General features: G+C 65.9%; 45 protein-coding genes, 5 tRNA genes and 2 pseudogenes (1 of these 52 cut by a window edge). 20 read left to right on the forward strand and 32 right to left on the reverse strand.

What is annotated here, in order from left to right; all coding sequences use genetic code 11:
• Positions 1-2577 carry the 3' portion of a [protein-PII] uridylyltransferase gene (locus WJ542_RS13305; protein WP_411189733.1) on the forward strand. It extends 3 nt beyond the left edge of the window, so 2577 of the gene's 2580 nt are visible here — the last part of the coding sequence; the start codon falls outside the window, past its left edge; its stop codon occupies positions 2575-2577.
• Between the two features lie 7 nt (positions 2578-2584).
• Complete coding sequence (locus WJ542_RS13310; protein ID WP_411189734.1) at positions 2585-4534, forward strand: pseudouridine synthase; 1950 nt, start codon at positions 2585-2587, stop codon at positions 4532-4534.
• Positions 4535-4638: 104 nt separating this feature from the next.
• Here the strand turns inward: WJ542_RS13310 and def are convergent, their stop codons facing one another.
• From def to WJ542_RS13335, 5 genes and pseudogenes are all read right to left on the reverse strand, one after another.
• Positions 4639-5172, reverse strand: a complete 534-nt coding sequence (gene def / locus WJ542_RS13315; protein WP_411189735.1) for a peptide deformylase — start codon at positions 5170-5172, stop codon at positions 4639-4641.
• On the reverse strand, positions 5169-7220 hold the full coding sequence (ligA, locus tag WJ542_RS13320) for an NAD-dependent DNA ligase LigA (protein ID WP_411189736.1): 2052 nt from the start codon (positions 7218-7220) through the stop codon (positions 5169-5171). The genes def and ligA overlap by 4 nt, the downstream gene beginning before the upstream one ends.
• Before the next feature lie 306 nt (positions 7221-7526).
• Positions 7527-8795, reverse strand: a complete 1269-nt coding sequence (locus WJ542_RS13325; RefSeq protein ID WP_411189737.1) for a cell division protein ZipA C-terminal FtsZ-binding domain-containing protein — start codon at positions 8793-8795, stop codon at positions 7527-7529.
• A gap of 129 nt (positions 8796-8924) precedes the next feature.
• Complete coding sequence (gene smc / locus WJ542_RS13330; protein WP_411189738.1) at positions 8925-12443, reverse strand: chromosome segregation protein SMC; 3519 nt, start codon at positions 12441-12443, stop codon at positions 8925-8927.
• 167 nt (positions 12444-12610) lie between these two features.
• Positions 12611-13555, reverse strand: a pseudogene (locus WJ542_RS13335) (DMT family transporter).
• 278 nt (positions 13556-13833) lie between these two features.
• Here WJ542_RS13335 and dapC point away from each other — a divergent pair.
• The 6 genes from dapC to cls all read left to right on the forward strand — a co-directional run bounded on the left by dapC (position 13834) and on the right by cls (position 19986).
• On the forward strand, positions 13834-15057 hold the full coding sequence (gene dapC / locus WJ542_RS13340) for a succinyldiaminopimelate transaminase (RefSeq protein ID WP_411189739.1): 1224 nt from the start codon (positions 13834-13836) through the stop codon (positions 15055-15057).
• Positions 15058-15129: 72 nt separating this feature from the next.
• The gene (gene dapD / locus WJ542_RS13345) at positions 15130-15957 is read left to right on the forward strand and encodes a 2,3,4,5-tetrahydropyridine-2,6-dicarboxylate N-succinyltransferase (protein WP_411189740.1); all 828 of its coding nucleotides are present in this window, start codon (positions 15130-15132) and stop codon (positions 15955-15957) included.
• Entirely contained in the window at positions 15957-16322 is a 366-nt protein-coding gene (locus WJ542_RS13350; RefSeq protein ID WP_411189741.1) for an ArsC family reductase, read from the forward strand. Before dapD ends, WJ542_RS13350 begins: the two co-directional genes overlap by 1 nt.
• Positions 16323-16453: 131 nt before the next feature.
• Complete coding sequence (gene dapE, locus WJ542_RS13355) at positions 16454-17593, forward strand: succinyl-diaminopimelate desuccinylase (RefSeq protein WP_411189742.1); 1140 nt, start codon at positions 16454-16456, stop codon at positions 17591-17593.
• 36 nt (positions 17594-17629) lie between these two features.
• A complete protein-coding gene (prmB, locus tag WJ542_RS13360) occupies positions 17630-18514 on the forward strand; it encodes a 50S ribosomal protein L3 N(5)-glutamine methyltransferase (RefSeq protein WP_411190556.1) in 885 nt (294 codons plus the stop codon).
• A gap of 32 nt (positions 18515-18546) precedes the next feature.
• Positions 18547-19986 (forward strand): cardiolipin synthase, encoded by a 1440-nt coding sequence (gene cls / locus WJ542_RS13365; protein ID WP_411189743.1) that lies wholly within the window; start codon positions 18547-18549, stop codon positions 19984-19986.
• Positions 19987-20008: 22 nt separating this feature from the next.
• Here cls and WJ542_RS13370 read toward each other — a convergent pair whose 3' ends face one another.
• Complete coding sequence (locus WJ542_RS13370) at positions 20009-20491, reverse strand: glutathione peroxidase (protein ID WP_411189744.1); 483 nt, start codon at positions 20489-20491, stop codon at positions 20009-20011.
• 128 nt (positions 20492-20619) lie between these two features.
• Between WJ542_RS13370 and WJ542_RS13375 the strand changes: the two genes are divergently transcribed.
• Both WJ542_RS13375 and WJ542_RS13380 read left to right on the forward strand, forming a co-directional pair.
• On the forward strand, positions 20620-22548 hold the full coding sequence (locus tag WJ542_RS13375) for an ATP-binding cassette domain-containing protein (protein ID WP_411189745.1): 1929 nt from the start codon (positions 20620-20622) through the stop codon (positions 22546-22548).
• A gap of 54 nt (positions 22549-22602) precedes the next feature.
• Positions 22603-23775 carry a CaiB/BaiF CoA transferase family protein gene (locus tag WJ542_RS13380; protein ID WP_411190557.1) on the forward strand — a complete coding sequence of 391 codons (1173 nt, stop codon included), beginning with the start codon at positions 22603-22605 and terminating at the stop codon, positions 23773-23775.
• Positions 23776-23829: 54 nt separating this feature from the next.
• On the opposite strand, the gene WJ542_RS13385 is transcribed toward WJ542_RS13380, so the two are convergent.
• The 3 genes from WJ542_RS13385 to alr form a co-directional block, all read right to left on the reverse strand.
• The gene (locus WJ542_RS13385; protein ID WP_156954313.1) at positions 23830-24078 is read right to left on the reverse strand and encodes a DUF2866 domain-containing protein; all 249 of its coding nucleotides are present in this window, start codon (positions 24076-24078) and stop codon (positions 23830-23832) included.
• A 170-nt stretch (positions 24079-24248) separates the two neighbouring features.
• The gene (gene radA, locus WJ542_RS13390; RefSeq protein WP_411190558.1) at positions 24249-25625 is read right to left on the reverse strand and encodes a DNA repair protein RadA; all 1377 of its coding nucleotides are present in this window, start codon (positions 25623-25625) and stop codon (positions 24249-24251) included.
• A gap of 17 nt (positions 25626-25642) precedes the next feature.
• Positions 25643-26713: an alanine racemase gene (alr, locus tag WJ542_RS13395; RefSeq protein WP_411189746.1), complete on the reverse strand. Its 1071-nt coding sequence runs from the start codon at positions 26711-26713 to the stop codon at positions 25643-25645.
• Between the two features lie 219 nt (positions 26714-26932).
• Here alr and lplT point away from each other — a divergent pair, with 219 nt between their 5' ends.
• Together lplT and thiD are read left to right on the forward strand one after the other, a co-directional pair.
• The gene (lplT, locus tag WJ542_RS13400; RefSeq protein WP_411189747.1) at positions 26933-28243 is read left to right on the forward strand and encodes a lysophospholipid transporter LplT; all 1311 of its coding nucleotides are present in this window, start codon (positions 26933-26935) and stop codon (positions 28241-28243) included.
• Between the two features lie 67 nt (positions 28244-28310).
• Positions 28311-29117: a bifunctional hydroxymethylpyrimidine kinase/phosphomethylpyrimidine kinase gene (thiD, locus tag WJ542_RS13405; RefSeq protein WP_411189748.1), complete on the forward strand. Its 807-nt coding sequence runs from the start codon at positions 28311-28313 to the stop codon at positions 29115-29117.
• A gap of 32 nt (positions 29118-29149) precedes the next feature.
• On the opposite strand, the gene WJ542_RS13410 is transcribed toward thiD, so the two are convergent.
• Genes WJ542_RS13410 through tsaB form a run of 4 tightly spaced genes read right to left on the reverse strand, consistent with a single transcriptional unit; the run spans position 29150 to position 32442 of the window.
• Positions 29150-30205 (reverse strand): DUF1853 family protein, encoded by a 1056-nt coding sequence (locus WJ542_RS13410; protein WP_411189749.1) that lies wholly within the window; start codon positions 30203-30205, stop codon positions 29150-29152.
• Positions 30202-31194 carry a uracil-DNA glycosylase gene (locus tag WJ542_RS13415; RefSeq protein ID WP_411189750.1) on the reverse strand — a complete coding sequence of 331 codons (993 nt, stop codon included), beginning with the start codon at positions 31192-31194 and terminating at the stop codon, positions 30202-30204. The genes WJ542_RS13410 and WJ542_RS13415 overlap by 4 nt, the downstream gene beginning before the upstream one ends.
• Positions 31181-31675 carry a ribosomal protein S18-alanine N-acetyltransferase gene (gene rimI, locus WJ542_RS13420; protein ID WP_411189751.1) on the reverse strand — a complete coding sequence of 165 codons (495 nt, stop codon included), beginning with the start codon at positions 31673-31675 and terminating at the stop codon, positions 31181-31183. The genes WJ542_RS13415 and rimI overlap by 14 nt, the downstream gene beginning before the upstream one ends.
• Complete coding sequence (tsaB, locus tag WJ542_RS13425; RefSeq protein ID WP_411189752.1) at positions 31672-32442, reverse strand: tRNA (adenosine(37)-N6)-threonylcarbamoyltransferase complex dimerization subunit type 1 TsaB; 771 nt, start codon at positions 32440-32442, stop codon at positions 31672-31674. The genes rimI and tsaB overlap by 4 nt, the downstream gene beginning before the upstream one ends.
• Positions 32443-32653: 211 nt before the next feature.
• Between tsaB and WJ542_RS13430 the strand changes: the two genes are divergently transcribed.
• The 3 genes from WJ542_RS13430 to aceA all read left to right on the forward strand — a co-directional run bounded on the left by WJ542_RS13430 (position 32654) and on the right by aceA (position 36727).
• On the forward strand, positions 32654-32923 hold the full coding sequence (locus WJ542_RS13430; protein WP_411190559.1) for an acyl-CoA-binding protein: 270 nt from the start codon (positions 32654-32656) through the stop codon (positions 32921-32923).
• Between the two features lie 418 nt (positions 32924-33341).
• Positions 33342-35021: a DEAD/DEAH box helicase gene (locus WJ542_RS13435; protein WP_411189753.1), complete on the forward strand. Its 1680-nt coding sequence runs from the start codon at positions 33342-33344 to the stop codon at positions 35019-35021.
• 398 nt (positions 35022-35419) lie between these two features.
• Entirely contained in the window at positions 35420-36727 is a 1308-nt protein-coding gene (gene aceA, locus WJ542_RS13440; protein ID WP_411189754.1) for an isocitrate lyase, read from the forward strand.
• 403 nt (positions 36728-37130) lie between these two features.
• Here the strand turns inward: aceA and WJ542_RS13445 are convergent, their stop codons facing one another.
• Complete coding sequence (locus WJ542_RS13445) at positions 37131-38042, reverse strand: LysR family transcriptional regulator (RefSeq protein WP_411190560.1); 912 nt, start codon at positions 38040-38042, stop codon at positions 37131-37133.
• A gap of 165 nt (positions 38043-38207) precedes the next feature.
• Here WJ542_RS13445 and WJ542_RS13450 point away from each other — a divergent pair, with 165 nt between their 5' ends.
• Positions 38208-39032, forward strand: a complete 825-nt coding sequence (locus WJ542_RS13450) for a haloacid dehalogenase type II (RefSeq protein ID WP_411189755.1) — start codon at positions 38208-38210, stop codon at positions 39030-39032.
• A gap of 60 nt (positions 39033-39092) precedes the next feature.
• A complete protein-coding gene (gene aceB / locus WJ542_RS13455; RefSeq protein ID WP_411189756.1) occupies positions 39093-40685 on the forward strand; it encodes a malate synthase A in 1593 nt (530 codons plus the stop codon).
• A gap of 95 nt (positions 40686-40780) precedes the next feature.
• Here the strand turns inward: aceB and rraA are convergent, their stop codons facing one another.
• On the reverse strand, positions 40781-41278 hold the full coding sequence (gene rraA / locus WJ542_RS13460) for a ribonuclease E activity regulator RraA (protein ID WP_411189757.1): 498 nt from the start codon (positions 41276-41278) through the stop codon (positions 40781-40783).
• A gap of 155 nt (positions 41279-41433) precedes the next feature.
• Between rraA and WJ542_RS13465 the strand changes: the two genes are divergently transcribed.
• Positions 41434-42315 carry an AraC family transcriptional regulator gene (locus WJ542_RS13465; RefSeq protein ID WP_411189758.1) on the forward strand — a complete coding sequence of 294 codons (882 nt, stop codon included), beginning with the start codon at positions 41434-41436 and terminating at the stop codon, positions 42313-42315.
• Positions 42316-42350: 35 nt separating this feature from the next.
• Here the strand turns inward: WJ542_RS13465 and WJ542_RS13470 are convergent, their stop codons facing one another.
• The 7 genes from WJ542_RS13470 to gltX form a co-directional block, all read right to left on the reverse strand.
• Positions 42351-42815 (reverse strand): GNAT family N-acetyltransferase, encoded by a 465-nt coding sequence (locus WJ542_RS13470; protein WP_411189759.1) that lies wholly within the window; start codon positions 42813-42815, stop codon positions 42351-42353.
• Between the two features lie 163 nt (positions 42816-42978).
• A tRNA-Asp gene (locus WJ542_RS13475) sits at positions 42979-43055 on the reverse strand.
• A 78-nt stretch (positions 43056-43133) separates the two neighbouring features.
• A tRNA-Glu gene (locus WJ542_RS13480) sits at positions 43134-43209 on the reverse strand.
• Positions 43210-43278: 69 nt separating this feature from the next.
• Positions 43279-43355, reverse strand: a tRNA-Asp gene (locus tag WJ542_RS13485).
• 75 nt (positions 43356-43430) lie between these two features.
• Positions 43431-43506 (reverse strand) — tRNA-Glu (locus tag WJ542_RS13490).
• A 196-nt stretch (positions 43507-43702) separates the two neighbouring features.
• Positions 43703-43778 (reverse strand) — tRNA-Ala (locus WJ542_RS13495).
• Between the two features lie 233 nt (positions 43779-44011).
• Positions 44012-45433: a glutamate--tRNA ligase gene (gene gltX, locus WJ542_RS13500; protein WP_411189760.1), complete on the reverse strand. Its 1422-nt coding sequence runs from the start codon at positions 45431-45433 to the stop codon at positions 44012-44014.
• A gap of 414 nt (positions 45434-45847) precedes the next feature.
• Between gltX and WJ542_RS13505 the strand changes: the two genes are divergently transcribed.
• Complete coding sequence (locus WJ542_RS13505; RefSeq protein ID WP_411189761.1) at positions 45848-46801, forward strand: patatin-like phospholipase family protein; 954 nt, start codon at positions 45848-45850, stop codon at positions 46799-46801.
• Positions 46802-46924: 123 nt separating this feature from the next.
• Here WJ542_RS13505 and WJ542_RS13510 read toward each other — a convergent pair whose 3' ends face one another.
• From WJ542_RS13510 to WJ542_RS13530, 5 genes are all read right to left on the reverse strand, one after another.
• On the reverse strand, positions 46925-47668 hold the full coding sequence (locus WJ542_RS13510) for a C40 family peptidase (RefSeq protein WP_411189762.1): 744 nt from the start codon (positions 47666-47668) through the stop codon (positions 46925-46927).
• Between the two features lie 137 nt (positions 47669-47805).
• Complete coding sequence (locus WJ542_RS13515; RefSeq protein WP_411189763.1) at positions 47806-49434, reverse strand: ABC transporter ATP-binding protein; 1629 nt, start codon at positions 49432-49434, stop codon at positions 47806-47808.
• Entirely contained in the window at positions 49431-50537 is a 1107-nt protein-coding gene (locus WJ542_RS13520; RefSeq protein WP_411189764.1) for an ABC transporter permease, read from the reverse strand. The genes WJ542_RS13515 and WJ542_RS13520 overlap by 4 nt, the downstream gene beginning before the upstream one ends.
• A 1-nt stretch (position 50538) precedes the next feature.
• A complete protein-coding gene (locus WJ542_RS13525; RefSeq protein ID WP_411189765.1) occupies positions 50539-51576 on the reverse strand; it encodes a microcin C ABC transporter permease YejB in 1038 nt (345 codons plus the stop codon).
• 52 nt (positions 51577-51628) lie between these two features.
• The gene (locus WJ542_RS13530; protein ID WP_411189766.1) at positions 51629-53554 is read right to left on the reverse strand and encodes an extracellular solute-binding protein; all 1926 of its coding nucleotides are present in this window, start codon (positions 53552-53554) and stop codon (positions 51629-51631) included.
• A gap of 108 nt (positions 53555-53662) precedes the next feature.
• Between WJ542_RS13530 and fabI the strand changes: the two genes are divergently transcribed.
• The gene (gene fabI, locus WJ542_RS13535) at positions 53663-54454 is read left to right on the forward strand and encodes an enoyl-ACP reductase FabI (protein ID WP_411189767.1); all 792 of its coding nucleotides are present in this window, start codon (positions 53663-53665) and stop codon (positions 54452-54454) included.
• Between the two features lie 104 nt (positions 54455-54558).
• On the opposite strand, the gene WJ542_RS13540 is transcribed toward fabI, so the two are convergent.
• The 5 genes and pseudogenes from WJ542_RS13540 to WJ542_RS13560 all read right to left on the reverse strand — a co-directional run bounded on the left by WJ542_RS13540 (position 54559) and on the right by WJ542_RS13560 (position 57650).
• Positions 54559-54882, reverse strand: coding sequence for a hypothetical protein (locus WJ542_RS13540; protein ID WP_411190561.1), 324 nt, complete (start codon positions 54880-54882; stop codon positions 54559-54561).
• A 601-nt stretch (positions 54883-55483) separates the two neighbouring features.
• The gene (locus WJ542_RS13545) at positions 55484-55903 is read right to left on the reverse strand and encodes a type II toxin-antitoxin system VapC family toxin (protein ID WP_411189768.1); all 420 of its coding nucleotides are present in this window, start codon (positions 55901-55903) and stop codon (positions 55484-55486) included.
• On the reverse strand, positions 55900-56151 hold the full coding sequence (locus WJ542_RS13550; RefSeq protein WP_411190562.1) for a FitA-like ribbon-helix-helix domain-containing protein: 252 nt from the start codon (positions 56149-56151) through the stop codon (positions 55900-55902). Before WJ542_RS13550 ends, WJ542_RS13545 begins: the two co-directional genes overlap by 4 nt.
• 387 nt (positions 56152-56538) lie before the next feature.
• A pseudogene (locus tag WJ542_RS13555) lies at positions 56539-57281 on the reverse strand (LysR substrate-binding domain-containing protein).
• A 96-nt stretch (positions 57282-57377) separates the two neighbouring features.
• Entirely contained in the window at positions 57378-57650 is a 273-nt protein-coding gene (locus WJ542_RS13560) for a proline dehydrogenase family protein (RefSeq protein WP_411189769.1), read from the reverse strand.
• Positions 57651-57671 lie beyond the last annotated feature (21 nt).

The raw sequence follows: 57671 nt of genomic DNA on the forward strand, positions 1-57671 counted from the left end.
AGCGTGACCGCCGTTGCCGTTCCCGATACGTCGTCGCTGAAGTCCGACTACAAGGCCGCCAAAGTCCAGCTGCTCGAGCGCTTTCGCAGCGCCGCCAACGTCGATACGCTGATGCGGGCGCTGGCCCGCATCACCGACGACACGCTGCGCCGCGCCTGGCACGCCTGCGAGCTGCCGGCCTCGCTCGCGCTCGTCGCCGTGGGCGGCTTCGGCCGCGGCGAGCTCGCACCATACTCCGACGTCGACATCCTCGTGCTGCTCCCCGACGACGAGCCGCTCGCGCCGCTCGAAGCGCGCATCGAGCGTTTCATCGGGCTTGCGTGGGACCTTGGGCTCGAGATCGGCAGCAGCGTGCGCAGCGTCTCGCAGTGCCTGGAGGAGTCGGCGAACGACGTCACCGTGTGCACGTCGCTGCTCGAAGCACGCCGCATCACGGGCAGCACGACGCTCTTCGGCGACTTCACGCAGCGCTATCGCGACGCCATGGATCCGCGCGCCTTCTTCCAGGCGAAGGTGCTGGAAATGCGCCAGCGCCACGCGAAGTTCCAGGACACGCCGTACTCGCTCGAACCGAACGTGAAGGAAAGCCCGGGCGGCCTGCGCGATCTGCAGTTGATCCTCTGGATTACCGAAGCCGCCGCATTCGGCAGCAGTTGGCGCGAGCTCGAGCAGCGCGGGCTGATCACGGGCCGCGAAGCGCGCGAGCTGCGCCGCAACGAAGCGTTCCTCAAGGCGCTGCGTGCCCGCCTGCACGTGATTGCGGGACGGCGCCAGGACATTCTCGTGTTCGATCTGCAAACGGCCGTAGCCGAGAGCTTCGGCTACGCGGCGAGCGCCGCGCGCCGGGCGAGCGAGCAGCTCATGCGCCGCTACTACTGGGCGGCGAAGGCGGTCACGCAGCTCGCGACGATCCTGATCCAGAACATCGAAGCCCAACTGTTCCCGAGTACAAGCGGTGTGACGCGCGTGCTCTCCGATCATTTCGTCGAGAAACAGGGCATGATCGAGATTGCGAGCGACGACGTGTTCGAGCGCGAACCGCACGCGATTCTGGAAGCCTTCCTGCTCTATGAGCAGGTCCAGGGCGTGAAAGGTCTCTCGGCACGCACGCTGCGCGCGCTCTACAACGTCCGCGAAAAAATGGATCTGCACTGGCGGCGCGATCCCGAGAACCGGCGTCTCTTCATGGAAATCCTGAAGCAGCCGGCCGGCATCACGCATGCGCTGCGTCTCATGAACCAGACCAGCGTGCTCGGGCGCTACCTGCTGAACTTCCGGCGCATCGTCGGGCAGATGCAGCACGACCTCTATCACGTCTACACGGTCGACCAGCACATCCTGATGGTGCTGCGCAACCTGCGCCGCTTCGCCGTCGCCGAGCACGCGCACGAGTACCCGTTCTGCAGCCAACTGATCGCCAACTTCGAGCGCCCGTGGGTGCTCTACGTCGCGGCGCTGTTCCACGACATCGCCAAGGGCCGCGGCGGCGATCACTCGGAACTCGGCATGGCCGACGCGCGGCGCTTTTGCCGCGAGCACGGCATTGAAGGCGACGATGCGGCGCTGGTCGTCTGGCTCGTGCAACACCATCTGACAATGAGTCAGGTCGCCCAGAAACAGGACACGAGCGACCCCGAAGTCATCAAGCGCTTTGCCGACCTGGTCGGCTCCGAGCGGCGCCTGACCGCGCTTTATCTGCTGACGGTCGCCGATATCCGCGGCACGAGCCCGAAGGTCTGGAACAACTGGAAGGGCAAGCTGCTGGAGGACCTCTATCGCTCGACGCTGGCCGTACTAGGCGGTGCGCGGCCCGACACGCATTCCGAACTGAAGACGCGCCAGGAAGAAGCGCTCGCGCTGCTGCGTCTCGAAACGGTGCCCGAGCACGTGCACGGCCCGCTCTGGGAGCAGCTCGACGTCGGCTATTTCCTGCGTCACGACGCCGCCGACATCGCCTGGCAGACACGCGTGCTCTACCGGCACGTGCAAACCCCGACACCCGTCGTGCGCGCACGCCCCTCGCCGATCGGCGAGGCGCTGCAGGTGCTCGTCTACGCGAAGGACCGCCCCGATCTTTTCGCGACGATGTGCGCCTACTTCGACCGCAGCGGCCTTTCGGTGCTCGACGCGCGCGTGAGCACGACGCGCCACGGCTACGCGCTCGACAACTTCATCGTCGCCCACACCGAGGGCGACGTGCATTACCGCGACATCGCGAACCTCGTCGAACAGGAGCTCGCGGCACGCCTCACCGCCACCGACAGCCCGTTGCCCGAACCGGCAAAGGGCCGTCTGTCGCGCCTTTCGCGCACCTTCCCCGTGACGCCGCGCGTCGACCTGCGGGCCGACGAGCGCGGGCAATACTACATCCTGTCCGTGTCGGCCAACGACCGGCCAGGCCTTCTTTATTCCATCGCGCGCGTGCTGGCCGAGCACCGGGTCGGCGTCCACGCGGCGCGGATCAATACGCTCGGCGAGCGCGTCGAGGACGTCTTCCTGCTCGACGGCACCGGTTTGTCCGATAACCGGCTGCAGATCCGCGTCGAGACCGAATTGCTGCGCGCAATAGCAGTGTGAAATAACCATGTCTACCCGAGCCAAACTCACAGCCAAGCATCCGCGAACGGCCACGCCCGAGCGCGCCCCGGTCCGACGCGGCAGCACGACCGCGCGCAAGCCCGCCAAGCCGGCCGCGCCCCCCGCTGCGGCGAAAACGGGCAAGCCCGCCGGCGCGCAGGGCGCAACGCGCCCGCCTCGCAGCACGGGCGCGAAGGCCGCGGCGCCTCGGGAACGCGGCGCGTCGGACCGCCCGCCGCGGGCCGCGCAAGGTGAGCGTCCGGCGCGATCCTCCGCGCCGGCCTACGGCGAGCGCCGTAGCAGCGTGTCGGGCAAGCCGGCAGGCGCCCGGGCGCCGCGCGCCGAGATGGACCGCCAGACGGGCGAGCGCCGCCGGCCCGCTCCGGCACGCGACGGCGACGCGCCGCGACAGACGCGTGCGTGGGCGCGCGATGACGACCGGCCTGCCCGCGCGCGTCGCGAAGGTTACGACGCGGAGCGCCGCCCGGCTCGTGCTCGCAGCGCGGGCGCTGAAGACGAGCGACGCCCGGTGCGCTCGCGCGGCGCAAGCGGCGGCCGTACGGAAGACCGTCCGGCCCGCGCGCGCAGCGAAGGCTACGGGGATGAGCGCCGCCCGCCGCGCGAGCGCTCCGCAAGCCCCGACGGCGAACGCCGCCCGGCACGGACTCGTGCGGAAGGTTATGGCGATGAACGCCGACCCGCCCGAGCCCGCGCAGAGGGTTACAGCGATGAACGCCGACCCGCACGGGCCCGCGCAGAGGGTTACAGCGATGAACGCCGACCCGCACGGGCCCGCGCAGAGGGTTATGGCGAAGAACGCCGCCCGGCGCGCCCGCGTAGTGAAGGCGCAGACGACCGCAAGCGCCCGTTCGCCGACCGCAAGCCAGCCGGTGCGGCCCCGCGCCGCGAATTCGGCAATGCCGAGGGCCGCCGCCCGCGCGACGACCGTGGCGCGCCGCAAGGCCCACGTCGAGCGCCAGAAGAGCGCGGCTACGCTCGGCCGGCGAAAGCATCCCACGGCGAGCGCGACGCCGCTGCCCCCCAGCGCCGGACCCCGGGCGATCGCACGGGTGAGACGCCGCGACCGCGCCGCAGCGGCGAAGACGCACCGGTGCGCAAGATCGCGACGCGCGTGAAGCAGAACACTGCCCACGCGGAACCGGCGCCGCGCCGCGCCGCGCACGAGGGCGAAGACGCCGCCGGCTCGCTGCGCCTCTCGAAACGCATGTCGGAGCTGGGCCTGTGCTCGCGCCGCGAGGCCGACGAGTGGATCGAGAAGGGCTGGGTGTTCGTCGATGGCGAGCGCATCGATACGCTCGGCTCGAAGGTCACACCCGACCAGCACATCGAGATCGACCCGGCCGCGCGCGCCGCGCAGGCCCGCCAGGTGACGATCCTCCTGCACAAGCCCGTGGGCTACGTATCGGGCCAGGCCGAGGACGGCTATGCGCCGGCGGCCACGCTGGTCACGGCGGAGAATCACTGGGAAGGCGACCGCTCGGGCGTCCGCTTCTCGCCGCTGCACCTGCGCACGCTCGCGCCGGCGGGCCGCCTCGACATCGACTCGACTGGCCTCCTCGTGCTGACCCAGGACGGCCGCGTGGCGAAGCAGTTGATCGGCGAGCAATCGGACGTCGACAAGGAATACCTCGTGCGCGTGACGTACGGCGACCACGAAGCCGAGATCGATCAGCACTTCCCCGCCGAGCTCCTCGCGAAGCTGCGCCATGGCTTGTCGCTCGACGACGTACCGCTCAAGCCCGCGATGGTGAGCTGGCAGAACGGCGAGCAGTTGCGCTTCGTGCTGCGTGAAGGCAAGAAGCGGCAGATCCGCCGCATGTGCGAACTGGTCGGCCTGAAGGTGGTGGGCCTGAAGCGCGTACGCATGGGCCACGTGCTGCTGGGGGCACTCCCGCAGGGCCAATGGCGCTATCTGACGCCCGACGAATCGTTCTGATCGCGGTTCTCGTCACGCACGGCGGTGCGCTTGCGCCGCCGCATCGCGTCAAGGAAAAACGGGAGCCGCTGGCTCCCGTTTTTCGCTTCTGGTTTCGTCCCGTCTCACTCGTCGCTGCCTGGATCGAGCTCCGGGAACAGGACTTCGGTAAAGCCGAATTTCGAGAAATCGGTAATCCGCATCGGATAGAGCTTGCCGATCAGGTGATCGCATTCGTGCTGGACCACGCGCGCATGGAAGCCCTCGGCAACACGCTCGACGGGCGTGCCGTACTGGTCGAAGCCGTTATAGCGGATCATCGAATAGCGGCTGACGGCGCCGCGCATGCCCGGCACCGAAAGACAGCCCTCCCAGCCCTCTTCCATATCGTGCGAGAGCGGATGGATGACCGGATTGATAAGCACCGTCTGCGGCACCTCGGGCGCTTCGGGATAACGCGCGTTGTGCTCGAAGCCGAAAATGACGACCTGCAGATCCACACCGATCTGCGGCGCGGCAAGGCCGGCGCCGTTCGCCGCATGCATCGTGTCGAACATGTCGGCGATCAGTTCGTGCAATTCGGGCGTATCGAAGTGATCGACCGGCCTGGCGATGCCAAGCAGCCGGGGATCGCCCATCCTGAGAATTTCGCGAATCATGTCGTGTGGCCCTCCAGGAGCTTGAGCATTCCATCTTCGTCGAGTACCGGCACGCCGAGTTCCTCGGCTTTCGCGAGTTTGCTGCCCGCTTCGGCACCCGCCACCACGTAATCGGTCTTCTTCGACACCGAACCGGCAACCTTCGCGCCGGCCGCCTCGAGCCGCTCCTTCGCCTCGTCGCGCGTGAGCGTGGGCAGCGTGCCGGTAAGCACTACCGTCTTGCCGGCCAGCACGCCCTGCGGCGCCTTCGGCGCGGGAGGCCCCTCGGGCCATCTGACCTTGCCCGCGGCGCGCAGTTGCTCGATCACGGTACGGTTATGTTCTTCAGCAAAGAACTGATGAATGGATTCGGCCACGATCGGGCCGACGTCGTTCACATCGAGCAGTTCCTCCTGTGACGCGCCCAGCAGCGCGTCGAGCGAACCGAAGTGCTTCGCGAGATCCTTCGCGGTGGATTCGCCGACATGGCGGATACCCAGCGCATAGATGAAGCGCGCGAACGTGGTCGATTTGGCCTTTTCGAGCGAATCGAGCAGGTTCTGCGCCGACTTGTCGGCCATGCGGTCCAGCGCGGCCAGCGTGCCGAAGCCAAGATTGAAGAGGTCTGCGGGCGTGCGCACAAGGTTCTGGTCGACGAGCTGGTCGATGATCTTTTCGCCGAGACCGTCGATATCGAGCGCGCGGCGCTGAGCGAAGTGCCAGAGCGCCTGCTTGCGCTGCGCGGGGCAGAATAGCCCCCCGGTACAGCGCGCAATGGCTTCGTCGGGCAGGCGCTCGATGCGCGAGCCGCAAACCGGACATTGTGTCGGCATCACGAATTCGCGCGCGTCCGCGGGGCGGCGCTCGAGCAGCGCGCCCACTACTTCCGGGATCACGTCGCCCGCGCGACGCACGATCACGGTGTCGCCGATACGGATGTCCTTGCGCCGGACCTCGTCCTCATTGTGCAGCGTGGCGTTCGTCACGGTAGCCCCGCCGACGAACACGGGTTCGAGACGCGCGACCGGCGTGATGGCCCCGGTGCGCCCAACCTGAACCTCGATCGCGAGCAGCTTCGTGAGCGCCTCCTGAGCCGGAAACTTGTGGGCGAGCGCAAATCGCGGTGCGCGCGAGACGAAGCCCAGCACGTCCTGCTCGTCGCGCCGATTGACCTTGTAGACCACACCGTCGATGTCGTACGGGAGGTTGTCACGCTTCTCGCCCACGGCGCGGAAAAACGCGAGCAGACCTTGCGCCCCGGTCACGACAGCACGCTCGTTGTTCACGGGCAGCCCGAGTTCGGCATACCAGTCGAGCAGCTCGCCATGCGTGGCCGGCATCGGCTCGCCTTCCAGCACGCCGATGCCGTAAGCGAAGAACGAGAGCGGCCGCTGGGCGGTGATTCTGGAATCGAGTTGACGCAGGCTGCCGGCCGCGGCGTTGCGCGGGTTGGCGAACTCCTTCTGCCCCGCTTCGCGCTGGCGCTCGTTCATACGTTCGAAGTCGCGGCGAAACATCAGCACCTCGCCGCGCACGTCCAGCACCTTCGGCACGCGCGGGCCCTTCAGACGCATCGGCAGCGAGCGGATCGTGCGGACGTTTTCCGTGACGTTCTCGCCGGTCGTGCCGTCGCCGCGCGTGGAAGCCTGGACGAACGCGCCGTCGACGTAGCGCAGCGAAATGGCGAGCCCGTCGAACTTGAGTTCGCACGCGTATTCGACGTCCGTCTTGCCGAGCGCTTCGGACACACGCTTGTCGAACGCGACGATGTCTTCCTCCTCGAAGCCGTTGTTCAGCGAAAGCATCGGCACGTCGTGCACGACTGGCTCGAACCCGGTCGCGACCTCGCCGCCTACGCGCTGCGTGGGCGAGTCGGAGATGACGAGTTCCGGATGATCGGCTTCGAGCTGCTGCAGCTCCTTGAACAACCGGTCGTACTCCGCGTCGGGCAGCTCCGGCTGGTCGAGCACGTAGTAGGCGTGATTCGCGCGTTCGAGTTCGGCGCGCAACCACGCCGCGCGTTGCGACGCTGGCGATTCATCGGAATGTCGGGCGGGCGTTCGGGCCATGCTGGGGTGGATCCGGGAATATTCGGAGTCAGATTATCGCAGGAAGCACAGCGCGTGACATCGGCCGAACGGCCAGCTTCGTACGCCGCCGCACGGCCTGCCGGGAGATCCTGGCTGAACGGCCAACGTTGGCCCCGCGGCGTTGACGGTACGCCGGCGGGCATGCGACCGTGAACGCGTCCCAATTGCGCACGAAGCATTCCCACCATGCATTTTCCAGTCCGAACTGAAACCGGCCGAAGCGCCGGTTCCACCGCCGTATCTTGCGCGCAACGCCCTTGCGGCGCAGCGCGGCACGCTCGCGCGTTACTGGCTGAAGAGCCGGCGCGTGGCCGGGGAGCCCGCCGGAATGCCGGCCTCTTCGAGTTTCGCGTAAAGCGTCATGAGCTGCTTGTCGATGGACTGCAGCACCGCTTCCGGCAGCGGCCGGCGCTGATCGTCCACCACGCGCCCGCCAATGCGCTCGGCCAGCGATTTCGCGTAGTCGCACATGAGCCGGAACGGCAGGATGTCCTCGTCGGCCACCGGCACGTCGAGAACGAGCGTGATCATCTGACCGCCCTTGTACGTGAGGTCGTCGCGCAGGAAGTTGGTGTCGCCGAACTGCAGCATGAACACCGGGCTCTGCTTCGCGTCGAGCTTCACGAAGCGCGTGCCGTCGCGCGAAAGCAGCAGGCCGTCCTGCGCCGCCACGGCCTGTACGTAGTTCGCCGACCACGGCGCACCGTCCGACATCACGTTGATCGAGAGTTGCGCGTCGCATTGCGCGGCGAAGCCGTCGAGTTCGCGCGCCATTGCGACGGTCTCCATCATGTCCGGGAACTCGGGCGCGGCGTCGATCGCGTCGGCGAACTGTTGCACGCCCGTCACGAACTCCGAGAACTCCAGTTCGTTAAGCGGGCCGTTGCGATTCGCGAGTTGCGCCGCTGCGCGCAGTTCTTCGTAGCGCACGCCGTTTTGCAGCAGTTCCCAGCCGTCGCCGTTTTCGGGCTTGCCTTCGATATGCACAGGCTTGCTGCCCGCACGGCGCAGGCGCTGCGCGTGGGGTATAACGCGCTCGCCGGCCAGCGGCGCGCCAAGCCGGATGGGCACGATGCAGTCGATACGGCGATCGACCACGGCGGGCGGCGCCGCGGAGATCGTCGTTGCGGCGGGCAGCACGGGCTCGACGCGTTCGGCCTCGTCGGTCCGACCGGCCGCCGCGGTCTCGGCAGCAGGCTCCGGGGACTCAGCCCCGGATTGCGGCTGATCTTCAGGAAAACCGTTCGGCGTCGTGGTTTCGGCCTGGATGTCGGCCGGGGTATCGAGCGGTGCGGCCGTGCCGAAACCCGGTTCGACGCGCTCCTCCGCCACCCCGCCCGCGAGCGAGGGTTCGCGCCGCGACGGTGCGCGGGCCGGTTCGATGAACGGGCTCGGCTCTTCGAGGTCGTCGCGCGGCGACAGATCGGCCGTTTCCTCGGGCATCGGGCGCGGCATGCGCCGGCGCACCCTCGCACCCTGCCACGCGTTGTAGACCACCACGCCCCCGACCACCACGGCGCCCGCGCCGATCAACCCGAGAGTCAACTCGTCCATGCATGCTCCATCAGCAATTCTTGTTCAGCGGCGCGCGAGACAAACGTGCGCCGCATGCGTTGCATTCGCCACACGCGCCGCGGCTGCCCTGTTTTCCGGCGCCCCCGGCCGCGCGTCGCGCGCCCTCGTTCAAGCCGTATTCTGTGCGAATCCCGCGGCCGTTTCCATGTCGACTGCGACGATACGCGAGACGCCCTGCTCCTGCATCGTCACGCCGATCAGTTGCTGGGCCATTTCCATCGCAATCTTGTTGTGCGAAATGAACAGGAACTGCGTCTTGTCCGACATCGCGCGCACGAGGTTCGCGAAGCGTTCCGTATTCGCGTCGTCGAGCGGCGCATCCACCTCGTCGAGCAGACAGAACGGCGCAGGATTCAGTTGGAACATCGCAAACACCAGCGCGGTCGCCGTAAGCGCTTTCTCGCCGCCCGAGAGCAGGTGAATCGTCGAGTTCTTCTTGCCGGGAGGCTGCGCCATGACCTGCACGCCGGCGTCGAGAATCTCGTCGCCGGTCATGATGAGCTTCGCCTGGCCGCCGCCGAACAGACGCGGGAAAAGCTCGCCGAAGTGGCGGTTCACCTCGTCGAACGTGCCCTGGAGCAGCGTGCGCGTTTCCTGATCGATCTTGCGGATCGCGTCTTCGAGCGTCTCGATGGCGCTCGTGAGGTCGGCGGACTGCGCATCGAGGAAGGTCTTGCGCTCCTTCGCCGCGGCCAGCTCGTCGAGCGCAGCCATGTTCACCGGGCCGAGCGCCGCGATCGCGTTGTTGATGCGCGTAACTTCCCCCTGCAGATAAGCCGGCTTCATGTCCGCCGTGAGCCTGGCCTGCAGTTCCGCTTCGTCGACGCCCGCCGCCTGCAGTTGTTCGACGAACTGCTCGCCGTTGATGCGCGCGGCCTGCTCCTTCAACTGCAGTTCCGTAATACGGTCGCGCAGCGGCTGCAGCGCGCGCTCGGCGGTAAGGCGCATTTCGTCCGCCTGGCGCAGCTTCGCGCTCAGGTCGTCCAGTTCGGCGCGCGCCGCGCGCAGCAGCGCTTCCTTCTCCGCACGCACTTCCAGCGCATCCTGCAGCCCCGTGTGGGCCGTCTGCTCGTTGATGGTTTCGAGTTCCGCGCGCGCGTCTTCGAGCGATGCCGCCACGCGCTCGCTTTGATCGTGCGCCACCTGGATATTGCGGCGCAGCTCTTCGATCCGGTTCGCCATGTTGCGCGCGGCAAAGCGCGCGTCGCCCGCGGCACGCTCGAGGTCGCGCGCTTCATTGCGCGCCGCAGCCAGCGCCTCGTCGAGCGATTCGAACGCCAACTGGTTGTCCTCGAAGCACGCCTGCAGTTCGGCCAGCTCGACGTCTTGGCGCTCGAAGTTCGCTTCGGAATCCGCACGCAGCGCACGCTGCTCGTCGATCTGTGCGGCGATCTCTTCGAGTTCCTCGCGAATCTGCGTGTTGCGCGCCGTGTAGCGCTCGTGCGCCTGCGTGAGCTTCAGCACCTCCATCTGCAACGCGTGCACGCGTTGCGTGGCGCGCTCGGCCTGTTGACGCACTTCCGTGAGCGCCTGCGCCGCCTGCGTATGCGCTGCTTCCGCGCGAATCGCGGCGGTGCGCGCTTCGTCGGCGAGCAGCGCCTGCGCACGCACCTGGCGCGCGAGGTTCTCGATCTCCTGCTGACGCGCCAGCATGCCGGCCTGTTCGGAATCGGCGGCATAGAGCTGAACGCCTACGCGCGTCACCATATGGCCGGATTTGACGACGAAGACGCCGCCCGACGGCAATTGCGCGCGCTGCGCCAGTGCCTCGGCCAGATCCGTTGCGATGAAGGTCGAACCGAGCCACTCGGTCAGCACGGCGCGCAGACCGGCGTCGTCGATGCGCACGAGCGACAGCAGCGACGTAAAGCCCGCCGGTACCGGCGCCGTCTGGCCTACGGCCGGCGGCGCGTAGAACGCCAGCTTGGCCGGGGGTGCGTCGCTCGCGAATGCCTTCACCCAGTCGAGGTTCGACACTTCGAGCGCGGCGAGACGCTCGCGCAGCAGGGCTTCGAGCGCCGTTTCCCAGCCGGCCTCGACATGCAGCTTCTTCCACAGACGCGGCAGTGCGCCGAGTTCGTGCTTGTCGAGCCATGGCTGGATCTTGCCTTCGGTCTGAACGTTCTCCTGCAGTTGCTTGAGCGCCGCGAGACGCGCCTCGAACTGGTGAATCTGCGCGCTCTCGGCCTGCACGCGCTCCTGCGCGGCGCGGCGTTCGCCATCGAGACGAGGCAGCGCCTCCTGGGCCTCGGCGAGACGATCCTGCGCGTCGCGCAGGACTTCCTCCTGTTCCGCGAGCTGCATGCGCTGCTCTTCGAGCTGCGCTTCGTCCGGGGCGTCGAGTCCGCCCTTTTCGGCTTTCAGGCGCTCCTCACGCTGCTGGAGCTGCTGGAGCATCTGATCGGCGTTGCGCTGATGCGCGGCCTCGAGCTTCAACGCCTGCTCGGTGCGGGCAATGCCCGCGCGTTCTTCGTTGAGCTGACCTTGCGCGTCGCGCCAGCGCGTCTCCAGTGCCGGCAGCGCTTCCTGCTTCGCCGCCGCCTCTTCCTCGGCCACGGCCGCCTTTTCCTCGGCGATGGCCAGTTGCTCTTCGGCTTCTTCGAGGTCGCCCTGGGCCTTCTGCGCCTGCGACTGCCACTGCTCGCGCTGCGCGGTGAGCGCGGCGATCTGCGCCTGCACCCGGTTGCGCGACTCGACGATGAACTTGATCTCGGCTTCGAGACGGCTCACTTCGGCATTCGCTTCGTAGAGTGCGCCCTGCGCACCCTGCATCGCGTCGCTTGCCGAATAGTGCGCGACGCGCAGTGTTTCGAGCTGCGCCTCCACTTCGCGCAGTTGCGCGGTGTGGCGTTCGAGATCGATCTGGGCCTGCTCGATGGCGCGCTGCTGGCGCTCCTGTTCGCTCCTCGCCTCGTTCTTGCGCAACAGCCACAAAAGGCGCTGCTTCTCTTCGCCTTCGCTTTGCAGCTCGCGGAACTTCGTTGCGACGATGGCCTGGCCTTCGAGCTTCTCGAGGTTCGTCGAGAGCTCGCGCACGATGTCCTCCACGCGCGTGAGATTCTCACGCGTGTCGTGCAGGCGGTTCTCGGTCTCGCGGCGGCGCTCCTTGTACTTCGAAACACCAGCCGCCTCTTCGAGGAACACGCGCAGCTCTTCGGGCTTCGCTTCGATGATGCGCGCGATCATGCCCTGGCCGATGATCGCGTAGGCGCGCGGCCCAAGGCCCGTGCCGAGGAAGATGTCCTGGATGTCGCGGCGGCGCGCCGGCAGGTTGTTGATGTAGTAGCTCGACGTGCCGTCGCGCGTCAGCACGCGCTTGACAGCGATCTCGGCATACTGGCCCCACTGCCCGGCCGCCCGGCCGTCCGCATTGTCGAACACCAGCTCGACGCTCGCGCGGCTGCCCGGCTTGCGCGCAGTCGAGCCGTTGAAGATGACGTCCTGCATCGACTCGCCGCGCAGCTCGGAGGCACGGGACTCGCCGAGCACCCAGCGCACTGCATCGATGATGTTGGATTTGCCACAGCCATTCGGCCCGACCACCCCAACCAGCTGGCCCGGAACCTGGAAATGCGTGGGATCGACGAAGGATTTGAAGCCAGCGAGTTTAATCGAGGTCAGACGCACGGCGATATCGCTGTTGGAATAGGGAGAGTGAACGGGACCGCCCGTGGCGCATGCCGCGCACCGGCTTCATCGCACGGTGCGGCACGGCAGCGGGGCACACGAGGCAGCCGCCACGGCTCGCCACACGACACTCTCCGTGTGCGCCGTGGGGCGAGAATCAGCGGCAATCATACCATCGCGCGGGCGGCATTCCGCCGGGCGGCATCCTGCTTGCCGCGCGAGCGGTGCATCCAGCTCGACAGGAGCGAAGCCAGCACGATGCAGCCGCCGCCGGCCCATTCGCGGGGCCCCGGCGTCTCGCCCGCGAGCGCCCAGGAACTCAGGGCGGTCACGACGATCTCGAACAACATGACGATCGATGCCCGGTTGGCCGGCACGCGGGCAAGGCCGTACTGCACGAGCATGTTGTTCGATGCGAGCACGAGACCCAGCACCAGGGCAAGCAGCACCGCACGAACCAGCAGGCCGCCCGCGGGCACGGCCGTCATCGGCTCGAAAAACGTCGCCGCCGCGCCGAACAAGGCTGCGCCGCCGAAGATCACGGCCGTGCGCATTTCAGGCTTCATGTCGGGCAGCACACGGCTCGTCTTGAGCACGAGCACGTTGCTCATCGCGAACCCCATTCCCCCCGCAAGTCCAGCCCATTCGGCCGCATTGCCCGGCAGCGGCACGCCGAGCGCGGGCGACCACAGCATCAGCATCGCGCCCACCAGTGAAAGCGCGGCAAGCGCCGCGCCCGGCCAGGTCAGCCGCTCGCCCAGAATGAAGTGGGCGAAGAGCGCGGTCCACGCCGGGGTCAGATAGAAGAGCAACAGCACCCGCATCACTTCGCCGTGGATCGAGCCCCAGACGAAGCCCAGGTTCGTTACGCCGGCTGCGAGACCGAGCATCGGCAGCACTCAGTGCCAGCGCACCGTCGCAATGGAGCGCCAGCGCAGGAGCAGGACGAAGGCGCAACCGGCGGCGCTCGTCGCCGCGCTCGCGGCCGTCCCCGTCACGCCTAGCGCTGCGAGCATGCGCAGCGGATACCAGACGAAGCCCCAGACCGACGCGCCAATCATGATCGCGAGCGTCGGACCGCCCTTTTGCAGACTCTCCAGACTCCGGATCATGTGCCGGACCTCCGGCATGCCGGCTGCCTGGCCCGGCATCTCGCCGGACACGTCGAATTCGTCATCTCTCAATCTCGCTATTTTTTAAGCCCGGCGGCCTCGCAATGTCCGCCGCGCCCCTCGGCACCGCGCGGACATCGCCACGTTATAATCAAACGCTTGCAGCAGGCCCGCCGTGGGCGCCGCGGTACTCATGCCGGGCGGATCGCCTCCGGCGCGAACCCTACGTCGCCCGCGCGCTGCCCGCCCGTCCTTCGTCCACGCCCGTCCGACGCCAAGTGAATCCGTTACTCGATACCCTCCAGCCCTACCCCTTCGAAAAGCTCCGCGCCCTGTTCAAGGACGTCAAGCCGAAAGCCGGCCTGCGCCCCATCAGCTTCGGGATAGGCGAGCCGAAACACCCGACGCCCGCGCTGATCCGCGACGCGATCGTGGCTTCGCTCGACGGGCTCTCGGTCTATCCCGCGACGGCCGGCAACCCGGCGCTGCGCGAATCGATCGCGAACTGGGTGAAGGCGCGTTACGGCCTGCCCGCCGTCGACGCGAACACCGAGGTGCTGCCGGTCTGCGGCTCGCGCGAGGCGCTCTTCGCGCTCGCGCAGGCGGTGCTCGACCCGGCCGCCGGCGTGAAAGACCCGGCCAGACGGGCGATCGTACTCTGCCCGAACCCGTTCTACCAGATCTACGAAGGGGCCGCGCTGCTCGCGGGCGCCGAGCCCTACTTCGTGAACAGCGATCCGGCACGCAACTACGCGTGCGATTACTCGCAAGTGCCCGAGGACGTCTGGGCGCGCACGCAGTTGCTCTACGTGTGCTCGCCCGGCAATCCGACGGGTGCCGTGCTCACGCTCGAAGACTGGCGCGAACTCTTCGCGCTCTCCGACCGCTACGGCTTCGTGATTGCGTCCGACGAGTGCTACTCCGAAATCTATTTCGACGAAGCGAAGCCACCGCTCGGCGGCCTTGAAGCGGCGCACCAGCTCGGCCGCGACTTTACGCGCCTTGTCATGCTCTCGAGCCTCTCGAAGCGCTCGAACGCACCGGGCATGCGCTCGGGCTTCGTCGCGGGCGACGCCGCGATCCTCAAGCAATTCCTGCTCTACCGAACCTACCACGGCTCGGCGCTGTCACCGGTCTGGCAGGCCGCGAGCATCGCCGCATGGAACGACGAGATCCACGTGCGCGAGAACCGCGCAAAGTACGTGCAGAAGTTTGCAACAGTCACGCCCATGCTCACCGAAGTGCTCGACGTGCGCCTGCCCGACGCCGCGTTCTACCTCTGGGCCAACGTCGCGCGCACCGGCCTCACGGATACCGCGTTCGCCCAGCGCCTCCACGCCGACTATAATGTGACGGTTCTGCCGGGTTCGTATCTGGCCCGCACCGCGCACGGCGCGAATCCGGGCAAGGATTTCATCCGCATGGCGCTCGTCGCCGACGTCGAGGAGTGCATCGAGGGCGCACAACGCATCGTCGATTTCTGCCACTCGCTCAAGCAGTAAGCCAGACCATCGCAGCATGCGCATCGCGCGTGCTGCCGCTACCCTCTACCGAACTCACACGAAACCCTCACCATGTCACAGCAACTTCAGCAGATCATCGACACCGCCTGGGAAAACCGGGCCGACTTTTCGCCGAAGTCCGCCCCGAACGACGTGCGCGAAGCCGTCGCCCACGTGATCGCGGAACTGGACCGTGGCGCCCTGCGCTGCGCCGAGAAGAAGGACGGCGACTGGGTCGTCAACCAGTGGGTCAAGAAGGCCGTGCTGCTGTCGTTCCGCCTCGAAGACAACGTGCCGATGGCGGCCGGCGGCTATAGCCAGTTCTACGACAAGGTGCCCTCGAAGTTCGCCGGCTACACGGCCGAAGACTTCGCCGCGGGCGGCTTCCGCGTGGTGCCGCCGGCCATCGCGCGCCGCGGCTCGTTCATCGCGAAAAACGTCGTGCTGATGCCGTCGTACACCAACATCGGCGCCTACGTCGACGAAGGCACGATGGTCGACACGTGGGCGACCGTCGGCTCGTGCGCGCAGATCGGCAAGAACGTGCACCTCTCGGGCGGCGTGGGCATCGGCGGCGTGCTGGAGCCGCTGCAGGCCAACCCCGTCATCATCGAAGACAACTGCTTCATCGGCGCGCGCTCGGAAGTCGTGGAAGGCGTGATCGTCGAAGAGAACTCGGTCATCTCGATGGGCGTGTATCTCGGCCAGAGCACCAAGATTTACGACCGCGAAACCGGCGAAGTCTCGTACGGCCGCATTCCGGCAGGCTCGGTCGTAGTCGCCGGCAATCTGCCCTCGAAGGACGGCTCGCACAGCCTCTACTGCGCCGTGATCGTCAAGAAGGTCGATGCGAAGACGCGCGCGAAGGTCGGCCTGAACGAGCTGCTGCGAGGCGACTGATGGCGAGGGCCGCGAAGACCGTCGTTTACGGCATTCCGAACTGCGACACCGTGAAAAAGGCCCGCGTGTGGCTCGAAGAGCATGGCGTCGAGTTCGAGTTCCACGACTTCAAGAAGGCAGGCGTGTCGAATGCGCTGGTCCAGGACTGGCTGAAGGACGTGCCGCTCGACCAGCTCATCAACAAGCGCGGCACGACGTGGCGCGGCCTGTCCGACGTGCACAAGGCCGAAGCCGACACGACCGCCGGCGCGATCGCGCTGATGATCCACAAGCCGTCGATCATCAAGCGCCCCGTCGTCGTGGTGAATGGCCGTGTGAAGACGCTCGGCTTTTCCGCCGACCAGTACGAAATGCTGTTTGCCTGAGGCTATTTGCCTGAACGCCGCGCGCGCCCGAAAAACGCTTGCCGCGGATCGGGCGCAAACTGGCATCACAAGCTGTTGCCGGCCCCTGATTCGTCAGCGGCGCCGGCATTTTTATTGAAAGTGGCCCAACCATGTCCGGTACCCTCGCCCTTACCGAAGCCCTGATTGCCCGCGCGTCCGTAACGCCCGACGACCAGCACTGCCAGCGCATCATGACCGAGCGCCTCGCGCCGCTCGGCTTCACGTGCGAGACGATCGAATCGCACGGCGTCACGAACCTGTGGGCCGTCAAGCGCGGCGCCGCCGGCACCGACGGTCCGCTGCTCGCGTTCGCGGGCCACACCGACGTCGTGCCGACCGGCCCGCTCGAACAATGGCAGTCGCCGCCGTTCGAGCCGACCCATCGTGACGGCAAGCTCTACGGGCGCGGCGCCGCCGACATGAAGACGTCGCTCGCCGCGTTCGTCGTGGCCACGGAAGAGTTCGTCGCGGCCCACCCGCAGCATCGCGGCGCGATCGCGTTCCTGATCACGAGCGACGAGGAAGGCCCCGCCACCGACGGCACCGTGAAAGTCGTCGAGGCGCTGCAGCAACGCGGCGAGAAGCTCGACTACTGCATCGTCGGCGAACCGACCTCGACGCACGTGCTCGGCGACTGCGTGAAGAACGGCCGCCGCGGCTCGATGTCGGGCAAGCTGATCGTCAAAGGCGTGCAGGGGCACATCGCGTATCCGCATCTCGCGAAGAACCCGGTGCACCTGCTGGCGCCGGCGCTGGCCGAACTCGTCGCCGAAAAGTGGGACGACGGCAATGAATACTTCCCGCCCACCACGTGGCAGGTGTCGAACCTGCACAGCGGCACCGGCGCGAGCAACGTGATTCCGGGCCACGCCGACGTGCAGTTCAACTTCCGCTTCTCGACCGCGAGCACGGTGGAAGGCCTGCAGCAGCGCGTGCACGCGATCCTCGACAAGCACGGTCTCGACTACGACCTGCACTGGAGCGTGAGCGGCCTGCCGTTCCTCACCCCGCGCGGCGGCCTCTCGAACGCGCTCGAAAAGGCGATCCTCGACGAGACCGGCGTCACGACCGAGCTCTCGACCACGGGTGGCACCTCCGACGGCCGCTTCATCGCGCGCATCTGCCCGCAAGTCGTGGAATTCGGACCGCCCAACGGCACTATCCACAAGATCGATGAGCATATCGAAGTGAAGTTCGTCGAACCGCTCAAGAACGTGTACCGCCGCGTGCTCGAACAACTGATCGCCTGAAACCGCCCGCCGGAGTCTTCCACCATGCCCCATCCGCTGACGACCACCTTCTCGACCGTGCGCGACCTGCTGCGCTACGCCGTCACGCGTTTCACGAGCGCCCAGTTGGCCTTCGGCCACGGCTCGACCAACGCCTACGACGAAGCCGCCTACCTGATCCTGCACACGCTGCATCTGCCGCTCGACCTGCTGGACCCGTTCCTCGACGCCCGGCTCACGAGCGAAGAAGTCGATACGGTGCTCGCCGTGATCGAGCGCCGCGCCACCGAACGCGTGCCGGCCGCCTACCTCACGAAGGAAGCCTGGATGCACGGCCTGCGCTTCTACGTGGACGAGCGCGTGATCGTGCCGCGTTCGTTCATCGGCGAACTGCTCGAAGACGGCCTGCAGCCCTATGTCGAAGATCCCGAACAGGTGGGCGCGGTGCTCGAACTGTGCACGGGGTCGGCCAGCCTCGCGATCCTCGCCGCGCATGCGTTCCCGAACGCCGACATCGACGCCGTCGATCTCTCGGCGCCGGCGCTCGAAGTGGCGCGGCGCAACGTGCAGGAGCATGGCCTCGACGATCAGATCGCGCTCTTCGAAGGCGACCTCTTCGCGCCGCTGCCCGAGCGCCGTTACGACGTGATCATTACGAACCCGCCGTACGTGAACGCCGAATCGATGCAGGCGCTGCCGCCCGAATACCGCCACGAGCCGGAAATGGCGCTGGCCGGCGGTGCGGACGGCATGGACATCGTGCGTCGCATCATCGGACAGGCGCGCAACTGGCTGACCGACGAAGGCGTGCTCGTGGTCGAGATCGGCAACGAACGGGCGAACGTCGAGGCGGTGTTCGGCGGCCTCGACCTCGTCTGGCTCTCGACCAGCGCGGGCGACGATCAGGTATTCCTGATCCAGGCGGCCGATCTGCCGGTCTGACTGTCGCGGATTAACGGCACGCGCGCGTTCCTATGCGATTCGACTGGTCACAACTCGGCCCCCTGCTCGCGGTCATCCACCTGCTTGGACTCGCCGCGGCTTGCCACGCCATCATGAATACGCGCACCTCGCAGGGTGCGATCGCGTGGGCGGTCTCGCTCGCGACCATGCCGTATCTGACGCTGATCCCGTATCTGTTTCTCGGGCGCAGCAAGTTCGAGGGTTACGTCGACGCGCGGCGGCTGCGCAACGAGAACCTGCGCGAGCGCGCGCACGCCCCGGAGCGGGACAAGCCGCGCCATGACGGCGCCTCGCCCGATCACGAGCCCGGTGCGCGCATGATACGCACGATGGCGCACCTGGGCGGCCTGCCGCTCGCGCCCGGCAATTCGGTGCGCACGCTGGTCAACGGCGAGGCCACGTTCGGCGCGATCTTCGACGCCATCGAGCAGGCAAAGCACTACGTCATCGTACAGTTCTTCATCGTGCGCGACGACGCGCTCGGCAACATGCTGAAGGACACGCTCCTCCAGTGCACGGCGCGCGGCGTGCGCGCCTTCTTCCTCTACGACAGCATCGGCAGCTTCGATCTGCCCGCCAGCTACGTGCACGAGCTGCGCGCGGCCGGCGTGGTCGTGCACCCGTTCTCCACGAAGCGCCACTTCGTCAACCGTTTCCAGCTCAACTTCCGCAATCACCGCAAGATCGTCGTGGTGGACGGCGAACGCGCGTTCGTGGGCGGGCACAACGTGGGCGTCGAGTATCTGGGCGCAAAGCCGCCGCTCTCGCCGTGGCGCGACACGCACATCGAAGTGCGCGGTCCGGCCGTGGCCAACATCCAGTTCGTCTTCACCGAAGACTGGTACTGGGCCACCCAGGAGTTGCCGGGGTGCGAGCCGCCCGGCGTCGCGGCGCTGGACGACAACATGCCTTGCCTCGTCATGCCGACCGGCCCGGCCGACCGCCAGGAAACCTGCTCGCTCTTTTTCGTCGAGGCGATCAACGCCGCGCAACGGCGCCTCTGGATCACTACGCCCTACCTCGTGCCCGACGAAGCCGTGCTCTCCGCGCTGCGGCTCGCCGCGCTGCGTGGCGTGGACGTGCGCATCATGATCCCGAGCCGGCGCGATCACTATGTGGTGTTCGAGGCTTCGACGCTCTACGCCTTCGATGCGATCCGCGCGGGCATCCGCATCTTCCGCTACCAGCCGGGTTTCCTGCACCAGAAGGTCGTGCTGATCGACGACATGGCCGCGGCGATCGGCAGCGCGAATCTGGACAACCGATCGTTCCGCCTGAACTTCGAGATCATGGTGCTCACGGTCCACCGCGGGTTTGCCGCCGAGGTCGAAGCGATGCTCCTGCGCGACTTCGCGGAGACGGTCGAGATCGACCGCAGCGAGTACCGCAACGCGCCCTGGTGGCGCAAGATCGCGATGCATCTCGCGCGCCTGTTCGCGCCGATTCTCTAGCCGCGGCGGGTCAAGCCGCGCTCTACAGCAGTTTCTCGATGTCGGCCGCGATCGCCTCGGGCTTCGTGACCGGCGCGTAGCGCTTCACCACCTTGCCGTTGCGGTCCACGAGGAATTTCGTGAAGTTCCACTTGATCGCTTCGAGTCCGAGCAGGCCCGGCGCTTCGCCCGTGAGCCAACGATAGAGCGGATGCGCGTTCGCCCCGTTCACGTCGATCTTGTCGAACATCGGAAACGTGACGCCGTAGTTCTTCTCGCAAAAGCTGCCGATCTGCGCCGAATCGCCCGGCTCCTGCTTGCCGAACTGGTTGCAGGGAAAGCCCAGCACCGCGAGCCCGCGCGTGGCGTAGTCGTCGTAAAGCTTCTGCAGCCCCGTATATTGCGGCGTGAACCCGCAGTCGCTCGCCGTGTTGACGATGAGCAGCACCTTGCCTGCGTAGCTTTCGAGGCTCACCGGCGCGCCGCCACCCAGCGCCTGGGCCGAAAACGAATAGATCGAAGGCATCTGTGGTCTCCCATAGCAAAGCGCCAGTCTACGTGAGAAACAAAGCGCGACACACCCTGGCCTGACAGCCGATGCCGGCGCACGGGCCATGCAGTCTAAAATAGCGTTTTTCCCATGCTGGCGCCGCTGTGATCCGCTTCAATCAATTCAGTCTTGCCCGCGGCACCAAGCCGCTTTTCGAGCAAACCTCGTTCACGCTGAATCCCGGCGAAAAGGCCGGTCTCGTCGGCGCGAACGGTGCGGGCAAATCGACCCTTTTCGCCGTGCTGCGCGGCGAGCTGCACGCCGACGCCGGCGACTTCGCGCTGCCGCCGTCCTGGCGCATCGCGCACGTGGCGCAGGAAACGCCTGCTGTCGATCGCAGCGCGCTCGACTACACGCTCGACGGCGACGCGGCGCTGCGCGAGATCGAAGCGCACATCGCTTCGGCCGCGGCCGCGCACGACGGCGCGGCCGAAGCCGAAGCGCACGCCGCGTTCGCCGACGCCGACGGCTATACCGCCCCGGCACGAGCCGAAGCCCTGCTGCTCGGCCTCGGCTTCACGCTGGAACAAACGCGCGCGCCGGTCGCGAGCTTCTCGGGCGGCTGGCGCATGCGCCTGAACCTCGCCCAGGCGCTGATGTGCCGCTCCGACCTGCTGCTGCTCGACGAACCCACGAACCACCTCGACCTCGACGCGATCGTCTGGCTGGAAGACTGGCTGCATCGCTATCCGGGCACGCTCGTCGTGATCTCGCACGACCGCGAATTTCTCGATTCGATCTGCAACGTGACGCTCCATCTGGAGAACCAGCAGATCAAGCGTTACGGCGGCAACTACTCGCAATTCGAAATCCTGCGCGCACAGCAGCTCGCGCTCCAGCAGAACGCCTACGAAAAGCAGCAGAGAACCGTCGCACATCTGCAGAGCTTCATCGACCGCTTCAAGGCGAAGGCCACCAAGGCGCGCCAGGCGCAAAGCCGCGTCAAGGCGCTGGAGAAGATGGAGCTGATCGCGCCGGCGCACGCGAGTTCGCCGTTCACCTTCGAGTTCCGCACGCCCGACTCCGCGCCGAACCCGATGCTCGTGATGGAAGACGTGCGCTGCGGCTACCGCGCCGAAGACGGCGGCGAGACGCCCATCGTCGAGCAGGTCTCGCTGTCGATCCAGAGCGGCCAGCGCATCGGCCTCCTCGGCGCCAACGGCCAGGGCAAGTCCACGCTCATCAAGACGCTCGCGGGCACGCTCGCATCGCTTTCGGGCGAGTTGCGCACGGGCAAGGGTCTGCAGATCGGCTATTTCGCGCAGCACCAGCTTGAAACGCTGCGCCCGGACGACTCCCCGCTCCAGCATCTCGCGCGCCTCGCGCCCGACACGCGCGAGCAGGAACTGCGCGACTTTCTCGGCGGCTTCAACTTCCCGGGCGAGATGGCGACGGCACCTATCGCGCCGTTCTCGGGCGGCGAAAAAGCGCGCCTCGCGCTCGCGTTGATCATCTGGCAGAAGCCGAACCTGCTGCTGCTCGACGAACCGACCAACCACCTCGACCTCGAAACGCGCCACGCGCTGACGATGGCGCTCGCGCAGTTCGAAGGCACGCTGATCCTCGTCTCGCACGACCGGCATCTGTTGCGCGCCACCACGGACCAGTTCATGCTGGTCGCGAAACACCGTCTGCAACCCTTCGACGGCGATCTCGACGACTACCGCGACTGGCTGCTCCAGCATGCCGCCGAACAACGCGCGGCGCTCAAGGACGCAGCGGGCGAAGGCGCGGCGGATGCTGGCGTCAACCGCAAAGAACAACGCCGCCAGGAGGCGGAAACGCGTCAGAAGCTCGCGCATCTGAAGAAGCCGTTGCAGGCGAAGATCGGCAAGATCGAAAAGGAAATGGACGTGCTCAACACGGAAAAGGGTACGCTGGACGCCTTCGTCGCCGACCCCGCCAGTTACGAGCCCAACCAGAAGACGCGCCTGACCGACGCGATCCGCCGTCAGGCCGAAGTCCAGTCGCGACTCGACACGCTGGAAGCCGAATGGCTCGACGCACACGAAGAGCTGGAGCAGATCGGTTAGCCGCGGCGCGCATGCCGCCCCGCCAAGGAGAGATGAGTGTCGTCACCCGCCGCATTGCAGGGCCTACGCGTCCTTGATCTGACCATGCTGCTGCCCGGCCCGGTCGCCACGTTGCGGCTCGCCGAGATGGGCGCGGACGTGCTGAAGATCGAGCCGCCCGGTGCCGGCGACGCCGCCCGCGTGATGATGCAGAGCGCCGCCGACGAAGTGGCCGCGCGCCCCGGTGCGTTCTACCGCCTCGTCAATCGCGGCAAGCGCGAAACGCGGCTCGACCTGAAGTCCGAAGCCGGGCGCGCGGTGCTGCTCGCGCTCGCGCGTGACGCCGACGTGCTCGTCGAGAGCTTCCGGCCCGGCGTGATGACGCGGCTGGGTGTCGGTTACGAAGCGCTCAACGCCATCAACCCGAAGCTCGTCTACTGCGCGATCAGCGGCTATGGCGCCGGGAGTCCGTTTGCGGACCGAGCCGGACACGACCTGAACTACATCGGTTATGCGGGCGTGCTCGACCAGTTGGCAGGACGCGACGGCGCGCCCGCGCTGCCGAACTTCCAGATCGCCGACCTGCTGGGCGGCGCGCTCAGCGCGGTCACCCAGATTCTCGCGGCGCTCTGGCAGGTCGCGCGAGGCGGTACCGGCCGCTTCATCGACGTCTCGATGGCACACGCCAGCTACGCGTACAACGTGGTCGCCCAGGTCGCGCTCGCCAACGACGACGCGGCCGCCCTTCAGCCCGGCGGCGGCCTGCTCAATGGCGGCGTGCCCTGCTACAACCTCTACCGTACCCGGGACGGCCGCTGGCTCGCGGTTGGCGCGCTGGAACTGAAATTCTGGCAGGCGCTCTGCAAGGCGCTCGACCGCGAGGACTGGCTCGAACGGCACTGGAGTCTGGGGCAGGCGATTGGCGGCACGGACGCGGCGGCACTCACGCGTGAGCTCGCCGCGATCATTGAAGCGGAGCCGTTGCAGGTCTGGATCGACCGGCTCGAACCAATCGACTGCTGCACCACGCCGGTTCTCACGCCAGGCGAAGCGGCCAGGCATCCGCTCTTCAATCCCGAGGTGCTGCAACAGGCCCTGGCAGCGAACGCCGTGCTCGCTTCAGGCGTGCCGAAGCCGCAGCAAGGCGCTATCGGCCAGAGAGCGACGGGCGCCGCAGTAGAATCGTCGGGCGCAGGCGCGGGAAGCCCTGGCGGCAACAAGCCGTTCACCTATGGTCCCTGGGGCTAGGCGCCGGACTGGCCAACAAAAACGAAATGGGCGCACAAGGCGCCCATTTTTCGGCTAGCGTCGCGGCAGCGTTTGCCGCGGCGCGCGTTCGTCGTCGTAGAGTACGTGCTTGCGGCCTTCCACGTGATGCGCAATGGTGCTGCGCACCTGTGCAGCAGTGACGTTCCCGGCCACCACGCGGCGCGAAATGCGCCCGTCGCTGTCGATCCACTCGACGATGCGGCAAGTGCTGCCCCAAGGTTGCATGAGCGGCTCGGAAACCCGGCAGCCGCGTACGACGATCGAATGATCGCCGGCGGACATCTCAGTCTGTTTCAAGACGCCATCCTTTCCGCATGGACGCGGGTTGAACATGCGGCCAAGGATAGGCAAATAGGAAATCGACCAGGTTACAGTGTGTACCAGGGTTGTTACTAATCATTACGCGCCAGTTCACGGAAAATGCCTTTTCCTGGCCGTGCCGCGCCCCCGGTTCATTCCAGCGTGCGGACCTTGTCGATCGCCTCTTCGATGCGCTCGACGGCAACCACCTGTAAACCATCGATCGGCTGCTTCGGTGCATTGGCGCGCGGAATCAGCGCACACGAGAATCCGAGCTTCGCCGCTTCCTTCAGACGGTCCTGTCCGCGCGGCGAGGGCCGGATCTCGCCCGCGAGGCCGACTTCGCCAAAAACGATCAGGCCCTTCGGCAACGGCTTGTTACGCATCGACGAGTGAATCGCGAGCAGCACGGCGAGGTCGGCAGCCGGTTCGGTAATCTTGACGCCGCCCACCGCATTGAGGAACACATCCTGATCGAAGCAGGCAATGCCCGCATGCCGATGCAGCACGGCGAGCAGCAACGCGAGCCGGTTCTGCTCGAGTCCGACCGCAAGACGCCGCGGATTGGGCACGTGGGCGGTATCCACGAGCGCCTGCACTTCGACCAGCAGCGGCCGCGAGCCCTCCTGGGTCACGAGCACGCACGACCCCGGCACGCTCTGTTCGTGCTGCGAAAGAAATAGCGCCGAAGGATTCGCGACACCACGCAGGCCGCGCTCGGTCATGGCGAACACGCCGAGCTCGTTGACCGCGCCGAAGCGGTTCTTGAACGCGCGCACGAGGCGAAACGACGAGTGCGTATCGCCCTCGAAGTACAACACGGTGTCGACAATGTGCTCGAGAACGCGCGGCCCGGCGAGGTTGCCCTCCTTCGTGACGTGCCCGACCATGATGATGGCCGTACCCGACTGCTTCGCGATGCGCGTGAGCTGCGCCGCGCACTCGCGCACCTGCGCGACGGAGCCGGGCGCCGAAGTCAGCGCCTCGGAGTAGATGGTCTGGATCGAGTCGATCACCGCGACGTCGGGCTTCTCGGCCTCGATGGTCGCCTGGATTTTTTCCAGCTGGATTTCGGCGAGCAGTTGCAGCTCGCTCGCCTTCGAACCGGGATCGAGCAGCGCGAGCCGTTGTGCTCGCAGCGCAATCTGCGCCGCCGATTCTTCGCCGCTCACATAGAGCGCGCGGCGTTCTGCCGCGATCTGCGCCAGCGATTGCAGCAGCAGCGTCGATTTGCCGATGCCGGGGTCCCCGCCGATCAGCACGACGCCGCCCGCGACGAGCCCCCCGCCCAGCACGCGGTCGAACTCTCCGACGCCGGTGGTGAAACGCGGTACGTCGGACGCCTCGATGTCGGCGAGACGGCGCACCGGCGCGCTCTTCGCGAGCGACTGGAAGCGATGGCCGCCCGCCGGTTCGGCAATGCTCTCCACGAGCGTGTTCCAGGCCCCGCACGCGGGGCATTGCCCCTGCCATTTCGGCGCTTGCCCGCCACACTCGGTACACGTATACAGTGTCTTGACCTTCGCCATGCTTCGGGTCGCCACGCTTATTCCGCCCGCACCGGCACGCGCGGCGCGACCGCGCACATCAGCTCGTAGCCAACCGTGCCGCAGGCCTGCGCGACGTCGTCGATCGGCAGGTTCGTTCCCCAGAGTTCCACGCGCGCACCAACGCCCGCGTTCGGCACCGGCGTCAGGTCGACGGTGAGCATGTCCATCGAGATACGCCCGACCACCCGCGTGCGCACGCCTTCGACGATCACGGGCGTGCCTTCGGGCGCGATGCGCGGATAGCCGTCGGCGTAGCCGCACGCCACGATCCCGATGCGCATCGGCTTGCGCGCCGTGAAAATCGAGCCGTACCCGACAGTCTGGCCCTCGGCGATGTTTTGCGTGCCGATCAGCTCGGAGGCAAGCGTCATGGCGGGCTGCAGGCCAATGCCGTCGATGGCCGAAGCCGCGCCCGAAGGCGAAGCTCCATAAAGAACGATGCCGGGCCGCACCCAGTCGAAATGGGCGGCCGGATGCCAGAGCGTCGCTGCCGAGTTCGCGAGGCTGCGCGCACCGGCAATGCCTTGGGCCCCGCGCTCGAACGCCTCCATCTGCTCGCCGATGCCGCACGGCGTATCGGCGTCGGCGAAATGCGTCATCAGCGTGATCTGGCCGATGCCGGGACAGGCGCGCGCCCGCTCCCATGCCGCGCGGTATTTCTCCGGCGTATAGCCGAGCCGGTTCATGCCGCTGTTCATCTTGAGCTGCACGTTGACCGGCTTGGACAGCCGCGCCATTTCGAGCATGCGCATCTGCTCGTCGGAATGCACGACCGTGGTGAGGCTGTAACGGTCGATCACGTCGATGTCGGTAGGCCGGAAAAAGCCTTCCAGCAGCAGGATCGGCCCCGCCCAGCCCAGCTCGCGCAGCTTCGCCGCTTCTTCCAGATCCAGCAGGCCGAAGCCGTCCGTGGCGCGCAGGCCCGGGAATGCACGGGCGAGCCCGTGCCCGTAGGCATTGGCCTTGACCACGGCCCAGATTTTCGACTTGGGGGCGTATCGGCGGACGACGGCGAGATTGTTGGCGAGTGCGGCGGTGTGAATCGTGGCGGAAAGGGGGCGAGGCATGGGAGATTTTCGTAAAGACGCTTTCGAATCAGGAGCTTACAGTGCGTTTTCAGCACCTGGAAGGCCGGGCGCGCCGGGCCGTCAAGGAATCTGCTAGTCCGAACCCAGCTATTTTCATGATATAAAGCCCTGCGCACAACCCATTTCGAACGTAATAAGCCCGGATGCCTCCCACCCGTCCGGGGCGGACGGACCGCAGCGAGGACAGCATCGCATCAGATGAAAAAAGGCTTTTACACCATCATGGCCGCGCAGTTTTTTTCGTCGTTGGCCGACAATGCGCTCCTGATCGCTGCAATTGCACTGCTGAAAGATCTCCAGGCCCCGAACTGGATGACGCCGCTGCTCAAGCTGTTCTTTGTCCTTTCCTACGTTGTTCTGGCCGCTTTCGTCGGCGCCTTCGCCGATTCGCGCCCCAAGGGCCGCGTGATGTTCATCACGAACACGATCAAGGTAATCGGCTGCGCCACGATGCTGGCCGGTACGCATCCGCTATTCGCTTACGGCGTGGTCGGCTTTGGCGCTGCGGCCTATTCGCCGGCCAAGTACGGAATCTTGACTGAATTACTTCCGCCGGAGCGGCTGGTCGCTGCAAATGGCTGGATCGAGGGCACGACAGTCGGCTCGATCATCCTCGGCACGGTTTTGGGCGGCGCGCTCATCAGTCCTCACATCGCCTCGCACGTCATCAAACATACGCCCGCCTGGGTCAATACCCCCGCCGAAGCCGCGATGCTTGTGATCATGGCCATCTATGTCATCGCCGCCCTCTTCAATCTGCGCATTCCCGACACCGGCGCCCGCTATCCGCGCCAGGAACACGGCCCCATCCGTCTCATCACCGATTTCGCCGACTGCTTCCAGATCCTCTGGCGCGACAAGCTCGGACAGATCTCTCTCGCCGTCACGACGCTCTTTTGGGGCGCGGGCGCCACGCTCCAGTTCATCGTGCTCAAGTGGGCCGAGGTATCGCTCGGCATGTCGCTCTCGGAAGGCGCGATCCTGCAGGCGGTCGTCGCCGCGGGCGTCGCCGTGGGAGCGGTGATCGCCGCCGCGCGCGTGCCGCTCAAGAAGTCGCTTTCCGTGCTGCCCGTCGGCATCATCATGGGCATCGCCGTCATGCTCATGGCCTTCTACACGCGCAACCTGTTTCCGCCGCACTGGGGCCTGCGTCTCGGCCATCTGCACGTCTCCGGCTACCTGCTGTTCGCCTATCTCTTCCTGATGGTCGTCGGCGGCCTCTCGGGCTATTTCGTCGTACCGATGAATGCGCTCCTGCAGCACCGCGGCCACGTCCTGCTTTCCGCGGGTCACTCCATCGCCGTGCAGAATTTCAACGAGAACCTTTCGGTGCTCGTCATGCTCTGCCTCTATGCCGTGCTCGTCTGGCTCGACGTGCCAGTGACCATCGTGATCGTGCTGTTCGGCACCTTCGTCTGTCTCATGATGTGGCTCGTGATGCGCCGCCACCAGGCCAATCAGCGCGCGTTCGACTCGGTCGCGCTGATCGGCGAAAATCACGGGCACTGACTGCCCTGATTCATCCATTCCGTGCGTGCGCCACGCGGCGCGCGCCGTGCCCGTCTTTCACGCTGCCATGACCTCATCGATTCCCAACGTCCTCACGATCGCCGGCTCCGATTCGGGCGGCGGCGCAGGCATCCAGGCCGACCTCAAGGCGTTCTCGGCGCTCGGCGCGTATGGCGCAAGCGTCATCACCGCGCTCACCGCGCAGAACACGCGCGGCGTCACGGCCATCCACGCGCCCGATCCGGCATTCGTCACGGCGCAACTCGACGCCGTCTTCGAGGACATCCGCATCGACGCCGTGAAGATCGGCATGCTGGCCAACGCGCCCATCGTGCGCGCCGTGGCCGACGCGCTGCGCCGCCATCGGCCGGAGCGCGTCGTGCTCGACACGGTCATGATCTCGAAGAGCAACCATGCACTGCTAGCGCCCGAAGCCGTGGCGGCACTGCGCGAGGCATTGCTGCCGCTCGCGGGCGTCGTCACGCCGAACCTGCCCGAAGCCGCGGCGCTGCTCGGCACCGCACCGGCCGCCGACGAGACCGCGATGGTCGAGCAAGGCGAGGCCCTGCGCGCGCTCGGCGCGCAAGCGGTGCTCATGAAGGGCGGCCATCTGGGCGGCGCGGACAGCCCCGACTGGCTCATCGAGGAAAACGGCACGCTGCGCCTGGCCGGCCGGCGCGTGCCGGTGACCAATACGCACGGCACCGGCTGCACGCTGTCTTCCGCAATCGCGGCCTTGTGGCCGCAGCGCGCGAGCCTCGCCGAGGCCGTCGCGGACGCCAAGCAATACCTCACAGGCGCGCTCGAAGCGAGCGAACGCCTCGACGTCGGGCATGGCGTCGGGCCCGTGCATCACTTCCATCGCTGGTGGTGAGCGGCGGCGCGCGATGCGCCGCCCGTCAATCGTCAATCGCGCGCGAAGGCTTGCGCGCGCGCCGGCCAGTCGTCGGGGACGATGAAACCGCGCGACTGCTCGGCATAGCCGGCCGCACCGTTGGCGGCAAATGCAACGACCATCACTGGTTCGTCGCGACGGAGTACGTGATCGAACAGGACGTCGGGATCGACAGGCGGCGCAACGGCGCCCGGACCACTCGGACCGCCAGCCGCCGTACCCTCTACCGGCGTCTCGCCAGCCCCTTCTACCGCCCCTGCCCGCCGCACATCGAGCCGCCTTGGCGCAAGCCACGCGAGGCGCGGCAACTCGCTCCAGCCGGCGGCGCGCTGTTGTGCTGCGAATGCCGGCCAGTCCGAACGCGTGACCCACCAGCCGCGCGCATGGTCCGGCGCGAGTTCGGGCGGTTCGCCCTGCACGACCTGCGCGCCCGCACCTTCACGGTAGAAGAGCCAGCCCTTCACGAACATCTGCGCTAGCCAGGGCCCCGCGTAGCCGAGCGACGCGAATTCCTCGCTGGCGCTAAGCCGCATCTGACGGTTCACGAGGTGCGCGCGTTTGCGGTCGAAGCGATCGCGCAGATTGGGGCCGACGAAATCCGCAAGCATGGCATCGGGGCCGCCTGCGTGCAGGTAGCACTTGACCGCCAGTTCCCAGTGCAGCCGCCTTCCCTCCGAACTCTCGAGGAGAAAGTCGCACTCGCCGAGCGTGCGCCCCGCTTGTCGCAGCGGCACGCTTGCCGCAACGAGCCGCGCCGCCGGGCCGAATGCCAGGAACCAGCCGAGCAAGGCCTCGGCATAGCGGCCAAGACGCGTGAGATGGGCGCGCTCGAGCGCATCGCGCAACGGCGCCGGATCGCGGTCGAGCCGGGAGAGCCAGCGCGCCGCCGCGAGCGCCTCGTCGGCATGCGCCCACGGCGTGGCAAGCGGTGCGAGCGGAAGCTGTTCGCGCAGTAAACCGGGACTAAAGAGCAGCCACGCAAGATCGCGCACTGCTGGATCGGTCAGCCCGTCGAGACGGCCGGCGACGATGCTGCCGGGGTCGTCCGCGAGCGGCGAAACGTTCACTGGCCGCCGCCGGCCGCGCGCCAGGTGTCGCGCGCGAGGCAGAGATCGGCCCACGCCTTCGACTTGTCCTGCAGGCTGCGCAGCAGATACGCGGGGTGGTAGGTCACGATCACGGGCACGCCTTCGTACTCGTGCACGCGCCCGCGCATCGAAGCGATACTGCCCTCGGACTTCAGCAGGCTCTGCGCGGCGAAGCGGCCCATGGCGATGATGATCTTCGGCTTGACGAGCGCGACCTGACGCTTGAGGTAAGGCTCGCAGCGCGCGACTTCGTCCGGTTCCGGATTGCGGTTGCCGGGCGGGCGGCACTTGAGCACGTTCGCGATATAGACGTTCTCGACGCGCGAGAGCGCAAGCGCGCGCAGCATGTTGTCGAGCAGCTTGCCCGCCTGCCCCACGAACGGCTCGCCCTGACGGTCCTCGTTCTCGCCCGGCGCTTCGCCGATCACCATCCAGTCCGCTTCGCGATTGCCGACGCCGAACACCGTGTTCGTGCGCTTCTCGCACAGCCGGCAGCGCGTGCAGCCGGCGACGCGCTCGGCCAGGCTGTCCCAGTCCAGCGTCGCCACGTCATTGCCAGGTGCGGGTGGCCGGGCAGACGGCTCGGCCGATACGGGCGCGGCGTCGAACCAGGCGAAGTCGTCCTCGGTGAGCGGCGGCGGCTCGTCGGGCGCCTGTGCGGCTCGCGCGGCGTGTGTGTCGGCGGACTGCGCGGCCGGTTCGCGAGCCTCGACAGCGGAATCCCGCGGCGACACGGGATCCGGTATGCGGACTTCGGGCCGTGCGGGCGCAGCGACGTCCGACTCCACCGCGGCGAGCGGTTCGGGCGCCGTTTCCGGCTGCGCAGGCACGACAGCCGTCCCGGTGACCTGAGACAACGGCGTTTCGCCGCTGGCCGGCGCCGTCTCGCCGGGCGTCGTCCGCGCCCCTTTGCTCACCCAGCGCGGCGACAATCCCAACTCTGCCAGCGCGAACTCATCGAGCGCCATCCGCGCCCTCCTCTGCAAAAGAAAAACGCATCACGATCGCGTCCTCGCGGGTGTGATGCCGCGCCGGATAGTAGTTCTTGCGGCGCCCGATGGTCACGAAGCCGAATTGCTCGTAGAGGCGTATCGCCCGATAGTTCGAAGGCCGCACTTCGAGCAGCAGCCCTTCCAGCCGTTCCGCATGCGCCATCCGCACGGCCTCGCGCAGGAGCGTGAGCCCGGCACCGGCTCCCTGCGCGGCGGGCGCAACACACAGATTCAGCAGATGCATCTCGTCCACCACCGGCATCAGGACGCAATAGCCGATCAGCGTGCCAGTCACGTGGCGCATGCACACGCCGAAATAGCCGTTGCGCAGGGAATCTTCGAAGTTGCCGCGCGACCACGGAAACTCGTAAGCGGACTTTTCGATGACGGCGACCTCGTCGAGATCGCTCTCGGTCATCGGCGACAGGTAGCGGTCGGTCATCAGCACACCGCTCATCGACTGCCCTCGCCCGACGCCTTGGCGGCGAGCCGCTCGGCCGTGGTCTGCGCGACCTTGTTGCGGACGTATTCAGGCGCCGCTTCGTCGGCGCGCAGCGTGCGGCCCGCGCGAAACGCGCGCAGCGCGGCGTGCGCGAGCGGCAGCGCGTGGGGCAGCGCCTCGGCGTCGATCGAGCGGGCCGCGGCGGCGGCCGGAAGGCGCGTACCGAACGCCGCCGCGGCGTTGCCCGCCAGCGTGAACGGCGCGGCGGGCGTGGCGATGCGCTCCGGTGCGTCGAGCGACGCGGGCTGCAGCATACGCCAGTCGCTCGCCGCCGCGTCCCACTCGTATTCGGCCCAGTAGGCCTCGTCCATGCGCGCGTCGAGCACGGCGAGCACGCGCGTTGCCGCGGGATCGTGCAGCCGCGCGCGCTCGGCGCAGACAAGCAGCGTACCCACGGGCACCACGGGAATGTCGAGCCCGAATGCGAGCCCCTGCGCGACGCCCGTCGCCGTGCGCAGCCCCGTGAACGAGCCGGGGCCCGAGCCGAAGGCGATCGCATCGCAGTCCGCGAGCGTGAGTCCGGCTTCGGCCAGCACTTCGCCGATCGCCGGCAAAAGGCGCGTACTGGACACGGCGCCTGTGGCCTCGTGGCGCACCCACACGGCCACTTCGGCGCAAGGATCGGAAAGGCGGTTGCCGTCGCCAGGGGCCACGGCGTGCAACAGCGCGACCGAGCAGAATTCGGTCGAGGTATCGAGGGCAAGCAGCACGATGTCGGTCATGACCGCTATTGTAATGCCGCGCCCCCGGCTCTCCCAGGCCGGGCACGATCCGTGCGAACGAAGTGCGACCCGCCGCCGGCGATCGCGAGGCCTCGACCGCAGTTCCTGCCGATCTCTGGAGGAATCGCTCCAGCCGCCTGCCAGTATGCACTGCTACCATCGGCGCGCGGTTCCCGTTAAAAAATCAGTGGAGGAAAAAACAATGAGCGACATGACGGACGTAGGCGCCCGTTTCGAGCAGGCCCAGACCGACGTGCAGCAACTGCCGGAACGCCCCGGCAATCTGACGCTGCTGCGTCTCTATGCGCTTTTCAAGCAGGCGACCGACGGCGATGTCCACGGCGACAAGCCCGGCTTCACCGACATCGTCGGCAAATACAAATACGAAGCCTGGGCCGCGCTGCAAGGCACGGCACAGGACGTCGCGAAAGCGCAGTACGCCGAACTCGTCGAATCCCTCAAGAACGGCACGGCGAGCTAAGAACCGCGAGAGGCAGCGCGCCACGGCCGGCGAGCCGCTTGCCACCGTTCATCGGTGCGCGCAAGCCCCCTCGCGTATACGGCTCTGGCGCAGCGCAACAAAATCCGCTATAATGCGCGCTGCGCTGTGTTTTGCGCCCCTCAGCCCCGCTGAGGCAGGCCAACAAAGCGCCTCGTAGCGTTAAGCTCCAATCCAGTTTAGAACCTGTCCCCTCCTGCCTTGGCCTCTTCCATATAGAGGTCGTCATGTATCAGGCTGGCGGCAAACCAATTTCGGTGCGCCGCATTCGAAACAGCTTCTAACGAAAATCCGCCGCAGTGGTGGATTGCCCCCGTTTTTCGATTTGTTCGCAAAATCCGACGACTTGGGTATGCCGATTGGCGCCGACGTTCTATTTCCTGTTTCACCAAGGATTTTCATGACTTCGAGCATTACCCAAAGCCCTCTCGACGCAATCGCCAACGAAGCACTCGGTCTCGACGCCGCTGACGCGCCCGCGCAAGCCGCCGACACCCCCGAGGGCCCGACGTTCGCGTCGCTCGGCCTGTCGCCGGAGATCGTCTCCGCGCTGACGGCGGCGGGCTACAAAGCGCCGACGCCGGTGCAGCAACGCGCCATCCCCGCGGCCATCGCCGGCCGCGATCTGCTGGTTTCGAGCCCGACCGGTTCGGGCAAGACCGCCGCCTTCATGCTGCCCGCGATCGAGCGCTTTGCGCAGATCCAGAAGGCCCAGGCCGCCCAGCCGCGCGAGCCGCGCCCGCAAGGTCAACAAGGCGAAGGCGATCGCCGCCAGCGCCGTCCGCAACCGGTCGCGCGCCCCGGTCTCCTCGTCCTCACGCCGACGCGTGAACTCGCCATGCAGGTGACCACGGCCGCCTCGACCTACGGCAAGCATCTGCGCCGCCTGCGCACCGTGAGCATTCTCGGCGGCGTGGCCTACGGCCAGCAGCTCATGCTGCTCGCCAAGAACCCCGAGATCCTCGTCGCGACGCCCGGCCGTCTGCTCGATCACCTCGAGCGCGGCCGCATCGACCTCTCGGAACTGAAGATGCTCGTCCTCGACGAAGCCGACCGCATGCTGGACATGGGCTTCATCGACGACATCGAGACCATCGTCGCCGCCACGCCCGCGTCGCGCCAGACCATGCTGTTCTCGGCCACGCTCGACGGCAAGATCGCCTCGATCACGGGCCGTCTGCTGAAGGATCCGGAGCGTATCGAGATCGTGCGCAAGGTCGAAGCGAATTCGAACATCGCGCAGACCGTGCATTACGTCGACGACCGCGACCACAAGGATCGCCTGCTCGACCATCTGCTGCGCGCCGAGGGCCTGGACCAGGCTATCGTGTTCACAGCGACCAAGATGGACGCCGACCAACTGGCCGGCAAACTCGCCGACGCGGGCTTCGAAACCGCCGCGCTGCACGGCGACCTGCCGCAAGGCGCGCGTAACCGCACGATCCGTGCGCTGCGCGAGCGCCGCGTGCGCGTGCTCGTGGCAACCGACGTCGCGGCGCGCGGCATCGACATCCCCGGCATCACGCACGTCTTCAACTACGACCTGCCGAAGTTCGCCGAAGACTACGTGCACCGTATCGGCCGTACGGGCCGCGCGGGCCGTTCGGGCGTGGCAGTGAGCCTCGTGCATCATGCCGAGCAAGGCGCGCTCAAGCGCATCGAACGCTTCGTGCGTTCGCCGCTGCCCGTCAACGTGATCGAAGGGTTCGAGCCGCGCAAGGCGCCGCCGGCCAATCGCGGCTTTGGCGGCCGTGGCCGTCCGGGCGGCAACGGCGGCGGTAACGGCCGGCGCTTCGGCAACGGCGGCAAGCCGGGCGGCGGCTATGGCAGCCGCGGCAACGGTGGCCAGGGCGGCAACGGCGGTGGCTGGCAAGGCAAGTCCGAAGGCTCGCGTGGCGGCTATGGCGGCCAGTCGCGGGACGGCGGCTATGGTGCGCGTGACGGCCAGGGCGCCTCGCGCGGCGAAGGCGGCAACCGCGGCGGCTACGGCCAGCCGCGTGGCGACGGCTACGGCCGCTCGCGCGAAGGCTATGGCGCGCGCCGCAACGACGGTCCGCGTGGCGCCCGTCGCGATAGCTGATTTCCGCCTGATCCGCAGGTGCCGCCTCGGCGCACCTGGATAGTGATCTACAAAAGGCCGGTGCTTCGTCACCGGTCTTTTTTTGCCTCCGCACAGATTTCATAATGCGGAAAAATTTTTTGCGTCGTAAAAAATCGTGCTGCGTGGCACAACAACACGCATTGCAATATGGAAAACCGCGTTTTTCATCGTGAAACACAAAGCATAAGAAATTGATTTTATTGAAATAAAAAACACGGAAAAAGCTGCTTGAGCGCCTGTCCCAGCGGGACCGATTTGCCTAGACTCTTATATAAGACTTCACGAAACGAAGCGCCCGAAACCACCTCAGGCGCTCGCCCCGAAGAAGTCGCCGACTTTCAGCGGTTCTACCAATCAGGCAAACGAAGGAGTTCATCATGTCGACCCGTCAGGAACAAGCAAAGCAACTTCAACAGCAATGGGAAACCGATCCGCGCTGGAACGGCATCAAGCGCAACTACACGGCTGAAGACGTGGTGCGCCTGCGCGGCTCGATCCAGCCCGAGCACACGCTCGCAAAGAACGGCGCGGAGAAGCTCTGGAAAGGCGTGAACACCGAGCCGTTCATCAACGCGCTCGGCGCGCTCACGGGCAACCAGGCCATGCAGCAGGTCAAGGCCGGCCTCAAGGCCATCTATCTCTCGGGCTGGCAAGTCGCGGGCGACGCCAACCTCGCGGGCGAAATGTACCCGGACCAGTCGCTCTACCCGGCCAACTCGGTGCCGCAAGTGGTCAAGCGCATCAACAACACGCTCACGCGCGCCGACCAGATCCAGTGGTCGGAAGGCAAGAACCCGGGCGACGAAGGCTACACCGACTTCTTCCAGCCGATCGTGGCCGACGCTGAAGCGGGCTTCGGCGGCGTGCTGAACGCGTTCGAACTGATGAAGGCGATGATCGAAGCAGGCGCCGCGGGCGTGCACTTCGAAGACCAGCTCGCTTCGGTGAAGAAGTGCGGCCATATGGGCGGCAAGGTGCTCGTGCCGACGCGCGAGAACATCGCCAAACTGACGGCCGCGCGCCTCGCCGCCGACGTCTGCGGCGTGCCGACCGTGCTGCTCGCCCGCACCGACGCGGAGGCCGCCGACCTCGTCACGTCCGACATCGACGACAACGACAAGCCGTTCCTCACGGGCGAGCGCACGGTGGAAGGCTTCTTCCGCACGCGCAATGGCCTCGAGCAGTCGATCTCGCGCGGTCTCGCCTATGCGCCGTACGCCGACATGATCTGGTGCGAAACCGGCAAGCCCGATCTCGAGTTCGCGAAGAAGTTCGCGGAAGCGATCCACAAGCAGTTCCCGGGCAAGCTGCTCTCGTACAACTGCTCGCCGTCGTTCAACTGGAAGAAGAACCTCGACGATGCGACGATCGCCAAGTTCCAGCGCGAGCTGGGCTCGATGGGCTACAAGTTCCAGTTCATCACGCTCGCGGGCTTCCACTCGCTGAACTACTCGATGTTCAACCTCGCGCACGGCTATGCGCGCCAGAACATGAGCGCATTCGTCGAACTGCAGCAGGCCGAGTTCGCCGCGGCCGAAAAGGGCTTCACCGCCGTCAAGCACCAGCGCGAAGTGGGCACGGGCTACTTCGACGCCGTCACGCAGACGGTCGAACGCGAAGCCTCGACGACCGCCCTGCACGGTTCGACGGAAGACGAGCAGTTCTTCGACAAGAAGGTGGCGTAAGACCACCCGCAGCAGCAGCGCCGCGGCCGGCATGCGCGTCCCTGGCGGGGCTCGCCGGCCGCCGGCGCCTGTGGGGTTGCCATTGCAGTTGTCCACGGTTGCCTGCCGCAGTTGCCCACCACGGTGACGCACATCTGCCAGACCGGCACGCGCCGGTCGGCGCTGCGCAACGTGCAATCCATCGGGAGAAGAGGCAAGAGGCCGCGCGCGGCCGGACACGATCCGGCCCGCTCCGTTATCCGGCCACCCGCCGGAGCGAGCGGTCTCGCTACCGAAGAAGGCGACAAGCCGACGACAACTTAGCCAGCCACGGAAGGCGCATGGGCATCCGCCGTGCATGCTCATGCGCCGACTGCGGTTCGGGCTTCCGACGTATATGCAGACGCGCCTCGCGGCGATGCCGTCAGTCCTGGCCCCAGTACCCCGGATGACCGTACGTATGCTTGAGAAAGTCGAGAAAGAGACGCACGCGCAACGGCAGATGGCGGCGCTGCGGAAATACCGCATGAATACCGATGGGCGGCGCCGCGAACGCGTCGAGCACGCTGACGAGCCGGCCTGCCGCAATGTCCTCGCCGACTTCCCACCAGGAGCGCCACGCCAGCCCGTGTCCGTCGAGACACCATTCGTGCAGCACGGCGCCGTCCGAGCATTCCATCGTGCCCGCCACGCGGATCGACACCACCTTGTCGTCCTGCTGGAAGGTCCAGCCGCGCTGCTGGTTCGCGCTGCTCGCGCCGAGCGCGAGGCAGTTGTGGCGCGTGAGATCGGCGAGCGTTTCGGGCGCGCCCCGGCGCGAAAGGTATTCGGGCGCCGCCACGCACACGCGGCGGTTCTCGCCGAGCTTGAGCGAGACGAGCGACGAGTCGGGCAGCTCGCCCAGACGCACGGCGCAGTCGAAGCCTTCGTTGACGAGATCGACGAGACGATCGGAAAGATCGAGCGTGATCGAAACGTCTGGATGCGCGACCGTAAACGCCGGCACGAGCTGCGCGACATGCCGGCGCCCGAAGCCCGCCGGCGCCGACACGCGCAGATGCCCGCTCGCCTTCACCCCGCCCGCCGACACGCTCGCTTCCGCATTCTGCATATCATGGATGATCCGCTGGCAGTCCTCGAGGAACGCCGAGCCTTCGAAGGTGAGCGTGATGCGACGCGTGGTGCGCACAAAGAGCTTCACGCCAAGTCGCTCTTCGAGCGCGTCAATGCGGCGCCCGATGATGGCGGGTGCGACCCCCTCGGCCTGGGCGGCGGAGGAAAGACTGCCTTTGGCCGCCACGGCGACGAAGGTCTCGATCTGTTTGAAGCGGTCCATGCAGAAGAACGTGGAGAAATGACTGCAAAAATCGTGGGCAAAGATCACGTAGATCGTCAGATTAGGTGGGTAAAAGTAAAAGATCAAGTGATCAATGCCTCCTTTTTCAGTGATGTAACTCACGAATACAATTCATCCCGACCTCTGAAGATGGAGTGCAAGGCGATGTCGGCCACAACGGCACAAAGCGCGGCACAAAACGCGGCACAAGGCGCAACACAAGGCGCCGCGAGATTTCCCAAGGCAGTGATATTCGACGCGTACGGCACGTTGTTCGACGTGCATTCGGTCGTCGCCGCCGCGGAGCAGATGTTCCCCGGCCACGGCGATGCGCTCTCGCAGCTCTGGCGCCTCAAGCAGATCGAATACACGCAACTGCGCACCCTCTCCGACCCGGCCGGCGCGCGCTACCGCCCGTTCTGGGACATCACGCTCGACGCGCTGCGCTACGCGGCGCGGCGCCTGAATCTCGCGTTGACGGGCGCGGCCGAGAAGCGCCTGATGGACGAGTACGCGTGCCTCTCCGCGTTTCCCGACGCGCTGCCCGTATTGCGGCGTCTGCGCAAGATGCACGAAGGGCGCGACGACGGCGCGCGCCCCGGCCTCGCCATCCTCTCGAACGGCAATCCGCAGATGCTCGACATCGCCGTGAAGAGCGCGGGCATGAACGGCCTCTTCGATCACGTCCTCTCCGTCGATGCGGTGCGCGCGTACAAGCCCGCCGCCGCGGCCTACGCGCTCGGCACGGCCGCATTCGGCGCGGTGCCGCGCGACATCGTGTTCGTCTCGTCGAACGGCTGGGACGTCGCGGGCGCCGGCTGGTTCGGCTGCACGACTTTCTGGATCAACCGCCAGCGCCTGCCCGCAGAAGAACTCGGCATCGCGCCCGCTGGAACCGGCGGCGGCATGGCAGAACTTGCCGCTTTTCTCGAAACCGCAGCGCCGCCTGAACGGACCCCGGCCCGAACCCGCCCAAGCCCAGGCGCGTAACGACCCCGGCAGACGCTGCATTCCCCACACCTACACGAACTGACCGACCAAGGAGCAATCATGGCGAACACGTTGCAACTGCCGCAAGGCATGCAGATCCCGGCGGAAATCAAGCCGGGCTTCGAAACGATCCTCACCCCCGAAGCGCTCGAACTCGTCGCGAAGCTGCACCGCGCATTCGAGCCGCGCCGTCAGGAGTTGCTGAAGGCGCGCGCCGAGCGCACGAAGCGTCTCGACGCCGGCGAACGCCCCGACTTCCTCGAGCAAACGAAGTCGATCCGCGAAGGCGACTGGAAGATCGCGGCGCTGCCGAAGGACCTCGAATGCCGCCGCGTGGAAATCACGGGCCCGGTCGAGCGCAAGATGATCATCAATGCGCTCAATTCCGGTGCGGACTCCTACATGACCGACTTCGAGGATTCGAACGCGCCGAGCTGGGACAACCAGATCACCGGCCAGATCAACCTCAAGGACGCGGTGCGCCGCACGATTTCGCTCGAACAGAACGGCAAGCGCTACCAGCTCAATGACAAGGTCGCCACGCTGATCGTGCGTCCGCGCGGCTGGCACCTCGACGAAAAGCACGTGACCGTGGACGGCCAGCGCGTCTCCGGCGGCATCTTCGACCTCGCGCTCTATCTCTTCCACAACGCGAAGGAACTGATCGCGCGCGGCAGCGGCCCCTACTTCTATCTGCCGAAGATGGAGAGCCATCTCGAAGCGCGCCTGTGGAACGACATCTTCGTCGTGGCCCAGGAGGCCGTGGGCATTCCGCGCGGTACGATCCGCGCGACGGTGCTGATCGAGACGATCCTCGCGGCGTTCGAAATGGACGAGATCCTCTATGAACTGCGCGAGCACAGCTCGGGCCTGAACGCGGGCCGCTGGGACTACATCTTTTCGGCGATCAAGAAGTTCAAGAACGACAAGGACTTCTGCCTCGCGGACCGCTCGCAGATCACGATGACGGTGCCGTTCATGCGCGCCTACGCGCTCCAGCTCCTCAAGACCTGCCACCGCCGCAACGCGCCGGCGATCGGCGGCATGAGCGCGCTCATCCCGATCAAGAACGATGCGGCCGCAAACGACAAGGCCATGGGCGGCGTGCGTTCGGACAAGCACCGCGACGCGACCGACGGCTATGACGGCGGCTGGGTGGCCCACCCGGGCCTCGTGCCGATCGCGATGGAAGAGTTCGTGAAGGTGCTGGGCGACAAGCCGAACCAGATCGGCAAGCAGCGCGCCGACGTCAACGTGGCGGGCAAGGATCTGCTCGACTTCCGTCCGGAAGCGCCGATCACCGAAGCGGGCCTGCGCAACAACATCAACGTGGGCATCCACTACCTCGGCTCGTGGCTCGACGGCAACGGCTGCGTGCCGATCCACAACCTGATGGAGGACGCCGCGACCGCCGAAATCTCGCGCTCGCAAGTGTGGCAGTGGATCCGCTCGCCGAAGGGCAAGCTCGATGACGGCCGCAAGGTCACGACCGAACTCGTGCGCGAACTGATCCCGCAGGAGCTCGACAAGGTGAAGGCCGTGGTGGGCGGCAATACGAAGCCGTACGACCGCGCCGCGCAGATCTTCGAACAGATGTCGACGTCGGAGAACTTCGTCGACTTCCTGACGCTGCCGCTCTACGAAGAGATCTGATGCTCGCCTGAACGAGCGCTGCTTTGAACGACGAAGGCCCGGTGGACACAAGTCCATCGGGCCTTCGTGCTTTCCGTCCCGAGCCGAACGGCGATTCAGATCGCCAGCGGCTCGCTCGACACGAGCACGCCGTCGATATCGGCGTAGATCCATTCGCCCGTGCGCACGGTCGCGCCCGGCATGCGAACCGGCACGTCGCGCTCGCCGACGCCGCGCCGGAAGCTGCGCTGCGGATGCGTCGCCAGCGCGACGATGCCCACGTGCAGCGCATCGAGCTCGAGCGTGTCGCGCACGCAGCCGTTGACCACGACGCCCGCCCAGCCGTTGTCCTGCGCCAGCTCGCCGAGCTTGCCGCCCACGAGGGCGCAGCGCAGGCTGCCGCCACCGTCCACGACGAGCACGCGGCCCTCGCCCGGCGTCTCGAGCGTGGCGCGCACGAGCGAGTTGTCCTCGAAAACCTTGAGCGTGAGCGCCGGGCCGCTGAAGTGCGGTGCAAGGCCGAACCAGCGGAACACGGGATCGAAGACGCGCAGCGTGCCGGCTGCAAGCCGGTCTTCGTGCGCGTCGCAAAGGTCGGCGGTGGCGAATGTCATGATTGATGTCTCCCTCGTGCGCTGACGAACCGGCAGCATTATGCCTGTCCATAAAGCGATACGCGCGCGCGTCGCCCCTTCCGCCCCGAGACCGCGCAGCAACCGCGCCGGGTTGCGCCTACAATGACCGCGAGCCGTCAACGCCGCGATCCTCCATGCCTCTCGCCCTGCTGCCGCCCGCGGAATTCGCCGATATCCCGCCCGAGTTCGAGCCCACGTCCGGGCATCCCGTCCGTGTGCGCTCGCGGCCCATGGCGGCCGGCGTGCGCATCGCCCTGCACACGCATGCCTGGGCGCAGCTCGCGTACGCGTCGCGAGGCGTGCTGCGCATGACGACGCCTGGCACTACGTGGATGGTGCCGCCCTCGCGGGCGATCTGGATTCCTCCCTATGTGACGCATGAAGTGGCGATCGTCGAAGACGCGTTCCTGCGCACGCTCTACGTGGACCAGTCGGTGATCCCGCCGGGGCTCGGCGACTGCCGCGTGGTCGAGGTATCGGGCCTGCTGCGCGAAACGATCGCCGCGCTCGATGAACGCGGCATCGGCGGCGCCCGCGAGCGCCTCCTCGCTTCGCTCGCGCTCGACGAAATCACACGCTCGGCACCGCTGCCGCTTGCGGTGCCCATGCCCGACGAGAAGCGCCTGCGCTCGCTCTGCGAGGCGCTACTGGCCGATCCCGCAAATCCCGGTTCGCTCGAATACTGGGCCGAGCACGTTGGCGCCAGCACGCGCACAATCGCGCGGCTCTTCCGGCAGGAACTGGGCGTGAGCTTTTCGCAATGGCGTCAGCAGGCGATACTCGCGCGCGCGATTCCGCTGCTCAATCAGGGGCGGCCGATGGCGGTCGTCGCACAGGAACTCGGCTATCAAAGTCAGAGCGCATTTTCGGCCATGTTCCGACGCGCTTTCGGCGAGAGTCCGCGCGCGTTCATCGGGCGCGGTGCAGATGATCGCGAAAGCGGCCCGAGCGAAGAGTCTGCATTGAGCGAAGTGAACGAGGCGCTACGCGAAAGCGCCCAGGATTTGCCGAAGTAAGGTGATGTGACAGAGTGCGTGCAAGGCCGGCGGCCTTACACGGAGCGCGTCATGTGCCGTATCGATCCCAGTCTCGCCAGCCTCGGCCCGGCTACGCGATAACCCATGCGCAAGTAGAGCCGCGCCGCGGGGTTATCGACGAATACGCGCAGTTGCAATTCGCGCAGGCCGCGCTCGCGCGCCCAGCGATGGGACATGTCGAGCAGGAAAGTCCCGGCGCCGTGGCCGCGATAGCCCTCGGCGATCTGCACGTCGCGGATATGCAGCGAATCGCCCTCTTCGGTCACGCGCAGCACGCCGATCGCATGGCCGTCGAGTTCGAGAATGAAATTCTCCGACTCGCGGTAACTGGCGAGAAAAAGATCGCCGCGCCAGACCAGATGATGACGCTGATAATAGCCGCCCATGTTGTTGCGCGTGAGGGCCTCGGCGAACTCGAAGTCCTCCATGGACGCATGACGCAACTGGAAGCGCGATGGAATGTCGTTCGGAGCGAACATGGGGGGCGGCTGGCGCACGAGCGGAAGTCCCGACTACGCTACGATAGCGCGAGCGTAGCGGCAATGGCAGTTTGTCCGTATGGCGAAGGCCCGAGAGGCCTCGCGAAGCCAAAGAGCAGACAAGAAAAAAGCCCGCTGGAAATTCCAGCGGGCTTCGTTCATCTGGCGGAGCGGACGGGACTCGAACCCGCGACCCCCGGCGTGACAGGCCGGTATTCTAACCGACTGAACTACCGCTCCAGTCCTGCTTGCACCGGCGGGCGTCGGTCGATTCCCGCTGGCGGCGTCGCCACACTGCTTTGGCGCCGCGGTTGTCTTTGGCGTCCCCTAGGGGATTCGAACCCCTGTACTCACCGTGAAAGGGTGATGTCCTAGGCCTCTAGACGAAGGGGACACACAGGCTTACGCCTTAACTACTTTAACTAAAAAGCCCGCTCAAGTTATAGCCTGAACGGGCTTCATCTGGCGGAGCGGACGGGACTCGAACCCGCGACCCCCGGCGTGACAGGCCGGTATTCTAACCGACTGAACTACCGCTCCAGTTCGACATAGACAGATGGGCGTCGGCTGATTCCCAACTGCTGCCTCGCCAATCTCATTGACGACGCTCATGTCTGGCGTCCCCTAGGGGATTCGAACCCCTGTACTCACCGTGAAAGGGTGATGTCCTAGGCCTCTAGACGAAGGGGACATAATCTTTTCAGATAATGCCTTGCTACACTTTACTGCGATTCTTGTTTTCGCTTCTTGCTTGTTTCGCCGTTAATTCTACTAAACCGCGCTCACTCAATTGCGAAAAACAAGATTTTAACTTCTTTACTGCCTTTTGTGAAGAATTATTTTCTTCTTCACTGTCGCTTTCGCGAAGAAACTTCTATCTGCTCTGTTGGTGGAGGTAAGCGGGATCGAACCGCTGACCTCTTGCATGCCATGCAAGCGCTCTCCCAGCTGAGCTATACCCCCTTGCAGAACAGAAGCGAGATTATAAACAGCAAACTCGCCTTTGTAAAGAGCCCCTGGATCGTTTTCTGCAACCTTATTTCACGCTACGTTAAACCACATGAAATTTCGTTGCCGGATCCATCGGCTCCTGCGTGAGCGTTACCGCTTTCTCGCGCACCGTTTTCAACGGAGCCCGAATACTACCGGATCCCTTACCCCGGCGCTAGTGCCGGGGTAAAAAATCTTCAGGGGGATCACACCGCCTTCGCGAGGCCCTGCTCGATGCGATTCACGACCACGTCGCGGCCGAACAGCGCGAGTACCGCGTCGATAGCCGGCGTGTGCGTCGTGCCCGCCACGAAGAGGCGCACCGGCATGGCAAGCTGCGGCATCTTCAGCTTGTGCGCCGCGAGCGTCGCCTTGAGCGCGGCCGAGATACCTTCCTTCGACCACTCCGCACCCTTGAATGCGGTGGCAAGTTCGGCAAGCGCGGGGCGCACGGCTTCGGTCACGTGCTGTGCGAGCGCGGCGGCTTCGGGCTGCGGCTCGCGATAGAAGATCTGCGCGCTTTCGGCAATCTCCTTGATCGTATTCGCGCGATCCTTGTAGAGCGCGATCACGCCGTCGAGCGACGGACCCTTCGCGAGCGCTGCGTCGTCGACGCCGAGCGCGGCGAAAAACGGCTTCGCGAGCGACGCAAGACGTGCGTTGTCCGCTTCCTTCAGATAGTGGTTGTTGAGCCAGTCGAGCCTGGCCTGGTCGTACTGCGCCGGCGACTTGCCGAGATGCTCCAGATCGAACCACTCGACGAACTGCTCGCGCGAGAACACTTCGGCATCGCCGTGCGACCAGCCAAGACGCGCGAGATAGTTCAGCACCGCTTCCGGCAGATAGCCTGCGTCGCGATAGCCCATCACGCTCGTCGCGCCATGGCGCTTGCTCATCTTTTCGCCCTGCTCGTTCAGCACGGTCGGCAGGTGTGCGTACACGGGCGGCTCGCCGCCCAGCGCGCGCAGGATGTTGATCTGGCGCGGCGTGTTGTTCACGTGGTCGTCGCCGCGAATCACGTGCGTGATCTTCATGTCGAGATCGTCCACCACGACGCAGAAGTTATACGTCGGCGTGCCGTCCGGGCGCGCGATGACGAGGTCGTCGAGCTCTTCGTTCGAGATCTCCACGCGGCCCTTCACGGCGTCGTCCCATGCGACCACGCCCGTCAGCGGATTGCGGAAACGCAGCACGGGCTGCACGCCGGCCGGCGGCGTCGGCAGGACCTTGCCTGGCTCCGGGCGCCACGTGCCGTCGTAACGCGGCTTTTCGCCCGCCTCACGCTGACGCTCGCGCAATGCGTCGAGCTCTTCGGTCGACATGTAGCACGGGTACACGAGGCCTTGCTCGCTCATTTGCGCGAGCACTTCGCGGTAACGGTCCATGCGCTGCATCTGGTAGAACGGACCTTCGTCGAAATCGAGACCGAGCCACTGCATGCCTTCGAGGATGGCGTCCACCGCTTCGGACGTCGAGCGCTCGACGTCGGTGTCCTCGATCCGCAGCACGAACACCCCTTCGTTGCGGCGCGCGAACGCCCAGGGATACAGCGCAGAGCGGATGTTGCCGAGGTGGATGAAGCCAGTCGGGCTCGGCGCAAAGCGGGTACGGACGACAGTCGTGGTCATGGGCGATTACTCGAAAGCGATGCCGCCGGGCGACGCGCGCTTGGCGACGGGCGGCAGAAGGTTCGCGGCCTCGCGTGCAGCGGCACGCAGCATTGCGACTGCGGAACGCGACGCGGCTCGAACAGGAAAACCGGGAAAAGAGAAACGGGATTATAACCGCCGGACGCGCGTTCGGTCCCGGCAGGCCAGGAGCGGGAGGACGTCCGCACGGTATCGGCGTCGCCACGACCGGACCGCGCCCCAGCCACGAACAAGCGCAAAAAGTGCCGGCGGGCGCTGACACAGAGAGCGACACACGGCGTTACAAGCGCATTGCCAATCCGCGAACGGCTTTGCCTTATGATGTCGGCGCGCTGTATCCGTCGCCCGGCGCCGCATGGAGAACCTCGCTTGAAGCCGCCATTAGAGCCACCATTGAACCCGTCAACCCCCTCTTTGGGCCGCCGCAGCTTTTCGCTGGCCGCGGCCTCCACCCTCCTCGCCGCCTGCACGACCGCAGGCACGGAGACCGCGAAGGTCAGCCCGCCCGCTACGGAGAACCCCACCCCGCCGGCATCCGTCGCGAAACCCCAGCGCACCGTTCGCGTCGGCCTCGCCCTCGGCGGCGGCGCGGCGCGCGGCTTCGCACACATCGGCGTGATCAAGGCGCTGGAAGCCCGCAACATTCAGGTCGACCTCGTCTCGGGAACGAGCGCCGGCTCGGTCGTGGCGGCGCTCTACGCGTCGGGTATGAACGGTTTCGACATCAACAAGCTCGCGCTCACGATGGACGAAGCATCGATCAGCGACTGGGCCATGCCCTTCGCCACGCGGGGCTTCCTGCACGGCGTGGCGCTGCAGAATTATCTGAACACCACGCTGCGCGGCCGGCCGATCGAGAAGATGGCGAGGCCGCTCGGCATCGTCGCCACCGACTTGCACAGCGGCCAGCCAATCCTGTTTCAGCGCGGCAATACCGGCATCGCCGTACGCGCATCGTGCAGCCTGCCGTCGATCTTCGATCCGGTGAAAATCGCGGGCCACGAGTACGTGGACGGCGGGCTCGTGAGCCCCGTGCCGGCGGCCTTCGCGCGCAAAATGGGCGCCGACTTCGTGATTGCCGTGGACATCTCGGCCCGCCCGGAGAGCGCTCCGACAGTGACCCAGTTCGACGTGCTGATGCAGACCTTCACGATCATGGGTCAGTCGATCAAGACCTATGAACTCGACAAGTACGCCGACGTCGTGATCCGACCGAACCTGAATGCGATGTCGGGTAGCGACTTCGGTCAGCGCAATGCGGCGATCCTCGCGGGCGAGGAGGCCGTCGCGAAGATGATGCCGGAGCTGGAGCGCAAGCTGGCCGCCGCGCGCGCCGCGACGGCCTGAGCGATTACGCGGGCGCGGTCGGCCCGCCGCGCCCCACGCAACCTTCGCAACGAAAAAAGCCTGCTTCGAACGAAGCAGGCTTTCTGTCACGACCAGGTAGAGCAACCGGTCGCCAGTTAGCGGTCAGTTGCTGCCGTCGAACTGCACGCTCACGCGCTGCTTGAGGTCCTGCTGCTGTTGCGGCGTAAACGACGTTTCCACACGGCGGGCGCCCGTGAAGCGCTTTTCCCAGTAGCCGTCGTCGAGGTCGTCGACACGGATCGTGCTGCCTGTGGACGGCGAATGCACGAACTTGTTGTCGCCGATATAGATGCCGACATGCGAGAACGTGCGGCGCATCGTATTGAAGAACACGAGATCGCCCGGCTTGAGGTTGCTGAGGCTAACCTTCTCGCCCACGCGACTCATTTCCTCGGCGCGGCGCGGCAGCGAAAGGCCCAGCGTGTCCTGGAAGACGTAGCGCACGAAGCCGCTGCAGTCGAGGCCGGAATCCGGCGTGTTGCCGCCCCAGCGATAGCGCACGCCTATCATGTTGAGGGCGCCCACAACAACGTCCCCTGCCTTGCCGGCCATGCCGGAAAGGAACGACTTGGCGCCGCCGTCGGCCGCAGCCGGGGTCGCCTGAGACGTGGTCTGCGTAGTGGTTTGTACTGCGCTTTGGGCGTCGGCTTGAGCAGTCGCGGAGAGCGCTTGCGGAGCCGGGGAGTTCGCCGTGTTGTTCGGGGAAGAACCCGGCGAAAATGAGGCATTCTGGTTAAAGCTGCTTACTTCGTCGGCGAACGCGCCGGGAGCCGCGGCCATCAGTACGCCGATGAACATCCCGGCGACGACGCGCGTGCAAGCCTGGGTCAAGTATCGGTGCTGCATTGGTCGGTAGAAATTGCCCGCGAATCAGGGGGTTAGTGAAAAGTTTGGACGATACTAGCCAGTAAGTATTTGTGTGTCAAAACAAATAGAAAAATACAATCGCGATACGCACATCATTGGTGAATGTCAGATGACTGTCATCGAGCCAGCGCGGCTTTCAAAAGCTTACGCGTGTAAGGATGCACAGGGTCGTCGAAGACTTTGGCGACATCTCCAGCCTCGACGATGGCGCCGCTCTGCATCACCGCCACGCGGTGCGCCATCGCGCCGATCACCTCGAGATCGTGGCTGATGAACACATAGGCCAGGTTGTACTTGCGTTGCAGTTCCGTCAATAGCCGCAACACCTGTTGCTGGATCGAAACGTCGAGCGCGCTGGTCGGTTCGTCGAGGACAATCACGCGCGGCTCCAGCACGAGCGTGCGGGCAATGGCGATACGCTGGCGCTGCCCGCCCGAAAACTCGTGCGGATACCGCTGCAGCGCCGTGCGGTCGAGCCCGACTTCGCGCAGGGTGGCAACAATGCGTTTTCTGCGCGCCTCGCTGCCAAGGTCCGGCCGGTGCAGCGCGAGCCCCTCGCCGACGATGCGCTCGATGGTCTGCCGCGGCGAAAGCGAACTGAACGGATCCTGAAAGACCACCTGCAGGTGCGAGCGCAACGCGAGCTTGTCGCGCCCCTGATAACTCGCGAGCGGCCTGCCCTGGAACTCGACCTGCCCGCTTCTCGTTCGTTGCAGACCCAACATGGCCAGCGCGAGCGTCGATTTTCCCGATCCCGATTCACCGACGATGCCAAGCGTCTCGCCCTGCCGCACCGAAACGCTCGCGTCATCGACGGCGCGAAACCGCCCCTTGCCCCACCAGCCCCGAAATCCCGGCAGCTTCGTCGCGAAATCGACGGCGACGTCCTTCGCCTCCAGCAGCACCGGCGCGAGTGGCAGCACCGGCAGCACGTTGCGCTCGGGACGACTCGCGATCAGCCGTTGCGTATAGGGGTGCTGCGGCGCCTCGAAGATCTGCTCGACGGTCCCGCTCTCCACGAGCCGGCCCTTCTCCATGACCGCGACTCGCTGGGCAAAGCGGCGCACGAGATTCAGGTCGTGCGTGATGAGCAGGACCGACATGCCGCGGCCGGTCTTCTGTCCCGTCTCTTCACGCTGCAGTTCGAGCAGCAGTTCGACGATCTGGCCGCGGATCGTCACGTCGAGCGCCGTGGTGGGCTCGTCGGCAAGCAGGAGGCGCGGCCGGCACGCGAGCGCCATTGCAATCATCACGCGCTGGCGCTGGCCGCCCGAGAGCTGATGCGGATAACTGCCGATACGCCGGCGCGGCTCGGTGATGCCCGTGCGTTCGAGCAGCCCGACCGCGCGCTCGTACGCCTCCTTCTTCGACACGCCATCGTGCATCTGGATCGTTTCGGCAATCTGCTCGCCTATCGTGTAGAGCGGATTGAGCGCCGTCATCGGCTCCTGGAAGATCATCGCGATGTCGTTGCCACGCAAGCCGCGCATCGCGCGCTCGCCCTTCGCGAGCAGATCCTCGCCGTCGAAGCGGATCGCGCCCGACACCTGCGCGTCGCTCAGCAAGCGCAGGATCGCGAGCGCCGTCACGGTCTTGCCCGAGCCCGACTCGCCCACCAGCGCGACGCGCTCGCCGCGCGCGATCGCGAGCGTCACGTCGTCCACGGCGAGCGTCTCGCCGAAGCGCACGGCAAGGCGCTCGACAGCCAGCAACGGCGCCGCGACATTGTCCGTTGGCGCGCTCATTGGTTGCCTCCCGCCTTCATGGCGTCGGAGATGCGCGTATCGAGCGCGTTGCGCAGCGCGTCGCCCATGAACGTGAGCAGCAGCAGCGTCACCACGAGCACGCCGAAAGTCGAAATGGCAATCCACCACGCGTCGAGATTGCCTTTGCCCTCCGACAGCAGTTCGCCAAGGCTCGGCGTGGGCGGCGGCACGCCCAGCCCCAGAAAGTCGAGGCTCGTGAGCGCGAGTATCGCCCCGCTCATGCGGAACGGCAGGAAGGTAATGACGGGCGTAAGGCTGTTGGGCAGAACGTGGCGCCAGATGATCTGCCAGTTCGAGAGGCCCATCGCGCGCGCGGCGAGCACGTAATCCTGATTGCGATTGCGCAGGAACTCGGCGCGCACGTAGTCGGACAGGCCTATCCAGCCGAACAGCGAGAGCAGCACGATCAGGAGAATGAAACCCGGCTCGAAGATCGAGGCGAAGATGATGAGCAAATAGAGCTCCGGCATCGCGCTCCATATCTCGATGAGCCGCTGCCCTATGATGTCGGTCTTGCCGCCGAAGTAGCCCTGCACCGCGCCCGCCAGCACGCCGAATATCGTGCCGATCGCGGTCAGCACGAGCGCGAATTCCACCGACACGCGAAAGCCGTAAAGCAGGCGCGCGAACAGGTCGCGGCCGCTCTGGTCGGTGCCGAGCCAGTTCTGCCGCGACGGCGGCGCCGGGTTCGGCACCTTCGAAAAATAGTTGAGCGTGTCGTAATAGTACGGGTTCGGCGGATAGATCGCGAAGTTGCCCGGCGCGTCGAAGCGATGGCGGATGTACGGATCGAGGTAGTCGGCCGGCGTCGGGAAATCGCCGCCGAAGGTTGTCTCCGGATACGCCTTGAAAAGCGGGAAATACAGATGTCCGTCGTAACGTACGACGAGCGGTTTGTCGTTGCACCAGAGTGGAGCCGCGAGGCTCGCGGCGAACACGACGACAAATACGACCAGGCTCCAGTAGCCGAGCCGCTGCTGTCGAAAGCGCGCCCACACTCGCCGCGCAGGCGTGGGCGATCTGAAAGCCGCAACGGATTCGGTGCGCAGTTCGGGCTCGGCGCCGGCACGGGCTCGGTTCAAATCAGCGCTCCAGTTGTTCGAATTGGATGCGGGGATCGACCCACACGTAGCACAGGTCGGAAATGAGCTTTGTCAGCAGTCCGATCAATGTGAAGAGATAGAGCGTACCGAGCACGACCGGATAATCGCGCCGCACGACCGACTCGTACGAGAGCAGCCCGAGACCGTCGAGCGAAAAGAGCGTTTCGATCAGCAGGCTGCCCGTGAAGAAGGCGCCGATGAAGGCCGCGGGAAAGCCCACCACGAGCGGCAGCAGCGCGTTGCGAAACACATGCTTCCAGAGCACGGTGCGCTCGGAAAGGCCCTTCGCGCGCGCGGTCAGCACGTACTGCTTGCGGATCTCGTCGAGAAACGCGTTCTTCGTGAGCATGGTCGTCACGGCGAAGCTGCCCACCACGGAGGCCGTGACAGGCAGCGTGATATGCCACAGATAATCGAGAATCTTGTGGCCCCAGGAGAACGTGTCCCAGTCGTCGGACGTGAGGTTACGCAGCGGGAAAATCTGCAGGAAGGTGCCGCCGCCGAACAGCACGAGCAGCAGCACGCCCAGCACGAAGCCCGGAATCGCATAGCCGATCAGGACGATCAGGCTCGTCACGAGGTCGAAACGCGAGCCGTTGCGCACCGCTTTGGCGATGCCCAACGGCACCGATATCAGGTAGGTGAGAAAGAAGGTCCAGAGGCCGATGCTGATCGACACGGGCAGCTTGGAGACGATCAGCGACCACACGCTTTGGTGATGGAAATAGCTCTCTCCAAGGTCGAAGCGCGCGAAGCGGCTCAGCATGAGGACGTAGCGCTGCAGCGGCGGCTTGTCGAAGCCGTAGAGCGCTTTCAGTTGCGCGATCTGCTGCGCGTCCACGCCCGTATGCGCGCGCATGCCGAAGGGCATGCCCTGCTCCGCGCCGCGACGCAACTCGCGCACGGCCTGCTCGACGGGGCCGCCCGGCACGAACTGGATCACGACGAAGGTCAGCGTGAGCACGCCGAAGAGCGTCGGGATCATCAACAGCAGGCGTTTGACGATGTAGCTCCACATGGTCTTGAAGTCCGTAAGTTGGGACTGCGTGGCAATATCCCGCCGGCGCGCCTCAATGCTGCGCGCCAGGTTGCGGCTTGAACCACCACGTCGAGAGGATCCAGTCGATCGCGCCATAGTACAGCGGCAGCTTCGCCGGATAAGCCAGCGTGCTGCGGTACGCGACGCGGTGTGTCGAGCTGTACCACTGCGGCACCACATAGTAGCCGTGCATCAACACCCGGTCGAGCGCGTGCGTGGCGTCGAGCAGTTGCTGCAGCGTCTGCGCTTGCGTCAGCGATGTCAGGATCGCGTCGACGGCCGGCGACTTCACGCCGATCAGGTTGCCCGAGCCCGGTTCGTCGGCCGCCTTGCTGCCGAAGCGATCGATTTCTTCCGTGCCCGGCACCTGTACGTCGGGAAAGCGGATCGTCGTCACGTCGAAGTCGAAGGCATCGAGACGCTTCTGATAGAGCGCGAAATCGACCGCCCGGTAGTTCACCTGGATCCCGAGCCGCGCGAGCGCGTGCGTGTACTGTGCCATGATCGGCGCCCACTGCGCGGAGGCGCTCGTGTCGTCGAGCACTTCGAAGACGAAGGGCTGGCCCTGCGCGTTGCGCAGCGCGCCGTTGCGGTAGGTCCAGCCGGCTTGCGCCAGCAGCGTGCGTGCCGCGAGCAGGTTGGCGCGGAGCGAGCTGGGGGGATCCGTATTCGGCTGCAGCGGCGGTGGGCCGAACACCGCGGGGTCGAGCTCCTTGCGCCACGGATCGAGCAGCGCAAGCTCGCCCGGCGACGGCAAGCCCTTCGCCTGGAAGTCCGTATTCGCGAACCAACTGTCGAGCCGCGTGTACTGGCTGTAGAACAGCATCCGGTTGAGCCACTGAAAATCGAGCGCGAGGTCGAGCGCCTCGCGCACGCGCACATCCTGGAACATCGGCTTGCGGACGTTCAGGACGAAGCCCTGCATGCCCGTGCCGTTGTGCTGCGGAAACTCGCGCTTGATCAGCTCGCCGTTGTCGAAGCGCTTGCCCACGTCGCGCCGCACCCAGTTGCGCGCGACCATTTCGACGAGCGCGTCGTATTCTCCCGCCTTGAACGCCTCAAGACGCGCGACGTCATCGGAATAGAGCTTGTAGGTGATGCGCTCGAAGTTGTTCGTGCCGACGCGCACCGGCAGATCCTTGCCCCAGTAGTTCGGGTCGAGCTTGTACGTGATCGTGCGGCCGTTCGAATAACGCTCGATCACGTAGGGCCCGCTGCCGATCGGCTGTTCGAACGCGAGCTGATCGAATGGAATGCGGCTGCCGTCCGGGCGCAATCCCCACTTGTGCGAGAACACCGGCATGCCGCCCGCGATGAACGGCAGCTCGCGGCTGTGGCTGCGGAACTCGAAGCGGATCGTCGCGGGATCGATCACCACCGCACGCGTGATGTCGGTGAAGTAGGCCTGCATCGACGGCGCGGCCTGCGGACTCTTGAGCGTGTCGAGCGAAAACTTGACGTCGGCGGCGGTCACGGGGTCGCCGTTCGAAAAGCGCGCATGCGGATTCAGATGGAACGTCACCGAAAGGCCGTCGGGCGCGATGCGGATGTCGTCGGCGAGCAGTCCATAGGCCGACGCCACCTCGTCCATGCTGCCCGTCGTCAGGCTCTCGAAGAGCATCTCGACGCCGGGCGCCGGGTTGCCGCGCATCGTGAACGGGTTGAATTTGTCGAAGCTCGTCAGGCGGCTCGGATTGGCCAACACCAGCGCACCGCCCTTCGGCGCATCCGGATTCACGTAGTCGAAATGCGTGAAGTTCGCGGGATATTTCGGCTCGCCGTATTGCGCGATCGCGTAGGCGGCGTACACGGACGGCGTCGCCGCCAGCGTCAGCACGCACGCCACGCCGCATCTCACACCCGCCCGCACCCAGGCGCGTGCCCATGCCAGGCGCCGCGCTGCAACCGTGTGTCCGCGCCCCGCGCGCGTTGCCCTGCCAGGCGTGCCTGTCGTCATGGAAAGGGATTTGTCCGGTGAGCCATATCAAGTGTGAGAGAATTCTACCCAAACCGCGCAGCGCCGCCTTGCGGCGCGCGCGACGCACTGATCTGATTAGGAGAATTCATGGGCTTCCTCGCTGGCAAACGCATCCTGCTGACCGGGCTGCTGTCTAACCGTTCGATCGCATATGGCATTGCGCAGGCCTGCAAACGCGAAGGCGCGGAACTGGCATTCACGTATGTCGGCGAGCGGTTCAAGGACCGCATCACCGAATTCGCCACCGAATTCGACAGCAAGCTCGTGTTCCCCTGCGACGTCGCCGACGACGCGCAAATCGAAGCGCTCTTCGCGGATCTCAAGCAGCATTGGGACACGCTAGACGGCCTCGTCCACTCGATCGGCTTCGCGCCGCGCGAAGCCATCGCCGGCGACTTCCTCGAAGGCATGACGCGCGAAAACTTCCGCATCGCGCACGACATCTCGGCCTACAGCTTCCCGGCGCTCGCCAAGGCCGCCCAGCCGATGCTGGCCGACAACGCGTCGCTGCTCACCCTCACCTATCTCGGCGCCGAACGCGCAATTCCGAACTACAACACGATGGGTCTCGCGAAGGCTTCGCTCGAAGCGAGCGTGCGTTACCTCGCGGTCTCGCTCGGCGGCAAGGGCGTACGCGTGAACGGCATCTCGGCCGGCCCGATCAAGACGCTCGCGGCAAGCGGCATCAAGAGCTTCGGCAAGATCCTCGACTTCGTCGAGCAGAACGCGCCGCTGCATCGTAACGTGACGATCGAGCAGGTCGGCAACACGGCCGCGTTCCTGCTTTCCGATCTCTCCGGCGGCGTGACGGCCGAGATCGTGCACGTCGATTCGGGCTTTAGCGCCGTGGTCGGCGGCATGGCCGGCATCGGCGAATAACGCCCCCTCACCGTTCGCGCACCTCGTTGCGCGCGCAACGGCAGACATGAAAAAGCCGCCCCAAGGGCGGCTTTGCTTTTGCAGCGGCGTCAGACGGCGCTGGCTTAGTGCCAGTGGCCACCGCCGTGATTCCATCCACGGCCGCCACCGCCGCCGTGATAGCGGTTCCAGTCACCACGGTTCCAGTAACGACGACCGTCCCAGTAGCGATCGTCGTGCCAGCCGATGTAGATCGCCGGTGCGGCGTAAACCGGAGCCGGCTGATAAACCACCGGCGGAGGCGGCGGTGCATAGACAGGCGCCGGCGCGACATAAACCGGGGCAGGAATGCCGATGTTGACGCCAACGCTCACGCCCGCCATGGCGGCGCTCGATGCGCCAATGGCCAGGCCCCCGACGAGCATTGCAAGAACACGAGCAAACTTCATGGACTCACCTTTTTGCGAATGATTTTGTTGCATGCAATATAGCGTAGGCTTGCGCACAGGATATTTCACGATTGTAATAACTGATGCACAAACCCGCTTCGAGCGCACCCTGGTTACGTCTCGTTACACGGAGCATCGTCGCAGCAGCCCGGCACGCGGCCGACTACGACAGCGCTCCGCAGCATAGCATCGACAGCGCGGCTCGGGTGCCGAGTGTTGCAGCGTTCGCGCGAAAGGCGCGTCACGAACGGCGACTTCAAAGCAGGCGGCACCGCTGCGCGATCCGGACATAAACCGTTCATCGCCAGGGAGTCCTGAGCGTATTGCAATGTCGTCCGCCGTGCGACTGCCAGCTTGCGGGCCGAAAAAACAAAAACCCCGCAAGTCCGTGAACTTGCGGGGTTTCGCCGCCATATACACAAATACTCTGGCGGAGACGGAGGGATCCAGAATCGCCCTGAAAGCCTTTACTGGCAAGGCTTCGAGAAAACGTCCCTTCCCTACCCATACTTCTACCCATACGAAAAAGGACCGGCTTTTTCACTGCCTGGGACGGTCCGATTCCCAGTTTCACCCGGCCGAGAGACGGTTCGAATCCCGCTCAAACAGCCCAGGGATCGATGATGGCTATCTCGCAGTCGGTGAAGTCCTTGACGTTGCGCGTCGCCAGCGCCGCCCCTCTTGATCGCGCACAGGCGGCTATCATCGCGTCGAACTGGCTCATCGGCCTGCCAGCGTTCCTTCGCGCCACGGCAATTGTCGCGTAAACATCTGCGGCATCGCTGTCAAATCCCAATACCCTGCCGGCAAAATCCTCATCAAAGATCGCTTCAACCGCTGTTCGCAGTTCGCGCCTGCGGGAACCGTCCGGCAGGAGACCGACGCCATAGAAAATCTCGGCTCGCGTGATCGCCGTCGTAAAGAGTCCCGCGCGCGACTGGGATGCGAGCCAAGCCATGACTCGATCATCGGGTCGAGGTCGCAACGTCTCGGACAGCACGTTTGTATCCAGGACAATCATGAACCGAGATCCACCCTCTCCACAATCACATCGCGGGGCGGCAGTTCGAGCTCAACCCCGCCGAGCGGCTCAATGCGACTACGAATCGAAGCTACCAGGCTCCGATTCGCAATCGCCAAATCCGTGGAAAGCGCGGCACGCAAAATATCGCGCGCCTCATCCTCCATCGAGTGTCCATGCAATGCCGCCTGAACGCGCAAACGAGCCTTCAGTTGCTCGTCGATGTTCCGGATTGTCATGCTCGCCATAACACCTCCAATCATTGACTGCATTTTAATCAATGACTGCAACAGTTTCAAGTCGCAGCATGCCACGAACATGCAATCATGCCCTAATTAGCTTGAGGCGTGGCGTGGAATCCATAGTGCGAGGCTGGGCGGCCGTTCCGTCGATCTAGGTGAACCGTCCTTCGTGACGTGCGGACAACGAACCATCAGCGTCGAGGACGGCACGCTTTGGCACAACCTGCCGCAGCAAGCCAGGGCGTAATTCGCCACGCCCCCCATCCATGCGACGGGACGCTACGATACCCGGCAAACGCAGTGCGCAGGCGTGAAGGATCGAAGCCGAAGGGCCGTGACGGCATCGCCGGCACGGGGCGCAGCCCCGAGAGCCTGACGGCGCGTTCTGCGCCGTCAGGCACGAATAAAATCGACAAATGCCCGAAATGCCATCGGCAATTGCCTCCGGCCAGAGTAGTAGAGGAAGAACCGGCCCGGCGATGCGCTCCAGTCATCCAGCACAGCGACCAACCGGCCTGCGGCCAGGTCTTCGCGTACCATCGCCTCGTAGACGTAGGCAATGCCCGCATCGTCGAGCGCGGCCCGGACCATCAACGCATCGTCGTCGAACACCAACGGTCCCGAGACTTCGATGTCCAGCGGCCCGCCGTCGGGCTGAAACTCCCAGGCATAGCGATTGCCGCTCGGAAAGCGCCGGCCGATGCAGGCATGGCCGAGCAGTTCGCGTGGTGCGGCGGCACGCCATGCGCCACCAGGTAGGACGGCGCGGCCACGCACACGAAACGCTGCGGCGGCCCGATCGGCACCGCCGCCATGTCGCCGGCCAGGCTCTCGCCGAAGCGGACGCCGGCGTCAAAACCATCGCCCACGATGTCGGCCAGACTGTCGTCGGTCATGACTTCGACATGGACGCGCGGATGCGCCGCCACGAAGCCGGCCAGCATCGGCGCCAGCAGCAGCCGGGCCGCCGGGCGCGGCACGTTCAGGCGCAGCGTGCCGGCCGGTTCGGCCTGCAAGGCGGTCACGTCCACCAGTGCATCGACCACCTCGCGCAAGGCTGGGTCGAGCCGCGCCAATAGGCGCTGGCCGGCCTCGGTCGGCGTAACGCTGCGCGTGGTGCGATGAAGCAGGCGCACACTCAGTCTGACCTGCGGCCGGATTTCTCGAAAGCAGCCGTTCGAACCGGGACCAACGATCTGGTCGGCCCCAATCCACAGGTCCTGCTGTAACTGCTAGCGAGCCCGAGTGCTACGTATCATCGCAGCCAGGATATATCCGGCGATTCGCGGATTCTCCTTGATTCGCCGGGTGCTGTAGCCATACCAGTCATGACCGTATGGCACATAAACGCGGACGTGAAATCCTTGCGCAAGCAAAGCGTCACGCTGCGGTTCGCAGACGCCTAGCAACATCTGAAACTCGAATCGTGAGCGGTCAACTCGCTCGCGTTGCAGCCAACTGATCAACGCATCGATCAATTGTGCGTCGTGCGTTGCAATGCCCACGAACGATCCCGCCCGTATTGC

Source organism: Paraburkholderia yinzeri, from assembly GCF_046581065.1.
GTDB lineage: Bacteria > Pseudomonadota > Gammaproteobacteria > Burkholderiales > Burkholderiaceae > Paraburkholderia.

Bases quoted from the DNA above. Each gene is read 5' to 3' on its own strand.
- def (WP_411189735.1), bottom strand. From the start codon at position 5,172: ATGATTCGCGAAATTCTCAGGATGGGCGATCCCCGGCTGCTTGGCATC.
- WJ542_RS13550 (WP_411190562.1), bottom strand. From the start codon at position 56,151: ATGGCGAGCATGACAATCCGGAACATCGACGAGCAACTGAAGGCTCGT.
- aceA (WP_411189754.1), top strand. From the start codon at position 35,420: ATGTCGACCCGTCAGGAACAAGCAAAGCAACTTCAACAGCAATGGGAA.
- WJ542_RS13450 (WP_411189755.1), top strand. From the start codon at position 38,208: ATGTCGGCCACAACGGCACAAAGCGCGGCACAAAACGCGGCACAAGGC.
- alr (WP_411189746.1), bottom strand. From the start codon at position 26,713: ATGCCTCGCCCCCTTTCCGCCACGATTCACACCGCCGCACTCGCCAAC.
- WJ542_RS13470 (WP_411189759.1), bottom strand. From the start codon at position 42,815: ATGTTCGCTCCGAACGACATTCCATCGCGCTTCCAGTTGCGTCATGCG.
- WJ542_RS13435 (WP_411189753.1), top strand. From the start codon at position 33,342: ATGACTTCGAGCATTACCCAAAGCCCTCTCGACGCAATCGCCAACGAA.
- WJ542_RS13530 (WP_411189766.1), bottom strand. From the start codon at position 53,554: ATGACGACAGGCACGCCTGGCAGGGCAACGCGCGCGGGGCGCGGACAC.
- fabI (WP_411189767.1), top strand. From the start codon at position 53,663: ATGGGCTTCCTCGCTGGCAAACGCATCCTGCTGACCGGGCTGCTGTCT.
- lplT (WP_411189747.1), top strand. From the start codon at position 26,933: ATGAAAAAAGGCTTTTACACCATCATGGCCGCGCAGTTTTTTTCGTCG.
- rraA (WP_411189757.1), bottom strand. From the start codon at position 41,278: ATGACATTCGCCACCGCCGACCTTTGCGACGCGCACGAAGACCGGCTT.
- WJ542_RS13310 (WP_411189734.1), top strand. From the start codon at position 2,585: ATGTCTACCCGAGCCAAACTCACAGCCAAGCATCCGCGAACGGCCACG.
- gltX (WP_411189760.1), bottom strand. From the start codon at position 45,433: ATGACCACGACTGTCGTCCGTACCCGCTTTGCGCCGAGCCCGACTGGC.
- WJ542_RS13430 (WP_411190559.1), top strand. From the start codon at position 32,654: ATGACGGACGTAGGCGCCCGTTTCGAGCAGGCCCAGACCGACGTGCAG.
- WJ542_RS13350 (WP_411189741.1), top strand. From the start codon at position 15,957: ATGGCGAGGGCCGCGAAGACCGTCGTTTACGGCATTCCGAACTGCGAC.
- aceB (WP_411189756.1), top strand. From the start codon at position 39,093: ATGGCGAACACGTTGCAACTGCCGCAAGGCATGCAGATCCCGGCGGAA.
- thiD (WP_411189748.1), top strand. From the start codon at position 28,311: ATGACCTCATCGATTCCCAACGTCCTCACGATCGCCGGCTCCGATTCG.
- dapD (WP_411189740.1), top strand. From the start codon at position 15,130: ATGTCACAGCAACTTCAGCAGATCATCGACACCGCCTGGGAAAACCGG.
- dapE (WP_411189742.1), top strand. From the start codon at position 16,454: ATGTCCGGTACCCTCGCCCTTACCGAAGCCCTGATTGCCCGCGCGTCC.
- ligA (WP_411189736.1), bottom strand. From the start codon at position 7,220: ATGGCCCGAACGCCCGCCCGACATTCCGATGAATCGCCAGCGTCGCAA.
- tsaB (WP_411189752.1), bottom strand. From the start codon at position 32,442: ATGACCGACATCGTGCTGCTTGCCCTCGATACCTCGACCGAATTCTGC.
- WJ542_RS13525 (WP_411189765.1), bottom strand. From the start codon at position 51,576: ATGTGGAGCTACATCGTCAAACGCCTGCTGTTGATGATCCCGACGCTC.
- WJ542_RS13445 (WP_411190560.1), bottom strand. From the start codon at position 38,042: ATGGACCGCTTCAAACAGATCGAGACCTTCGTCGCCGTGGCGGCCAAA.
- WJ542_RS13385 (WP_156954313.1), bottom strand. From the start codon at position 24,078: ATGTCCGCCGGCGATCATTCGATCGTCGTACGCGGCTGCCGGGTTTCC.
- radA (WP_411190558.1), bottom strand. From the start codon at position 25,625: ATGGCGAAGGTCAAGACACTGTATACGTGTACCGAGTGTGGCGGGCAA.
- WJ542_RS13415 (WP_411189750.1), bottom strand. From the start codon at position 31,194: ATGGCGCTCGATGAGTTCGCGCTGGCAGAGTTGGGATTGTCGCCGCGC.
- WJ542_RS13325 (WP_411189737.1), bottom strand. From the start codon at position 8,795: ATGGACGAGTTGACTCTCGGGTTGATCGGCGCGGGCGCCGTGGTGGTC.
- WJ542_RS13515 (WP_411189763.1), bottom strand. From the start codon at position 49,434: ATGAGCGCGCCAACGGACAATGTCGCGGCGCCGTTGCTGGCTGTCGAG.
- WJ542_RS13545 (WP_411189768.1), bottom strand. From the start codon at position 55,903: ATGATTGTCCTGGATACAAACGTGCTGTCCGAGACGTTGCGACCTCGA.
- WJ542_RS13540 (WP_411190561.1), bottom strand. From the start codon at position 54,882: ATGAAGTTTGCTCGTGTTCTTGCAATGCTCGTCGGGGGCCTGGCCATT.
- cls (WP_411189743.1), top strand. From the start codon at position 18,547: ATGCGATTCGACTGGTCACAACTCGGCCCCCTGCTCGCGGTCATCCAC.
- rimI (WP_411189751.1), bottom strand. From the start codon at position 31,675: ATGAGCGGTGTGCTGATGACCGACCGCTACCTGTCGCCGATGACCGAG.
- WJ542_RS13465 (WP_411189758.1), top strand. From the start codon at position 41,434: ATGCCTCTCGCCCTGCTGCCGCCCGCGGAATTCGCCGATATCCCGCCC.
- WJ542_RS13510 (WP_411189762.1), bottom strand. From the start codon at position 47,668: ATGCAGCACCGATACTTGACCCAGGCTTGCACGCGCGTCGTCGCCGGG.
- WJ542_RS13370 (WP_411189744.1), bottom strand. From the start codon at position 20,491: ATGCCTTCGATCTATTCGTTTTCGGCCCAGGCGCTGGGTGGCGGCGCG.